The 56,676-nt window shown below is 68.1% G+C and carries 52 protein-coding genes and 8 pseudogenes; 29 read left to right on the top strand and 31 right to left on the bottom strand.

Annotated features, from left to right (window positions below; translation table 11 throughout):
* Positions 1–161: 161 nt before the first annotated feature.
* The 4 genes and pseudogenes from ACWC91_RS36680 to ACWC91_RS36665 form a co-directional block, all read right to left on the bottom strand.
* A pseudogene (locus tag ACWC91_RS36680) lies at positions 162–764 on the bottom strand (IS110 family transposase); the annotation flags it as partial.
* Between the two features lie 370 nt (positions 765–1,134).
* Positions 1,135–1,608, bottom strand: a complete 474-nt coding sequence (locus tag ACWC91_RS36675) for a hypothetical protein (protein WP_281155305.1) — start codon at positions 1,606–1,608, stop codon at positions 1,135–1,137.
* Between the two features lie 590 nt (positions 1,609–2,198).
* The gene (locus ACWC91_RS36670; RefSeq protein ID WP_450640823.1) at positions 2,199–2,498 is read right to left on the bottom strand and encodes a transposase; all 300 of its coding nucleotides are present in this window, start codon (positions 2,496–2,498) and stop codon (positions 2,199–2,201) included.
* A 73-nt stretch (positions 2,499–2,571) separates the two neighbouring features.
* Positions 2,572–2,877, bottom strand: coding sequence for a hypothetical protein (locus ACWC91_RS36665; RefSeq protein WP_281155306.1), 306 nt, complete (start codon positions 2,875–2,877; stop codon positions 2,572–2,574).
* 260 nt (positions 2,878–3,137) lie between these two features.
* Here ACWC91_RS36665 and ACWC91_RS36660 point away from each other — a divergent pair, with 260 nt between their 5' ends.
* Positions 3,138–3,485: an SCO0607 family lipoprotein gene (locus ACWC91_RS36660; protein WP_281155307.1), complete on the top strand. Its 348-nt coding sequence runs from the start codon at positions 3,138–3,140 to the stop codon at positions 3,483–3,485.
* 73 nt (positions 3,486–3,558) lie between these two features.
* On the opposite strand, the gene ACWC91_RS36655 is transcribed toward ACWC91_RS36660, so the two are convergent.
* The 4 genes from ACWC91_RS36655 to ACWC91_RS36640 are packed head-to-tail and all read right to left on the bottom strand — an operon-like array spanning position 3,559 to position 5,682.
* Positions 3,559–3,711 (bottom strand): hypothetical protein, encoded by a 153-nt coding sequence (locus tag ACWC91_RS36655; RefSeq protein WP_281155308.1) that lies wholly within the window; start codon positions 3,709–3,711, stop codon positions 3,559–3,561.
* A gap of 43 nt (positions 3,712–3,754) precedes the next feature.
* A complete protein-coding gene (locus ACWC91_RS36650; protein ID WP_281155309.1) occupies positions 3,755–4,531 on the bottom strand; it encodes a transposase in 777 nt (258 codons plus the stop codon).
* Between the two features lie 50 nt (positions 4,532–4,581).
* Positions 4,582–5,478, bottom strand: coding sequence for an IS982 family transposase (locus tag ACWC91_RS36645; protein WP_450640825.1), 897 nt, complete (start codon positions 5,476–5,478; stop codon positions 4,582–4,584).
* Between the two features lie 6 nt (positions 5,479–5,484).
* On the bottom strand, positions 5,485–5,682 hold the full coding sequence (locus ACWC91_RS36640; RefSeq protein ID WP_281155346.1) for a transposase: 198 nt from the start codon (positions 5,680–5,682) through the stop codon (positions 5,485–5,487).
* 435 nt (positions 5,683–6,117) lie between these two features.
* On the opposite strand from ACWC91_RS36640, the gene ACWC91_RS36635 reads away from it, so the two are divergent.
* A complete protein-coding gene (locus ACWC91_RS36635) occupies positions 6,118–10,203 on the top strand; it encodes a discoidin domain-containing protein (protein WP_450640826.1) in 4,086 nt (1,361 codons plus the stop codon).
* Positions 10,204–10,914: 711 nt separating this feature from the next.
* Here ACWC91_RS36635 and ACWC91_RS36630 read toward each other — a convergent pair.
* Positions 10,915–11,115: a hypothetical protein gene (locus tag ACWC91_RS36630; protein WP_281155312.1), complete on the bottom strand. Its 201-nt coding sequence runs from the start codon at positions 11,113–11,115 to the stop codon at positions 10,915–10,917.
* Between the two features lie 209 nt (positions 11,116–11,324).
* Positions 11,325–12,098, bottom strand: a complete 774-nt coding sequence (locus ACWC91_RS36625; protein WP_450640827.1) for an MBL fold metallo-hydrolase — start codon at positions 12,096–12,098, stop codon at positions 11,325–11,327.
* 566 nt (positions 12,099–12,664) lie between these two features.
* Between ACWC91_RS36625 and ACWC91_RS36620 the strand changes: the two are divergent.
* Positions 12,665–13,014 (top strand): annotated as a pseudogene (locus ACWC91_RS36620) (transposase); the annotation flags it as partial.
* A 179-nt stretch (positions 13,015–13,193) separates the two neighbouring features.
* On the opposite strand, the gene ACWC91_RS36615 reads toward ACWC91_RS36620, so the two are convergent.
* Entirely contained in the window at positions 13,194–13,343 is a 150-nt protein-coding gene (locus ACWC91_RS36615) for a hypothetical protein (RefSeq protein ID WP_281155314.1), read from the bottom strand.
* 82 nt (positions 13,344–13,425) lie between these two features.
* On the opposite strand from ACWC91_RS36615, the gene ACWC91_RS36610 reads away from it, so the two are divergent.
* A complete protein-coding gene (locus ACWC91_RS36610; RefSeq protein WP_281155347.1) occupies positions 13,426–14,277 on the top strand; it encodes a LysR family transcriptional regulator in 852 nt (283 codons plus the stop codon).
* A 36-nt stretch (positions 14,278–14,313) separates the two neighbouring features.
* On the opposite strand, the gene ACWC91_RS36605 is transcribed toward ACWC91_RS36610, so the two are convergent.
* The 5 genes from ACWC91_RS36605 to ACWC91_RS36585 form a co-directional block, all read right to left on the bottom strand.
* A complete protein-coding gene (locus tag ACWC91_RS36605; protein ID WP_281155315.1) occupies positions 14,314–14,535 on the bottom strand; it encodes a hypothetical protein in 222 nt (73 codons plus the stop codon).
* Positions 14,536–14,972: 437 nt separating this feature from the next.
* The gene (locus tag ACWC91_RS36600; RefSeq protein WP_281155316.1) at positions 14,973–15,326 is read right to left on the bottom strand and encodes a hypothetical protein; all 354 of its coding nucleotides are present in this window, start codon (positions 15,324–15,326) and stop codon (positions 14,973–14,975) included.
* Positions 15,327–15,849: 523 nt separating this feature from the next.
* Positions 15,850–16,392 (bottom strand): DUF4232 domain-containing protein, encoded by a 543-nt coding sequence (locus ACWC91_RS36595; RefSeq protein WP_281155317.1) that lies wholly within the window; start codon positions 16,390–16,392, stop codon positions 15,850–15,852.
* Between the two features lie 432 nt (positions 16,393–16,824).
* Positions 16,825–17,859 (bottom strand): saccharopine dehydrogenase family protein, encoded by a 1,035-nt coding sequence (locus ACWC91_RS36590; RefSeq protein ID WP_281155318.1) that lies wholly within the window; start codon positions 17,857–17,859, stop codon positions 16,825–16,827.
* A gap of 76 nt (positions 17,860–17,935) precedes the next feature.
* Positions 17,936–18,073 (bottom strand): hypothetical protein, encoded by a 138-nt coding sequence (locus tag ACWC91_RS36585; RefSeq protein ID WP_450640829.1) that lies wholly within the window; start codon positions 18,071–18,073, stop codon positions 17,936–17,938.
* A 482-nt stretch (positions 18,074–18,555) separates the two neighbouring features.
* On the opposite strand from ACWC91_RS36585, the gene ACWC91_RS36580 reads away from it, so the two are divergent.
* The 5 genes from ACWC91_RS36580 to ACWC91_RS36560 all read left to right on the top strand — a co-directional run bounded on the left by ACWC91_RS36580 (position 18,556) and on the right by ACWC91_RS36560 (position 23,213).
* Entirely contained in the window at positions 18,556–18,720 is a 165-nt protein-coding gene (locus ACWC91_RS36580; RefSeq protein ID WP_281155319.1) for a hypothetical protein, read from the top strand.
* A 205-nt stretch (positions 18,721–18,925) separates the two neighbouring features.
* Positions 18,926–19,531: a hypothetical protein gene (locus ACWC91_RS36575; protein ID WP_281155320.1), complete on the top strand. Its 606-nt coding sequence runs from the start codon at positions 18,926–18,928 to the stop codon at positions 19,529–19,531.
* Positions 19,532–19,792: 261 nt separating this feature from the next.
* Positions 19,793–20,389, top strand: coding sequence for a DNA-binding protein (locus ACWC91_RS36570; protein WP_281155321.1), 597 nt, complete (start codon positions 19,793–19,795; stop codon positions 20,387–20,389).
* Between the two features lie 26 nt (positions 20,390–20,415).
* Positions 20,416–22,491, top strand: coding sequence for a hypothetical protein (locus ACWC91_RS36565; protein ID WP_450640833.1), 2,076 nt, complete (start codon positions 20,416–20,418; stop codon positions 22,489–22,491).
* A complete protein-coding gene (locus tag ACWC91_RS36560) occupies positions 22,491–23,213 on the top strand; it encodes a helix-turn-helix domain containing protein (RefSeq protein WP_281155323.1) in 723 nt (240 codons plus the stop codon). The genes ACWC91_RS36565 and ACWC91_RS36560 overlap by 1 nt, the downstream gene beginning before the upstream one ends.
* A 1,304-nt stretch (positions 23,214–24,517) precedes the next feature.
* Here the strand turns inward: ACWC91_RS36560 and ACWC91_RS36555 are convergent.
* The 5 genes from ACWC91_RS36555 to ACWC91_RS36535 form a co-directional block, all read right to left on the bottom strand.
* Positions 24,518–25,129 (bottom strand): hypothetical protein, encoded by a 612-nt coding sequence (locus ACWC91_RS36555; RefSeq protein ID WP_281155325.1) that lies wholly within the window; start codon positions 25,127–25,129, stop codon positions 24,518–24,520.
* A 1,363-nt stretch (positions 25,130–26,492) separates the two neighbouring features.
* The gene (locus tag ACWC91_RS36550) at positions 26,493–28,016 is read right to left on the bottom strand and encodes a UvrD-helicase domain-containing protein (protein ID WP_281155326.1); all 1,524 of its coding nucleotides are present in this window, start codon (positions 28,014–28,016) and stop codon (positions 26,493–26,495) included.
* Positions 28,017–28,229: 213 nt separating this feature from the next.
* Positions 28,230–28,571, bottom strand: coding sequence for a hypothetical protein (locus tag ACWC91_RS36545; protein WP_281155327.1), 342 nt, complete (start codon positions 28,569–28,571; stop codon positions 28,230–28,232).
* The gene (locus ACWC91_RS36540; protein ID WP_348638491.1) at positions 28,568–29,404 is read right to left on the bottom strand and encodes a DUF6083 domain-containing protein; all 837 of its coding nucleotides are present in this window, start codon (positions 29,402–29,404) and stop codon (positions 28,568–28,570) included. Before ACWC91_RS36540 ends, ACWC91_RS36545 begins: the two co-directional genes overlap by 4 nt.
* Before the next feature lie 219 nt (positions 29,405–29,623).
* The gene (locus tag ACWC91_RS36535; protein ID WP_281155329.1) at positions 29,624–29,887 is read right to left on the bottom strand and encodes a helix-turn-helix transcriptional regulator; all 264 of its coding nucleotides are present in this window, start codon (positions 29,885–29,887) and stop codon (positions 29,624–29,626) included.
* 624 nt (positions 29,888–30,511) lie between these two features.
* Here ACWC91_RS36535 and ACWC91_RS36530 point away from each other — a divergent pair.
* Positions 30,512–31,057, top strand: a complete 546-nt coding sequence (locus tag ACWC91_RS36530; RefSeq protein ID WP_281155330.1) for a hypothetical protein — start codon at positions 30,512–30,514, stop codon at positions 31,055–31,057.
* A gap of 143 nt (positions 31,058–31,200) precedes the next feature.
* Here ACWC91_RS36530 and ACWC91_RS36525 read toward each other — a convergent pair.
* The 3 pseudogenes from ACWC91_RS36525 to ACWC91_RS36515 all read right to left on the bottom strand — a co-directional run.
* Positions 31,201–31,393: pseudogene (locus ACWC91_RS36525) on the bottom strand (AraC family transcriptional regulator); the annotation flags it as partial.
* A gap of 44 nt (positions 31,394–31,437) precedes the next feature.
* A pseudogene (locus tag ACWC91_RS36520) lies at positions 31,438–31,773 on the bottom strand (helix-turn-helix domain-containing protein); the annotation flags it as partial.
* 58 nt (positions 31,774–31,831) lie between these two features.
* Positions 31,832–32,071, bottom strand: a pseudogene (locus ACWC91_RS36515) (Tn3 family transposase); the annotation flags it as partial.
* A 55-nt stretch (positions 32,072–32,126) separates the two neighbouring features.
* On the opposite strand from ACWC91_RS36515, the gene ACWC91_RS36510 reads away from it, so the two are divergent.
* The 5 genes from ACWC91_RS36510 (at position 32,127) to ACWC91_RS36490 (ending at position 37,245) form a co-directional block, all read left to right on the top strand.
* Entirely contained in the window at positions 32,127–32,846 is a 720-nt protein-coding gene (locus ACWC91_RS36510; RefSeq protein ID WP_281155331.1) for a GntR family transcriptional regulator, read from the top strand.
* Positions 32,843–33,835 (top strand): ADP-ribosylglycohydrolase family protein, encoded by a 993-nt coding sequence (locus ACWC91_RS36505; protein ID WP_281155332.1) that lies wholly within the window; start codon positions 32,843–32,845, stop codon positions 33,833–33,835. Before ACWC91_RS36510 ends, ACWC91_RS36505 begins: the two co-directional genes overlap by 4 nt.
* A 119-nt stretch (positions 33,836–33,954) precedes the next feature.
* Entirely contained in the window at positions 33,955–35,433 is a 1,479-nt protein-coding gene (locus ACWC91_RS36500; RefSeq protein WP_281155333.1) for a purine-cytosine permease family protein, read from the top strand.
* A complete protein-coding gene (locus tag ACWC91_RS36495) occupies positions 35,430–36,398 on the top strand; it encodes a PfkB family carbohydrate kinase (RefSeq protein ID WP_281155334.1) in 969 nt (322 codons plus the stop codon). The genes ACWC91_RS36500 and ACWC91_RS36495 overlap by 4 nt, the downstream gene beginning before the upstream one ends.
* A 385-nt stretch (positions 36,399–36,783) precedes the next feature.
* A complete protein-coding gene (locus ACWC91_RS36490; RefSeq protein ID WP_281155348.1) occupies positions 36,784–37,245 on the top strand; it encodes a nuclear transport factor 2 family protein in 462 nt (153 codons plus the stop codon).
* A 440-nt stretch (positions 37,246–37,685) separates the two neighbouring features.
* Here ACWC91_RS36490 and ACWC91_RS36485 read toward each other — a convergent pair whose 3' ends face one another.
* The gene (locus ACWC91_RS36485; RefSeq protein WP_281155335.1) at positions 37,686–38,060 is read right to left on the bottom strand and encodes a MerR family transcriptional regulator; all 375 of its coding nucleotides are present in this window, start codon (positions 38,058–38,060) and stop codon (positions 37,686–37,688) included.
* A gap of 140 nt (positions 38,061–38,200) precedes the next feature.
* On the opposite strand from ACWC91_RS36485, the gene ACWC91_RS36480 reads away from it, so the two are divergent.
* From ACWC91_RS36480 to ACWC91_RS36470, 3 genes are all read left to right on the top strand, one after another.
* Positions 38,201–38,914, top strand: coding sequence for an SDR family oxidoreductase (locus ACWC91_RS36480; RefSeq protein ID WP_225080261.1), 714 nt, complete (start codon positions 38,201–38,203; stop codon positions 38,912–38,914).
* A 152-nt stretch (positions 38,915–39,066) separates the two neighbouring features.
* Positions 39,067–39,483, top strand: a complete 417-nt coding sequence (locus ACWC91_RS36475) for an amidohydrolase family protein (RefSeq protein ID WP_281155336.1) — start codon at positions 39,067–39,069, stop codon at positions 39,481–39,483.
* A gap of 63 nt (positions 39,484–39,546) precedes the next feature.
* Positions 39,547–40,757, top strand: a protein-coding gene (locus ACWC91_RS36470; protein ID WP_450640838.1) for an IS3 family transposase whose coding sequence is annotated in 2 segments (ribosomal slippage) — positions 39,547–39,790 and positions 39,790–40,757 — 1,212 coding nt in all. Because the reading frame shifts where the segments join, the coding sequence is not laid out codon by codon here.
* 32 nt (positions 40,758–40,789) lie between these two features.
* On the opposite strand, the pseudogene ACWC91_RS36465 reads toward ACWC91_RS36470, so the two are convergent.
* A pseudogene (locus tag ACWC91_RS36465) lies at positions 40,790–40,993 on the bottom strand (IS256 family transposase); the annotation flags it as partial.
* A 65-nt stretch (positions 40,994–41,058) separates the two neighbouring features.
* Here ACWC91_RS36465 and ACWC91_RS36460 point away from each other — a divergent pair.
* The 11 genes and pseudogenes from ACWC91_RS36460 to ACWC91_RS36410 all read left to right on the top strand — a co-directional run.
* Positions 41,059–41,196 (top strand): hypothetical protein, encoded by a 138-nt coding sequence (locus tag ACWC91_RS36460; protein ID WP_281155339.1) that lies wholly within the window; start codon positions 41,059–41,061, stop codon positions 41,194–41,196.
* Between the two features lie 107 nt (positions 41,197–41,303).
* Positions 41,304–41,972 carry a response regulator transcription factor gene (locus ACWC91_RS36455; protein ID WP_281155349.1) on the top strand — a complete coding sequence of 223 codons (669 nt, stop codon included), beginning with the start codon at positions 41,304–41,306 and terminating at the stop codon, positions 41,970–41,972.
* 40 nt (positions 41,973–42,012) lie between these two features.
* Positions 42,013–43,161: a HAMP domain-containing sensor histidine kinase gene (locus ACWC91_RS36450; RefSeq protein WP_281155340.1), complete on the top strand. Its 1,149-nt coding sequence runs from the start codon at positions 42,013–42,015 to the stop codon at positions 43,159–43,161.
* 91 nt (positions 43,162–43,252) lie between these two features.
* Positions 43,253–43,783: a hypothetical protein gene (locus ACWC91_RS36445; RefSeq protein WP_281155341.1), complete on the top strand. Its 531-nt coding sequence runs from the start codon at positions 43,253–43,255 to the stop codon at positions 43,781–43,783.
* Entirely contained in the window at positions 43,776–44,918 is a 1,143-nt protein-coding gene (locus ACWC91_RS36440) for an efflux RND transporter periplasmic adaptor subunit (RefSeq protein WP_450640840.1), read from the top strand. Before ACWC91_RS36445 ends, ACWC91_RS36440 begins: the two co-directional genes overlap by 8 nt.
* A complete protein-coding gene (locus ACWC91_RS36435; RefSeq protein ID WP_281155343.1) occupies positions 44,915–45,604 on the top strand; it encodes an ABC transporter ATP-binding protein in 690 nt (229 codons plus the stop codon). Before ACWC91_RS36440 ends, ACWC91_RS36435 begins: the two co-directional genes overlap by 4 nt.
* On the top strand, positions 45,601–46,833 hold the full coding sequence (locus tag ACWC91_RS36430; protein WP_281155344.1) for an ABC transporter permease: 1,233 nt from the start codon (positions 45,601–45,603) through the stop codon (positions 46,831–46,833). Before ACWC91_RS36435 ends, ACWC91_RS36430 begins: the two co-directional genes overlap by 4 nt.
* 500 nt (positions 46,834–47,333) lie before the next feature.
* Positions 47,334–47,468, top strand: a complete 135-nt coding sequence (locus ACWC91_RS36425; protein WP_281155351.1) for a hypothetical protein — start codon at positions 47,334–47,336, stop codon at positions 47,466–47,468.
* Between the two features lie 237 nt (positions 47,469–47,705).
* Positions 47,706–48,239 (top strand): GNAT family N-acetyltransferase, encoded by a 534-nt coding sequence (locus tag ACWC91_RS36420; protein ID WP_450640842.1) that lies wholly within the window; start codon positions 47,706–47,708, stop codon positions 48,237–48,239.
* Positions 48,240–48,486: 247 nt separating this feature from the next.
* Complete coding sequence (locus ACWC91_RS36415) at positions 48,487–49,101, top strand: GNAT family N-acetyltransferase (RefSeq protein ID WP_450640843.1); 615 nt, start codon at positions 48,487–48,489, stop codon at positions 49,099–49,101.
* Between the two features lie 416 nt (positions 49,102–49,517).
* Positions 49,518–49,933, top strand: a pseudogene (locus ACWC91_RS36410) (transposase); the annotation flags it as partial.
* 85 nt (positions 49,934–50,018) lie between these two features.
* Here ACWC91_RS36410 and ACWC91_RS36405 read toward each other — a convergent pair.
* From ACWC91_RS36405 to ACWC91_RS36385, 5 genes and pseudogenes are all read right to left on the bottom strand, one after another.
* A complete protein-coding gene (locus ACWC91_RS36405; RefSeq protein WP_281157455.1) occupies positions 50,019–51,020 on the bottom strand; it encodes a helix-turn-helix transcriptional regulator in 1,002 nt (333 codons plus the stop codon).
* Positions 51,021–51,129: 109 nt separating this feature from the next.
* The gene (locus ACWC91_RS36400; RefSeq protein ID WP_281157456.1) at positions 51,130–54,885 is read right to left on the bottom strand and encodes a S8 family peptidase; all 3,756 of its coding nucleotides are present in this window, start codon (positions 54,883–54,885) and stop codon (positions 51,130–51,132) included.
* Positions 54,886–55,044: 159 nt separating this feature from the next.
* Complete coding sequence (locus ACWC91_RS36395) at positions 55,045–55,191, bottom strand: hypothetical protein (RefSeq protein ID WP_281157457.1); 147 nt, start codon at positions 55,189–55,191, stop codon at positions 55,045–55,047.
* A 252-nt stretch (positions 55,192–55,443) separates the two neighbouring features.
* Positions 55,444–56,155: pseudogene (locus tag ACWC91_RS36390) on the bottom strand (IS6 family transposase).
* A 195-nt stretch (positions 56,156–56,350) separates the two neighbouring features.
* A partial coding sequence (locus ACWC91_RS36385) for an LAETG motif-containing sortase-dependent surface protein (protein ID WP_450640845.1) occupies positions 56,351–56,676 on the bottom strand: 326 nt, incomplete at its 5' end.

Genomic DNA, 56,676 nt, shown 5'->3' with positions numbered 1-56,676 from the left:
ATCCGGGCCGCTTGCGGCCCGGATGACGGTGAGACGGAACGGTCAGGTGATGCTGGGCTGAGGGCGACTTGGTGGCCGAGGGCCTGGAGTTGGCGGACGAGGTCGCGAGTTTTGCGGACGGGATCGAGGTGTCGGCGGTGCCAGTCGGCACCGAGCTCCTGGTAGGAGGCGTCCGGGTCGTTGATCAGGTGCCAGGCGATGACGAGTATCGAGCGGGCGACGGCGACCAGAGCTTTGGCATGGCCGCGGCGTTTGACGATGCGCCGGTAGCGGGCGCCGAGGAAGGTGTCGGTGCGGGCGGCAGCGTTGGCGGCCTAACCGAGAGCGCCCTTGAGCCAGGGGTTTCCCTGCCCGGACATGCCGAACAGGTCCGAGACGACGCCGGACAGTTTGATCTGCGCGTCCTGCAGGGCCTTGTCGACGCGGTGCTTGTGCCGGGTGCGTTCCTGGACGAACACGGTGCGGGTTCGGGTGTAGTCCCGCAGCTGCCGCACCGGCTTCGGTGGGACGAATGAGGCGCAGACCATGCCGCGTTCGGCGAGCTTGGCCAGCCAGACCGCGTCCAGCTTGTCCGTCTTCGGGCGCCCGGGGACGTTCTTCACGTCACGGGCGTTGACGAGCCAGCAGTCCAGGCCGCGAGCCTCCAGCAGATAGAAGAACGGGCGCCAGTACGAGCCTGTCGCTTCCATGACCATCCGCTCGACGCCTTGGCACAGAAGCCGGTCGCCGAGTTCGAGGATCGTGTTCGTGGTCGAGGCGACCGTCTAGACCTTCTGAACACGTCAGCCTTCGATGGTGTCGTGCGGGACGCGCAGGCAGACCATCCCGGACGCCTTCGCGATGTCGATCGCCGCGACCTTGGCGACCGTCCCATCGTCGTGGTCTTCTCCCAACTCCTCCATGACATACCCCCTGGTGCGCTGGTGCAGGCAGGGGCTGCCCGGGAAGCCAAAGGGGTAACGGAGAAGCTGATCGGCGTGCTCAAGGCGACAGTGTGCGGCCCCCTCGGACGGCTCCCTCACCAGACTCCTATGCGGGCTCACAGCCCAAACATCAAGCGGCGTCGGCGGACAGCCCCTGTACCGATTTTCACGCCCGTGGGGCGTCACCGCAGGTGAACGGTCGACTCCTATGTCAAGCCGCCATGTTGATCGGGCCCGTGTAGTGTTGCTCGTGTAGTGCGGCGGCAGCTTCATCGGCCAGTAGGGCCTGGTAAACGCGGTCAGAGACGCGGCAATTCTTGGACTTGAACCGTGCAGCCCCGGCCGTCTCGCCCAGGATGGCTGCGGCGCCGAGCACACCGCAGCCCGGGACGGCCATCAGATGCGGTGCGAGCTGCTGCACCAGGCGGCGAAGACGTTTCTCCACGGCGTTGATCTGCTCGGTCAGGCGCCGGCACTCGGCAATGAGGTCGAGGGTGATCTCAACGATCACGCCGGATCGGCCACGGAGCGCGGTCTCCAGGGCATCGAAGACGCGCAGCCGCCGCAATCCACCTGAGAGGAGGGGCAGTTCGGGGTCGATCTCGTGCAGGAACCACCGGAGCTTGTTGGCTGTCGCCGTGGGGTGTCGCACAAGCCGTCGACGGTGGTCGACGATCAGCTTCACGTCGCGGACGGGCCCGTCCAGGCAGGCCCGTGGCAGGTCTGGCTCGCGCAGCGCGACCCGGGCAACGGCTTCGGCGTCGATCGGGTCGGATTTCCCGCGCTCACGTGCCGAACGCCCGCCATCAGCCGGGTGTGAACGCGCACCACCGCATGCCCGGCCATCAGTAGGTCGGCCTCGAAACGCCTGGTCAAGTGGCGGCAATCCTCGATGGCCACCAGCACCTGGCCGAACTGCCCGATCCACTCGCAGGAACGCGCATGACCAACGGTAGTGCCGACACGGTGAGCTGGGCTATGCGTCGGCCCACAGGATCGACCACAACCAGCGTGTGGGTCTTCTTGTGACCGTCGATACCGACCACATTCATGCAGATGCCTCCGCAGCACACGGGGAAGGTATCGAATCCGGGTCCGCCGCGGGGCACGCCTCGAATCGGGCTCGCGTGGCACGCTCTTATCAGGCCACTCGCGGGGACCTCAGGCCTGGCGGGGCGGCACATCCAGGACAAGCCACCGTGAACGGGGCAGCAAAGAATCGAGCCAACCCCGCCGGAGTCTGCCACTCTGGCACCGCCAGACCGCCGGTGTCCCTCACTTTGGCATTGACGCGAAGAAAGCCGTCGCACGCTTGAGGATCTCCACGTCCTCCCGCAGCCGGCGGTTCTCCCGGCTCAGCCGGGCCAGTTCATCGCGTTCACCGCTGGTCAGGCCCTCCCGCCCTCCCGAGTCGACCTCAGCCTGCTTCACCCAGTCGCGCACCGCGGTCTCGGTCAGGTCGAAGTCCTTGGCGACTTGACCGATCGAGCGGTCACCGCGCTCACACAACTCGACGTTCTCGGCCTTGAACTCCGGCGTGAACGAGCGGCGAGGACGCGGCTTCTTCTTCCCCATGCTCTCCATGATGGACATCATCCTTCCGGGGGCGAAGCCTCTGATCTCTGATGTCCGTCAAAGCGGATCAAGCCTAGATCGTCGCCACCCGGCTCGCCGACGCCACGCATTCGGCGAGGTCAAGTTGGCTGCGGTGCGTGCGAACAGTGACCTCGGCGTCCTGGACGAGGTGCGCGTGAGGGTTATCGCAGAGGCGGCGAGCGAAGTCGCGCAGCGTGGCCTGACAGATCAGTTCCCGGTGCGACTCGTCGCCACCGCTGGCGCGCCGCGGGGTCCTGGCGGGCACCAGCGACCCTTGCGGAGCATGTCGTTGAGGCTGCACGCACGCGGCGATGCCTCGGGTCATGGCGGTGCTGATGATGACCACCTCGTTCGCCATCGCCACCAAGCGCGCGTCGCGCCCGCCATGGCCCTGCTAATGCGTGGTGCGCTGGCAGGTGGCGTATGGGGCGAGATGCCCGCACCGGGCGGCGAGCGGCTGTGAGGTCGGTCTGCGACGCAAGAATCTGGCCAAGTTTGGCCTGAAGTAGCTCTACTGAGTAGCTGCTATGCAGCGACCTGAGTAGGGGTACTCATGTTCCCCCGGCCCCGGGGCCTGAGAGTAGGAGGTGGTTGCATGACTGACAGGAGATAACGACCATGAACCCCTCGACCAACCGCCCGCGTCCCGCCTCCAGGCACCGCCGTGTTCGTATCGCGGTGGGTGGCGCACTTACCGCGGCCGCCGCGATCCTGGCGCTCGCGGGCTGCTCCGGCGCCGGCTTGTCCTTGGAGGACTCCATCTGTGGCGGCGGAGAATACCCCGTCATGACCGTGGGCGGAACCGGCTCGGACTGCGTTCCGAACGGCGACAAGACGCCCGATGGCTACACCCGTTACCCCGAGGGCAAGGTGCCACAGAAGGTCGACGACAAGTGGGACGTCTACTGGCGCACTCACACGGTCAATGACAAGGGTGAGATCGTCGATGCCCCCGAAGGGGAATGAACTACACGCTGGTGTGACAAATCCTTTAATGATCACTAACTTGACTCTGTCGGGGATCAAGAAGCTCTTGAGATCAGCCGCTGACGGCTCGCCATGACTTCAGGCGAGGGGTACCGCGCTCGTCCAGGAAGTCCTGGAACGCGGTCGGTGGCCGGGGCTGGGGTGCTTCGTCGGCCGGTGACAGACCACTGAGGCGCTCGATGTTCACGGCGATGGCCGTGAACACGTGCTCTAGGTAGCCCTAGAGGTTGTCCCGTATGGGGTGTGGGTTATCCGCTGAGGGCCAGGTTGTGGAGCCGAGCGATGCCAAGCATGGCCTGGTGCACCCCGTTGCCCTTGAGCCGGCAGTCGCGCAGGATCTTCCAGTTCTTCAGCCGCGACAGGGCGTGTTCCACGCGTGCTCGCGCCCGGCGGTGGACTGCGTTCTCCGCTTCCTGGTGAGGACTGAGGTGCGTCTGACCTCGTCGTTTGCGGTGCGGGATGAGCAGGCCGGTTCCCTGGTAGCCGCCATCGGCGATGGTCGGTGCGCCGCGGCAGGCGCGATCGACGCCGGACTCCGTGAACGCCCGGCAGTCGTTGCGGCTGCCGGGCAACGGCAAGCCGATCGCCACCACCAGGCGGCTGTTGGCGTCGATGACGACCTGAAGGTTGGTCGAGTAGCGGTAGTTCTTGCTCGAGGCGGCGATGCTGCGGTCGCGGGTAGGCACCAGGGTGCCGTCCACGATGTAGACGGTGTCCTTGCGCGGTCGACGGGCCGGCGAGATGGCCAGCAGCGGTGCGAGGTGATCGAGGATGCGGTCGGCCGCCGACTTCGAGACTCCGAACAACGGCGCCACCTGCCGCAATGTGAGGTTCGTGCGCCAGTACGTCGCCACCAGCAACACCCGGTCCTCCAGCGGCAGCCGCCACGGCCAGCCCCGCTGCACGTCACCGCCCCTACGCCGCACCAACGCCACCAACCTGGCGAACTGCGACTCGGTCAGTCCAGAGAACGGCTCGATCCACTTCGGATCATCTGCTGAGATCACCCACCCATGCCCAGCCAACGCACCAACCGCCTACGGGACAACCTCTAGACGAGTCTGTCCGAATACGGTCAGTGGTCATAGGCGGTCAGTGAGCGGCTGACCGCCTGACCGGTCTGGAAGTTGTGCCAGATCGCGGCAGCCAGGGCCAGGACGCGCTGGGCGACCCGGATCGCGACGCCCTCGACGGTGCGTGCGCCGTGTTGTTCCAGGTCGAGCTGGCCTTTGAGGGTGTCGTTGACCGACTCGATGAGCTGGCGGACCTTCTTGAGCATCGGCTCGCCGGCCCGCATGACTTTCTTCTTGCGGGACGGCCGCAGCAGAGTGATGCCCTGTTCGGACAGTGACCGCTCGAATGCCTTGGACGCGAATCCCTTGTCGCTGATGAGCAGTATGCCCAGCCGCTTCCGGACCAGGTCGGCGTCGACCTCCAGCATCGAGGCAAGGACCTCGCGCTCGCCGAGTTTCGGGTCGGCCAGCGCCCACAGGATGGGCACCCCAGCAGGGGTGCACACCAGGTACAGCCGCAGCCCCCAGAAGAAGCGTGAATGCGACGCGCAGTAGCCGTAGTTGGCCCAGCCCGCCAACTCGGACCGTTTGACCGTGGGGCGGGACATGCCGCACGGCACCGGGGTTGAGTCGGTGATCCACACGGTGTCGTGCCAGTAGTCCGTGTCCTTCGCCATCAACCGGATGACACGCTTGACCTGGGGAAGCGCTGCCCGCAGCCGCTTGTTGTAGCCGGAGTCCTGCGGGATGAACGGGAACATGTCCCGGTAGTGCGCCTGCACGTGCCGCAGCCACCGGGCCTCGCAGTGGAAGCCCAGCATCGCCTGCATGACCGCCAGGCACAGCAACTCCGAGTGACTGAGCTTCGGCGGCCGTCCGGGCAGCCGTGCCAAGTCAGCCCACTCGTCATCGATCTTCACGTACAGTGCGGTCACGAGGGTGTTCAGGTTCGTCGTCACAAACGATCATGGACACCCTCTCTTCGCGCCCGCAGCCATTTGGACAGACTCGTCTAGGTGGGCCTTCGGCTGCCTCCGGTAGCGGCAGCGGCGCATGCCGCGCCCGCAGGCGAACTTGTTGACGGTGCCCTCTACGCCGGAGCGGACCGCATAGCGGGCTTGCCAGTCGGGCGTCTGCTGCTCGGTCCGGACGCGAACTTGCAGGTCGCGGCTGGGAGTCCGTCTTCTTCGTCAACGTCCCCCTGGCCCTGGGTGCTGCCGCGGCCGCCTTCTCGATCGTTCCCAAGGATGCGCCGCGTCATACGCTCAGCGATGCCCGGCTCCGATGAAAACCGGCATGACGGGAATGCGACTCGCGAAGAGCGTGCCAATCGTTCTCATCTGCACCGATTACCGGGTAGACCGCCTCGATTTGCCTGAGGTCTAACGGTCGCAAACTGAGTTAGAGATATTCGCTACGGCAACGCATCGCGAGAGTTCATCCGGTGACGCGGGGAGAGGTCACGTATCGATCCCCGCATCAGGGGTTGACAGAAAACGCTGGAGCAACACAGCCTTTGGCAACGTTGTCATCCGGGTTCGACGCCAGGGCGTGCGGAGCCGGTTCGGCTTGCGCTTTTTTGATGGGATGTCACACACATGACAGATCAGTCGGGTCCGTCGCGTCACGCGTCGCGGCGGGCCATCGTCACCGCGGGTGCCACTCTGCTGGCCGGATTCGGTCTCAGTTCCGTGCTTCCCGTGTCGAATGCTGCTGCCGTCCCCATCGGCGCACCAGTTGAGCCCTCCGCCCCCGATGGGCTGGCGCTCTACCGGCCTGTCTCAGTCTCCTCGACGGCCTACGCTGCCACGCCCGGCTCTTTCGTGGTTGATCGCCTTTCCTCTCCAGGCGTCAGTGGCAGCGGATGGCGCGCTGAGGGCGGTGACCCTCAGTGGATAGCCATCGACCTCCAGGCAGCCTGCGAGGTCACCCACATTTGCCTGACCTTCGAGGCGGATGCCTCCGACCCGGTGTATATGCCGCCCACCACTGGCAACGTCCACAGCGGCACCACCGGCAAGGAGATCCAGTCGAGCTACTCGGTAGTCTTCATGGTGGAGACGTCTGTGGACAACAAGTCCTGGACCACGGTGTACCGCACCACGGCGGGCAGCGGCGGCGTGGTGAACATCCAGATCCCGCGCCCGGGACGGGCGCGCTGGGTGCGCATGACCTCCCAGAAGCGTTCCAGCACGCTGCCTCTCGGCCTCAATGGCTTCGAGGTGTACGGCACCGCCAAGGGCCACCGCCCCTCAGTCACCGGCTGGACCGACTGGGACTCTCATCACGGAAAGGCGCCGAAGCTCACGGTCGCCGACGACGGGACCGTTCCCGTGGAATCGGGCTGGTGGCTCACCATGGACGACTGGGCCGGCACGGACGGCGCCGGTCTGTCCAAGACGTCCGTCGACACCAGCAGCTGGCTGCCCGCAACCGTTCCCGGCACGGTGCTCGGCTCGCTCGTGGACCAGGGCAAGCTGCCCGATCCGGTAGCAGGCCTGAACAACCTGCACATCCCGGAGGCTCTGTCGCGCCACTCCTGGTGGTACAAACGCGACTTCGCACTGCCGCAGGGCCTACGCACCGGCGCCGGCCGGCACGTGTGGCTGGAGTTCGACGGAGTCAATCACAAGGCCGACGTGTGGCTGAACGGTAAGCAGGCCGGCGACCTGACGTACCCGTTCGCCCGCGCCGCGTTCGACGTCACCCAGCAGCTCGCGACGAGCGGCGAGAACGCGCTCGCGGTGAAGATCACGCCGATGCCGGTCCCCGGCAGCCCGGGCGACAAGGGTCCGCAGGGCGAGTCCTGGGTGGATGCCGGCGCACAGCAGATGAACCTCAACTCCCCGACGTATCTTGCGTCCTCGGGCTGGGACTGGATGCCTGCCGTGCGCGACCGTGCGGCAGGCATCTGGAACCACGTCCGGCTGAGATCGACCGGGCACGTTGTCATCGGCGACCCGCGCGTGGACACCGTCCTTCCTGCCCTGCCGGACGTATCGGTCGCCGAGGTGACCGTGGTCGTACCGGTCCGTAACGCCGGCTCCGCCGACCACCAGACGACAGTCACAGCGACCTTCGGCAGCGTGCGGGCGTCCAAGAGCGTCACCGTGAAGGCCGGCGCGAGTGTCGACGTCGTCTTCGCTCCCGATGCCTTCGGGCAGCTGAAGCTGCGCAACCCCAAGTTGTGGTGGCCGAACGGCCTGGGCGAGCCCCATCTGCACGACCTCATGCTCACCGCGTCGGTCGGCGGCCAGGAGAGCGACCGGCGCGCCACCCGCTTCGGCATCCGCCAGTTCGGCTACGAGTACGAGGTGCCGCTGGCGTTCACCGCGTCCGGCGACGCCTACACGCAGACCGTGACCTTCGACCGGCAGCAGGCCAGGTACGTCCGCATCAGGTGCCTGACCCGGGCCACCTCCTGGGGCAGCTCTCTGTGGACCCTCTCGGTGGGGGACAGCACGCGACCAGGCGTCGACCTCGCGCTGCACGCCCCCGCCGAGGCCTCCAGCACCGACCAGGACAGCAACGGCGCAGCCAACGCCACTGATGGCGACGACGGCACCCGCTGGTCCTCTGCCCACCAGGATGACCAGTGGATCCGTGTCGACCTGGGCTCCACCCAGTCTTTCGACCGAGTCGACCTCACCTGGGAGCAGGCGTACGCGAAGACCTTCGTGGTCCAGGTCTCCGCGAACGGATCCGACTGGACCGACGTGAAGTCGGTGGACAACGGGGCCGTGCCGTTGCCGTTCAACAACGGAAACGCCAGCCTCCAAGTCGAGGACTTCGACCAGCAGACCGCACGCTACGTCCGCCTCAACTGTGGCCTGCGTAATACCAGCTGGGGCAACTCGCTGTGGTCTATTAGCGTCGTCGACCGCAGTGAACCGGGAACTGACCTCGCCCTGCGGCGGAAGGCCACGGCCTCCACCGAGGACCCCGACCACCCGGCGTCGCATGCCACCGACGGCGACCCGAAGACCCGCTGGTCCTCCGACTACGAGGACTACCAGTGGATCCAGGTGGACCTTGGCTCCTCGCGGAAGTTCGACCGCGTCGCCGTCGTCTGGGAAGCGGCATACCCCAAGACGTACGTCATCCAGGTGTCCGACGACGGTGAGAAATGGACCGACGTCAAGCCGGTGTCCAACACGCCGGACCCTCTGAAGATCAGTGTCAACGGAGTGCGTGTACTGGCCCGCGGCGGCAACTGGGGCTGGGACGAACTGCTGCGCCGGATGCCGGCGGAGCGCATGGACGCTGCGGTGCGCATGCACCGCGACATGAACTTCACCATGATCCGCAACTGGGTCGGCAGCAGCGACCGGGAGGAGTTCTTCGCCGCCTGCGATCGGCACGGCATCCTGGTGTGGAACGACTTCCCCAATGCGTGGGGCATGGACCCGCCGGACCACGAGGCCTTCAACTCCCTCGCCCGTGACACCGTACTGCGCTACCGCATCCACCCCTGCGTGGTGGTCTGGTGCGGCGCCAACGAGGGCAACCCCCCAGCTTCCATCGACAAGGGGATGCGCGAGGCGGTGGAACAGCAGGTGCCCGGCCTGCTCTACCAGAACAACTCGGCGGGCGGCATCATCACGGGCGGCGGTCCCTACGGTTGGGTGGAGCCGGAGAAGTACTTCGACCGCATGACCTACGGCAGCAAGGACTTCGGCTTCCACACCGAGATCGGCATGCCCGTCGTCTCCACCGCGGCGAGCACCCGCAACATGACGGGCGACGAGCCGGAATGGCCGATCAAGGGCGCGTGGTACTACCACGACTGGAGCGAGCGCGGGAACCAGGCACCGCAGACCTACAAAGCAGCCATCGAAGCGCGCCTCGGAGAGGCGGGCAACCTGGACGACTTCACCCGAAAGGCGCAGTTCGTCAACTACGAGAACACCCGCGCTATGTTCGAGGCGTGGAACGCTAACCTCTGGGACAACGCGTCCGGCCTGATGCTGTGGATGTCCCATCCGGCCTGGCACAGTACAGTCTGGCAGACGTACGACTACGACTTCGACGTCAACGGCACCTATTACGGTGCCCGTTCGGCCTGCGAGCCGCTGCACGTGCAGGCCGATCCCGTGAAGTGGCAAGTCATCGCCGTGAACCACACCTCGGCCGACCTGCGCGGCGCCACTGTCACAGCCCGGCTGCTCGACCTGTCCGGCCGGCAACTCGGTAGCAACAAGACGGCCCGGGTGGACGTCGCACGGGCAGACACCGCGATGGCCTTCACCACGGAATGGACGAACGACCTTCCGGACCTGCATCTGCTGCTACTCACCCTGGAGGATGCCCAGGGCAAAGAGCTGTCACGCAACACCTACTGGCGCTACCGCAACACCTCGGCCCTGCAGGCCCTGAACAAGGCGAAGCAAGTGAAACTGACCGGCGCGATCACCAAGGTTTCACGCTCCGGGGACCGCCACGAGCTGACAGCAACCGTCCGCAACCAGGGCTCGGCGGTGGCCGCCATGGTCCGGCTGTCACTGCTGGAAGAAGCCCACGGCCGCCGGGTGCTGCCGACGCTGTACAGCGACAACTATCTGTGGCTGCTGCCCGGTGAATCCCGCACCGTCCGTCTGTCCTGGCCGTCGAAGGCCTGCTCGTCACGGAACCCGATACTGACGGCGGAGGCATACAACAGCCCGGTTACGACGCTGCGCGACTAAAGAGCCCCGTGCCCCGGTTCCAGCCGATCACGTTGGAATCGGGGCACGATGCAAATCCCCGGTCAGGGCTGCTCCGCAGAGATGGTCTGGTCGGTTTGGCCAACCCGTTCCCGGACGACCTCCGGATTTCCTCAGCATCGACCCCGTCGCCGGGGGCAGCGCCAACGTCTACGACTACGTTGGCCCAGGACCCGGTCAACCGCACGGACCTGGATGGGAGGTGCTTCTGGGACGGCTGCACCGCCGAGGATTACGGGGCCGGGCTTGGGCGCGAGTCGGTCCACGCCGCCGGGGCGCGCTGATGGGCCTAACCGGAATCGGTCAGAGGCCGGATCCGCGGAAGCAGTTGCAGGGCTCAACTGGCAGCGCAACGCTGTGATCTGCTGTGGTCGGGCCAGTGGCCGGGGTTTTGGGGGCTGTGGTCGGGGGTGGTGCGCAGCCGCTGCACCGTGGTGGACAGCGGCTGCCCGGGGAGTCTACAGGCCAGGGGAGTAGCTCCAGGGAGGCGGGTTACGTTGGCCCCTCCGCAGCGGTCCAGCTCGCGGCTCGGGTGAAGCGGCGCGAGGACGTGCAGGTCGCCGCCTACGAGCCCCAACTCCCCGAGGATGTACGGCGGCGGGACGACAGGACAGCAGTGTGGGAGCTCATGCCTCCGCTGTCCCACGTCCCACCGACAGCCGCATCCGGAGGCGGACCGGCCGCCGGGTCGGGTCAGCCCGCGGCCGCGTCCTCCGGCGGAAGGCAGGTGAGCACGCCGGACATGAGGTCGACGTACTCCTCGGAGTCCCAGTCGGAGTAGATCTGCGAGCCGACGGCCGCGCCGTCGGCGAAGGCGACGACGAGGGTTGCGACGTCATCGGCCCGGTCCGCCGAGGCGCTCGGCTCGATCCGCCGCACCCAGGCGGAGATCATCCGCTTGACCTGGAGCCGGCGGTCGAGGAACGCGCGGCGGGTCTTGGCGTTGGTAAGCGGAAGTCTTCTCAGTGCCTGATCCCGGCCTGAGACTGCTCGTGGCGGCGTGCCGTCCTCGCCGAATAGTGGCACTGCTGGGGGAGGACGCTGTCGGCTAGTCCAGTTCATCGGGGATGCTCAACGGCCGGGCGCGCCGGGACTGGTGTCGATCAGTTGGATAGCTGTGGGATCCCGTGGTACGCCGTAACGTCGTGGGCAGGGACGATTTGCATGACGTTCGCGAGCGCAATCACGCGAAGCAGGTCCTCGCGCACTAGTTTGGGATCAGTGTCGGCGAGGATACGCAGCAAGAGCGGCCGCTCAACGCGACGACGGATGCCATCGAGTTGCCAGGTCAGGTCACCGATGAAGGCGTATCGCTTACCGGTAGGCAGAGTGACGAATATGATCACGGAGCCAGTTGTGTGACCTCGGGCGGGAACGATGACCACCGAGCCGTCGCGATACACATCGAAGCTCGCTGAAAAGCCAAGGTAGGGTGGACCGTTGAATTCATATTGGTGAATCTTGTGGCCTGCGGAGACAATGCGGAACACTTCTCCGTCGCGATCTTCGCTCGCGTATCGCAGTTCATCCTCATTAATCCAGATAGGCATCTGAAGATCGTCGATACCGCTCACGTGATCCCAGTGAGAATGTGTCACCAGTACACCACGCAGCCTGCTGCGGTCGTAGCCGCTGGCCTCAAGTTGTTCGCTCGCGGTGCTGACCACCTGGTATGGAGCGCGCTCAATTCGCGGGAGAGACTGAATATGCGCCGCAACCTGAGAGCCGAAACCTGCATCGATCAATAGATCACCCTTCGGGTGTTGCAGCAGGATCGCTGTCGCGGCGAAATGACGCTTGTCGCGGAACGACCCGCCCTTGAATGCGAACGCTGACCTTGTTTCGTAGGTTCCTGTCGGCAATTGGTAGATAGCCATGTCAGACGGTGGCGCAGCCTCAGGAAGAGGCCCTGCCCAAGCGGAAGGAATGGGAAGAGGTGACATGTGGGTTATGGTCCGTCACCGCCAACCCGGGTGTCCAATACCTGTGTGGCAGGGTCGATACCCCAGGGGTATCGACCCTGCCACACAGGTATTGGGCGGCGTCCCGTAAACGCTTTGGGGCATGCTGGCTGACCTGTTCGTTTGCTCGTCATCCGGCGAGGGTGAGGTTGTGCGGGTGAGCGATGACGAGCATGGCGTGGTGGACACCGTCGCTCACCGCTCGAACAGCGGGGCGCACGTTCCTCGCGGGTGTTGTGCCAACGCCGGAGCCAACCTGCGACGCCAGCTGGGCAGTTGGCCTGACAGACAGGTGAAGCCTCTGGTAGGTGGGTTTTCGACCAAGAGAACCGTCTCCATCAGAGGCTTCGCGTCCTTGTTTACCCGTCCGGCGTCGACGTGTCCAGCTCTGCCCTCCGCTTCCTCGCCGCTCGTCTGCGGGAACACCGCCGAGCTCTTGGCACCTGCTGGCGAGTGTCGGGGTGCAACGCCAGTACACCGGCATCGGGAGGCGATCGAGGGGGCGGATCGCGGACCGTTGCAAGCAGGTTGAGTCCCGGTGCCGGGCCGGGCGGCTGGCGCTCGGGCTGCTGTCGGACCTTCCCGTGGAAGAACTGCTGGACGATCACGGAGTGGGCTGGGGACGCCAGTCCGCATGGCATGCAGCATCTGCTGTGCCGGGCCGTCTGGGATGCTGATGCTGTCCGTGACGACGTGCGCGCATATGTCGTCGAGTACCTCCGCAACGTGGATGCGGTGCTGGTTGTCGACGAGACCGGGGACGTAAAGAAGGGGCACGCACACCGCCGGTATCCAACGCCAGTACACCGGCACGGCCAGGCAGATCGAGAACTGGGCGGCTTCCCGCCCGAGTCCCTTGTTTTGCTCCGGTGACAAGCGTGACGGTCGTGTGGATGACGTACATCAACCCATGGGTGCGGATGAGCAGCGGGCGGAGCCTGGGCACTGGTTGAGGGGCTGGACGGCCGCGAAAGCGAGGACCTGCTCGACGTTGGAGGTGCCGATGCCCGTCTAGACGACGGGTACGGCCTGAGTACCGCCGACGATGCCGATGTTGGGTACCAGATGGACCCGGTGGTTCGGGATCACCAGCAAGTCGGGGGCGATCTCCTGGACATCTGCGACCCGCACGGCCGGGTCGGAAATCAGCTCGTCCGTCATGCTGCGATTCCACCGCCGCTGCGCCCCGGCCGTCCAGGACCGACTGGGTGGCATCGATACCTTACAGGTATCCTCGCCTGTCATGGAGCTACGCACGCTGCGCTATTTCATGACCGTCGCCGAGGAACTCCATTTCGGCCGGGCCGCCGCCCGGCTGCACATGACCCAGCCCCCGCTGAGCCGGGCGATCAAGCAACTGGAGACCGGCCTCGGTACCCCTCTGCTGCACCGTTCCGCCGCAGGGGTCACCCTCACCCCCGCCGGGGCGATGCTGCTGAACGAGGCGCGCACCCTGCTCGACCGGGCTGACCGGGTACGCATCCGCGTGGCTGCGGCGGCCGGCGCCACGACCCTCACCGTTGGCATCCTCGGCGACAGCACCGACCGACGCGCCGCCCGGCTGGCCGCCGCGTACCGTCAAAAGCACCCGGGCGTCGAGATCCGGATCCGCGACACCGATCTGACCGATCCGACCTGTGGGCTGCGCGCCGGACTGGTCGACATCGCCCTAACCCGCGCACCGTTCGACGAGACCGGCCTGACGGTGCACGAACTGCGGGCCGAGACCGTGGGGGCGGTGCTACGCGCCGACGACGCGCTGGCCCGCCGCGACCACCTTCGGCTGGCAGACCTGGCCGACCGGCACTGGTTCCAGTTCCCGGATGGCACCGACCCCATCTGGCGGTCGTACTGGAACGGCGGCGAGCCGCGCGAGGGCCCGGTGGTGCACGTTGTTCAGGAGTGCCTGCAGGCCGTGCTCTGGAACGGCACGGTCGGAATGGCACCGCTCGGGCACGACCTGCCCGAGGAACTGGCCGTGGTACCGCTGACCGACATGGCGCCGAGCCGCGTGGTGGTCGCGGCGAACAAAGGCGACACCAACCCGCTGATCTGCTCGTTCCTCCAGCTCGCGAGGGCTGCCTACCGCGACTGAGCGCCTCGCAGCCAGCTGCGATGTCACCACCGTGCTCTACGACGGCACCGTCCACGACTCGACCAGCAGCCAGCGGTCATCGATGACACCCGCCGCTTCCCGGCAGGTGGCACAGGCGTCCTCCCGTTCCGGCTGCCACCAATGGCCGGACGGCGACATTCCGGCTCTCTGAACACCGCACAGCGTCCTGTCGAAGATGCCGAAGGCATGGGAGACACCAGCAGGAAGGTCCTTCGCAACGGCCTTGTCCCAGCGCATCTCCATGGGCAGGTAGGGCGGTCGCGAGACTTCGAATCACTCGCCTCCCACATGGGTGGCGGCATGGCACCAGGAGCAGGACCAGATCTCCGCTGCCGCTGCCGTCGGCGGCACGGGCCACCGCCACATCGCCCGCTCACACACATCACACTCCACAGGCGGATCCTCACATGGCGGCACGGCCCGCCCTAGCTGGCCTGGCGTCACGCCAGTTACCAAACACCCCCGCAAGGGAAAAAGCTCTTTTATGCCCCGACCACCGCCAGATCACCCCAACAGGAACCCTGTTCGACTGATCAAGCCCCGCCGAGCGGTAAGCGGAAGGCTTCTGAGGCGACATGCCCTCGTCCGAGTGAATGGCCTGCGCTGTCTGCCCGATCCCGACAGGGTGTGTCCCGTGGCCGGGAGCGCGGCCTCAGCTTGTCTGATGCCTGTGATCACTGCGGCAGTTCGGCCTCGGCTGCCCAGCGGAAGACGTCCTCGCACGTGGGGGACGATGTCGGCGAGCGTTCGGCGAGGACGTTCAGCACATAGCGCAGTTTCCTGCTCAGCGGCAAGAGTCGGTGGCTGTGCTGCCCGCCTTTGTAGGTGTACAGGCGGAAGACGTTAACGGCCTGTCCGTCACGGTCGTCGGCGAAGATGTCCGGGAGTCCGGCGAGCGGTTCGTAGTCGCGCTTGCCAGTTGCCGCGTCGGCCACGATCTTGAGAGGCAGAGCGTCGAATTCTGCGGGGGACAAGGAAGCGTCGAGCGCGACGGCGTGGGCGGCCAGGGCCGCGAAGATCTCGATCACTCGCTCGCCTGCCGCCGTGCCGATGCCCCGGGCCCTCAGTGCCTCGTGGCGACGAGCCTGCCGTCATAGGACCTGGTCCACCAGCGGCAGCAGGACACGGCCCAGGAGCGCGCAGCGACGCCACAGCATGTCGTGGTCCGAGGTCACGGTCGATCCTCTCTGCGGCGAGTGGAAGGCCTGGGGCCGAGGACCAACCCGACGACCGCCAGGCCCTCCAACTTTCCACTACGCGCCCACTCATTCGGGGTGGGGCCAAAACAACTTGCCGGAGTGAGGTTGACGCACCCCACGCGACCGGTCAGGGCCAGCGAGCGGGGCCAACTTTATTGCGGAGCGGGGCCAATTGAAGTTGTCACAAACACAACGCCCCGCTCGAAGTTGCCAGAAGCCGCCTTGGAGGGCTTCACGGGCGTCTCCGGCTCCCGGGGCAGGGGCACGATGCCGAGCTGTTCCAGGTGTTCGCGCTGCCCGTCCATCAGCCCCTGCCACACGGCGTGCGGCAGCTCAAAGGCTGTCCAGTTGGTTACAGCCCGACCGGGTTGAGGTAGGTGGCCGGGTGGGTGGCACCGTCCTGCTTGAGGATCTGGCCGCCAAACGGCCACTTCAGGGTGAAGTGCTCCGTCTCGTTCGGCGGGGTGACCAGGAACTTCGCCGGAACGAACTTCTCCTTCTGCGGCGTGGACTTGGCCACCGGGAGCAGGGTGATGCTGAAGTCCACCGTGTCCCCCTGCTTCAGGGTCATCTTTTCGGGTTTCTTGGAGGAGCGCGCCAGCGCCCAGGTGCCGTCGGTCTTCTGAGCGCCGATCATGTCGACACCGGCGAAACCGGACAGGGTGCAGGTGCGCTTGCTCTGGTTGGTGAACCAGATGTACGCCTGGGTCTGCTTCTTGGTCTGCTTCATCTCCGGCTTCGCGTCATCCCCCATGGCGAAGCCGGCCTTCAGGTCGGTGGTGTGGCAGCGGGTCGGCTTGGCCTTGGCGGGGGCGGCCGAGGCCGGGATGGCGGTAGCGGCAGTGCCGGCGACGACGACGGCCGCAAGGGCCACGGCGGTCAGCTTGCTCTCCATGGAGTTTCGGGTTCCCCTCGCATACGAATCGGCGCGCGAGGTCAGTGCGCGCCTACGCACCTGAAGACGTGCAATGCCTGGGGGAGGTTCGGTGTGCCGGAGATCCTTTTCCGACAGCCAGGCTCCCAACTGTGGCCGCGTACGAGAACTCATGCGGTGCGGGTCCGGAGTGCCGGTATTCGTGCAGGTCCCACCCAGTGAGCTGTTGACAGCAACAGTTCGTCGCTCTGGGTGATCATCAGGCGGTGCGGCCCTTCTCGAAGTGGAAGATCGCGAGGGCTGCTGCGGTGATGTCGCCGATGCGCCTCAATATCGATCAGGCCTGGCGGCAGAAGGGTGAGCAAGCGGGGACTGTAATCGGCGCCCAGCGGGTCCAGGACCATGTTCACGCGTCCTGGAGCGCCTTGCTGGAGTCCGCTGCCGTGTAGCCGATCACTTCGGCGGCGCGCATCTCGCGAGGCAGGCGTGTTGGTCGGTGCGTGCGGTCACGATCGCCTGGGCGTCGCGCGCCGTGACGATTTGCACAGTCAGATACCCGACGCCGCCGGCCGCGGCGTGGATCAGTACCCGCTGGTGGACGTCGCCTGGGCGGTGGTCACCAGGGCCTGTCAGGCCCCCAGACCCGCCGTCGCCAGGGCGTCGGCCTGGCCAAAGCGCGGTGCGCCTGGCTCCCGGCGTGCCGGGTCTGCCCCGGCACGCCGTGCCCGCGCTGGCGGTTGTTGCGGGCACTCGCCGAGGCCTGTCGGCCGTGAAGTCCATGCCATCGTCGGCGCGGAGCCATCCCTCGTGCCGGGTGCCTTCCGCCCACTCGACGACGGCGTGCCCCCGGGAGTGCTTGTGCGGACGGGGCGCGGCTTTCACCGGGACCCGGCCGAGCCGGTCGACGGTGAGGCGTCGCAGCGTCGGAACGGACAGCAGGCGGCCGAGCAGCGGGAGCAGGGCACGCATCAGTGGAGCGGCCGGCACGAGAGCGGAAGTGGCGGTGACGAACGGTGCTCCACTCACCGCATGCGCCGCGACGAGCTCGCCGGACGAGACACCTGCCGTCTTCGCTGACTCCCCGTCCGGAAAGATGAGTTGCTGCGGATCCGCGCCGAGGCGCGATGTCATCAGCCGCCCGTTCTCGTATTGTCGTCCGCCGGTGGTGAGCACGTCCACGATGCTGGCCGCCAAGGCGGAACCGAGTACGCCCGCCTCGACGGCCACCGAGGCCACGGCGTCGACCCGCACCCGGTGCGGCGTGGGCTGTTCTTCGCACAGCTTCGCCACCACCGCCTCTGTCGATAGCACGCCGAATCCGGCGCCGGTGACCAGGGTGCTGCCCGCCCGCACCGCTTCGTCGTGCAGGGCGAGCAGCCGGTCCACGGCGACCACGTCGTTGGCCTGGTCGACGTAGTGGCCGCCGGGCATGCAGGCACGGGCGATCACCGGTGCCGTGGCGGCGAAGGCGCCCATCGTGTTCACCATCACTCGCGGGCGCTCCCGCACGATCTCGTCCGCGATCCGCTCAGCCGAGTCGGCGACGACGACCTTCGTGAGTGGTTCAGCGGGTGGCCAGGGGTTGCCAGAGCAGATCGTGGTCGGCGAGTGCGAGGCGGGCTGGTTGGAGGCGGCTGGCCAAATCGGCTTGGAAGAGACGGGCGGTGTGCCGGGGCGGCAGGGCGAGGGTCAGGTGACGCACGCGGGCGTCGTCGGTACTGCCTGGGGCGGCGGTGTAGCCGAACCGGGCGTGGACATCGATCCCCAGTTCGGTGGCTTCGCGCGCCGGGCTGCGCGTGCCGGTCGTTCGGGGTGTCCACCTGGCCACCGTAGTGGCCGGCCCCGGCGCCGGCCTCGCTCCGGGCCGGCGGTCCGGTTCGGCGTCGCGCTGAACTTTGCCGGACCCGTGTGCGTCGTCCGCCCGGTCCCGGAATCGCCTTGCGCAGCGCGTCCTCGCGTATCTCGGTGGCACTCTGTGGCGTTGGGCGGCATGACTCGGCGTCACGAAGATGCCGTCCGCGGCTGAAAGGCGAGGACTTCGGAGGGGCCGCAATGCAGGCGGATGAGCTCCTGGACCCGGTAGAGGCCGAGGGGGAGGGGTACCGGCGTGTGCTCCTGACACACCTGACGAGCTGGGTGCAGGAGGCCACGGAGGCGGCGACGGACCCTGACCAGTGTGACAGCGTGAGCCTGGAAGCGGCGCTGAACGAAGTCAACGGCGTGGTCTTCGACATCGAGATGGAGACGCACCGCAAGTCGCTGAGCCTGGAGGCCAGCCAACTCCTCGTCGCAGCGGAGCTGATGATGCGCCGGGCCTCGGGATACACACACCGTGACGCACAGGCATAGATGCGGTGTTCACGGGCGGCGGCGGAGCTGCTCAACGAGGCGCACGAGTTCTACAAGGATCGCGACGAGGAGTGATCCGCCGCGCGCCCTGGTCTGCTGCGCCCGCCTCGTCCACGCTCCCGTCCACCAGCGCCAACTCCAACCCGGTGGCCGAGCTGTTGGGTTCCCGGTCCGGGTGCCGGCCCGCGGGCTCTACGGTGCACCGGTGAGCAACGAGATGCCGTCGGCCGGTGAGGACGAACTGCCCGTGGTCGACGAGGTCCTGGCCGAGGCCCTGACCGCGCAGGGCGCACCGGTCGTACGGGCGCTGGGCCTGCTTCTGGACACGCGCCGGATCCTGACCGGCACCCTGCTGGAGCGGCCGGCGGAGGTCGCGGAGTCGTGCCTGCGGGGTGCGGCGGACGCCCTGCTGAGTCTGCCGGGCGCCCCGGTCGCGGTGGGACTGAAGTCCGCGGCCGTCGACCTGCTGGCCGCGGTCGACGCCCTCCCCAACTCCGGCCCGCCCGATGCTCCGGCCGACGAGCCCGTCGCCGACCCGGACGGCTCGGTGCCGGTCGGAAAGATGGACACGGTCGGCTGCGCCCCGGCCGCCGAGCTCCCGGAACCCGCTGCCACGACTCCGCTGTCCGCCGGCCCGCCCGCGGACGCGTCCGCCGGTGGCGCGGTCAGGGGGGCGCGGACGAGGAGGAGTGGGCGCGGGTACGGGAGGCGGCCGACGTGCTGCGCGGGCAGTTGGCGCACCCCGGTGGCTATCACCGGGTCCGGGCGGCGGGCGATCCGGAGCAGGCCCAAGCCCGCGACGAGAAACTGACCGGTCAGCTCCGAGAAGCCCAGGACGACCTGCCAGCTCCTGGTTCGCACTGAGAACACCACTACCGCGCGGGGCAGAAGGTGGCGAGCATCGGTGAGAAGGCCGCCCGGCAGGGATGACTGACTGACTCGCCTGCGGGTCCCTTGGCCCTTGAGGAGGGCAGGGCCTGCGACAGTCCCACCCCCGGTTTGACTCCATTTCAGTCCCGCACTACATTGCATGCCAAATCAGATATCAGAGTTCGCTCATAGGGTGGGTGACATGCTGCTGACCACCGGGCAGGCCGCAGGGGAGCTCGGATGCGCGATCACTACCTTCCGTAGACTCGTTCAGGCCGAACTCCTGCCAGGCCTGTCCCGCCGCGGCGTGCGCGTCATGATCCCGCTTCCCGTCGTGCAGGCACTCAGCACTCGTAAGCACGCGGCCCTCAACCAGTTGAGCGTCAATGAGATCGCCGTCCTGAGGGTGGACACAGCACAACCGGCCGACGATCCGGATCGCGATTGGATCGGCTTCGCCGCAACTCTCGGCCCCGACGATCTCCTCAAGGCGTTGCGCGGCTGGTGGCGGTGCGACGCAGCCAGCGTCGCGGCCGGGGGAGTGCTACCAGTGACCCTGTCCGGCTACGTCGTGGCCGTCCTGACCGGCTTGGAACGTTGGGAGAAGAACAGCGACGGCCGGCACGCCTTCCCCGACGCACACCTGGCCGGCTACGTCACGGACCTCGCCACCCCGCAGATCACCCTCACGTCCAGCACGAGCGCCGACCGGCGCCTCGCCGAACTCCTACTGGGCACCCGGCTTACCTCCCACTCGGGCGGTGCCATCGCCTACGTCCCCACAAGCAACGCCGCCTGAACCGCGGGCCCGGACAAGGAAGCCCCATGGACGCACAGAGCTACAACACCGCGCTCGCCGACCTGCGCACCCTGCGGGCCCAGATCAAAAAGACCCAGGCGGCGCTGGCAAAGCTAGAAACCGACAGAGACAAGCAGATCGTCCAACTGGCCTCCTACGAGAAAGCCAAAGCGGAGCGGATCGCCCCGGCGGCCGGGCTGAGCGTGGCCGACGTCGTCGCCATCGCTCCTGCCCTGGCCCCAGACAGCCTCACCGAAGAGACCAGCGCCCCAGTGCCGCCCCCGGCTCACGCTTCAGGCGCACCCTCCACTGAAGCCGAGCCCGGACCGGCCGCGCAGTCCGCAGCGGTGGCGCCCGCACGGCGCGCCACGCCGCCTGAGCCTGCCCCAGCGGTCACCGCCGCACCGGATGCGCCAGGAATCTTGCCGTCCATCCCCGAAGGAGAGACGGGCGATGCCTGGTTCACCCACACCCCTGGTCTGGCCTCCACCCGGCCCAACTTCACCCAGCAGGCCCGCTCCACTGTCTTCCTGGACACCAGCACCGGCGTCCTGGTCCACCGCAACCAGACCCACCACCTCGACCTCGGCAGCAGGTCGGCCGCCGACATCCTCACCGCCGTCTTCCACGCCATTCCCGAAGGCGTAGAGCGGATCTACATCACGGCCGGCGACCCCTGGCACCGCAACGCAGACCGCTACCCCTACCTGCGCGACGCGGTCGCCGCCTGGCTGAACGCCCCCACGCCAGGCTGGCACACCGACACCGGCCGCGGCCGCGACCGGACGGCCGGACACTTCGTCCACGCCCGCAACCCCGTCGGCCGGTACCAGCGCGACAACGGCGACCAGCACATCGAGATCCGTTCCGTAGGAGAGTGGTTCGACGTCAACGGCGACGACCCCGCCACCATCCGGGACGCCTTCGTCCTGCTGTGGCAGGCCCTGCGCCGTCACTGGCCCGACGCGGTCATCATGGGTTCCCCCTCCCAGACCGGCCGCGACCTGTGGACCCGCACCATCCCGCAGCGCGGCCAGTACGCCGACGGCTTCCCCGTCCTGTCGCAGGAGCTGCGCGGTCTGCTGCACGCCACCGCAGGACAAGGCCGCAACGAGCTGATCACCCCGCCCCGCGTGCCCGAGCAGCTGCCTCAGCTCGTCGAGTACGACCGTACCTTCGCCTACGCCAAACACACCTGGAAGTCCCCGGTCGGCACCCCCCGCCGCATCACTGCCGCCACCTTCGCCGCCTGGTCGGACAAGGAGCAGATGCGCGCCCTCTACGGGTGCGGGCACTGGCAGGTGCGTGTGACGGTCCCCGACACTTGGAACCATGTCGGCCTCCTCCCAGCACCTGCCCCCGGAGACCGCGCCTGGCACTACCCAGCCGCACCTGGCGCCACGTTCACCACCTGGGTTGGCGGCCCAGAAATCCACACCGCCCTGACCAACCCCCTCCAGCCGTGGAAGATCGAAATCCTCGACGGCATTCTGTGGGACGACGGCAAACCCCTTGACGACTGGGCCAAGAAGCTCAAGGAGACCTGGACCAACCTCTCCGCCCAGGCCCACTTCCAGGGCGACGCTCAGCAGGCCCGCGCCGCTCACCTCGCCTCCCGCGCCGTGCGCTCCATCCTCCTGTACGGCATCGGCTCCTTCGCTCAACGTCCCCGCATGGTCACCGGCACCACCCCCCGAACTCTGGAACGCGACGTGCCCGCGGACGCCGAGATCATCGGCTTCGACGACGAACTGATCACCTGGCAAAAGCCCACCGGCTTCGCCCTGGACCCCAACGCCCACCCTGAATGGGCTGCCGCGATCTGGTCCGGCGCCCGCGCCGCCCTGCTCACCCAACGCCACCGCGACGACGACATCTACGCTGGCGCCCTGCACATCCCGCCCGGCACCGTCGTTGCCTTCCGCACCGACGCCCTCTACCTCACCCAGCCCCAGAACTGGCCCCACCACCACCAGCCCGGCGACTACCTCCTCAAAGGCCAGCTCACCGGACCTCTGCCCGCCCCCACCACCGAAGAAGAACTCCTGACCCTGCGAGACGCCGGACGCGCCGCCCTCACCGCCACCGGCCAGGAGGCCTGATGCCGCCCCGTCGACGCCGCAACCGCCCGAGAAACCAGAGAGGGTTGAACGAAGCGGCACGCCTTGCCGACCGCCTCCAACAGGCCGGCTACACCAAACGTGACATCGCCCGCATCATCAACCGCGACCCCTCCCTCGTCTCGCAGTTCTACACCCGGAACAAAGGCGCCGCCTTCGTCACCGCCCTACGCGAAGTCCTCACCGCCGTCGAAGTCGGAGGCATCACCGACCTGCCCGAACTCGCCGCCATCGCCGCCCGCCACACCCACCGCCGCACGACCGCGACTGGCGCCCCCGCCCGGGTGCGCACCAAAGCCGTCCTGATCACCCCCACCGGCACCGGCGCCGGCCGCGTCGGCGTCCAGGCCATCGCCTCCGGCTCCACCCGCCTGCGCCCCCTGATCGCCGAAGCCGCCCGGCGCGGCCTGCGCCTGGCCTTCACCGTCCGCCTCGCCAAGACCGGCTACCTCCACCCCTCCGGCAGCCGCACCGACTCACCCGGTATCCGCCGCAACATCATCCAACGCGCCGACCACACCGAAGAACGCTCCTATGGCTCCGGCCCCACCGGCGGCTTTGATGCCGCCGAGTTCGCCCGCCGCGTCGACGCCGCCGCCGGCGACGTGACCGCCGCCGTACGCCAGTGGCTCGTGGAAACCGGACGCATCCGTGCAGACGCACAGATCAGTCACCTCGAAGTCCGCACCTGGCGCGCACGCTGACCTACTCGGCAGCGGCGCGCGGACTGTAGCGGGCGACCTTGCCGCCGCACGCGCGCCAAGGACCAGCGCTGAGCGATCCTGGTCCCGGCGTCGGTGCCGTTCGTTCTGGACATGGCTTAGCCCCGGCGACTTGACCGAGGTCAGCGGTCCACCGGGGCTTTCGACTCAAGAGTACTGTCCCGGCGCCGCTCTGGCTGGAGGGACTTTCCTTTAACGCTCTGATCACTTGGTTTAAGGAAAACGCGTCGTCCACGCGCCGCGGCCGCCGCCCGGGTGAGGGGCGAGGCCGCCCCGGCGGATTCTGGAGGATCGTTCCGCAGGGGCAACCGGTTCGGGTGGGTCGGGCCGCGTTGGCGGGCACCGGCGCCAGGTTTTGTGCGGTTCGGGTGATGAGGTCGGCGGCCTGGTCGACGTCGGTGGCGGTGGTGGTGCGGCCGAGGCTGAGCCGGAGGGTTGCGCGGGCCTGCTCGCGAGTGAGTCCGATCGCGGTAAGGACGTGGGAGGGTTCGCCGCTTCCGGTGTTGCAGGCCGAGCCGGTGGAGGCGGCGATGCCGGAGAGGCGGTCAAGGAGGTGGTGGCCTCGATGCCTGGAAGGGTGAGGCTGAGGTTTCCGGGCAGTCGCCGGTGTGGATGAACGTTGACGCTGGCGCCGGGGATCGCCGGGGATCGCCGTCAGGGGGCGGTCTTGGGGCCGGTCGCGCAGGGCCCGGATGCACGGTGGGGGTGGGACGGCGTCGGTGGTGATGAGGTGGGCGGCGACGCCGAAGCCGACGATCGCGGGGACCTTGGGAGTGTCAGCTCGTAGTCCGCCGGTCTGCTGAGCGGTAATGCGGAGGCCGCCGTGGATGTAGAGGGCGCTTCGGAGGGGCTCCTTGCCGCCACAGCGGCTCGTCACCGGCGTCCCCGCGGCGGAAGCGGGCGGCGGGTCTGCCCGCCGGAGGGGACGGCCCGCTGCTGCGGCGGGGTGGTGGGCAAGGCAGTGACGCCCAGTGCGGCGTCCCTCGCGGTGAGGGCATCATCCCGTTCGGCCAGGGCCGGCCTCGGCCCGTTCCCTCGCCAACTGCTCGATCACGACCGGGTAGGTGCAGCCTGGCTGATTATGCGGCGAGCGGCCCGGATCAAGCTGGTGTTGCCCTCGCCAGGGGGTCTCGTGAATGGCTCGATCAACCCGATCAAGAAAGAGTCGCCTGAACCGCCTGCGACATCTTGCCCGGCCATCTGCGATCGCCGTGGCGAGGGTGCGCTCTCCAACGGTGCTACTTGGCTTGCTTGGACTGTGCCTCGTCCTGGGCCGGTGTGGTGGTCTACTCGGATGTGTTGGGGGCGGTGTAGTAGACGGAGGTGCCCTGTTTGGCCCGCTGGGCCTGGTTCTTGGCCACGAGTCCCTCGAGGGTGGTGCGCACGACGGTGGTCTTGATGCGGCGCTCGGGATGGGCCTTGTCGAGTGCGGTGGCGACTTCGGCCGCGGAGCGCGGTTCGCTCTGCTGGGTGAGGAGACTGCGGACGAGTTCGACGAGCGTGGGCTGGCTCGGGCTCGCCTTCGCGGCTGCGTTCTTGTCCGTGGTCTTCTCGGCCGCTGACTTCTTGCTGGTCGTGGCGCCCTGGGTGCCAGCTGCCTTCTTCGCTCGCGTCCGCTTGCCGGCTCCGGGCTCAGGCGAGGTCTTCTTGCGCGGAGTAGGTACCGCGGCGCCGTCCGGCTTGGCTGCAGGCTGAACCGGCGCCGGCGCAGTGCCAAGCGCTTGCTGCACGTTGACCAGAACAGACTCGTCATGCTGCAGGGCGGCCAGATGCTCCTGCAGCGCGGAGATCTCCGCACTGATACGTTCCTGCTCCGTTGCGTTGCGTTCGAGGTCGCTGGTCACCTGTGCGGCGTACTGCGATGTGAGTTCAGTGCCGACAGCAGTGGTTTCGGACATGAGTTGACCTTTCTTTCGTTTCCTGGCCGGGCGTGCAGCACCTATGGCGTGAGCGTAGAGAGCCAAGCGCCTGTGTTCTTGGGCTGGGATCCAAGGGGCAGTGGACATGATTGCTGCGTGTAGCCCGGCGTAGAGATAGTACGGGTGGGTGAAGTCTGTTGTTCCTCTTGAGTGATGTCTTTTCCTCAACTTGAGCTTCATAGTTCCGTGGAGTGACGCTGCACGGGGCCTGGACTGGGGGTCGGTCGGTCGGCGAGGGAGGTGCCACAGGACTTCGTCCGTGTCTTGGTTGTGATGCCAGGCGGCCAGGGTGCGGCTGTGTGTCAGCCGGTCCAGCAGTTCCGCGGTTTGGTGGGATGAGTGTCTGCACAGCCGGGCGAGGACATCCATATCGGTGCTGTGGTGGGTTTGGGTAGAGGTGTGTGCGGCCAGCACGAGCGCGGTCAGTCGCAGGGCATAGGGTGCGGTGGGCGGCACGAGCAGCGGCGCGGCGCGCAGTGTCCAGTGCGCGGCGCGGCGGCGTGCGCTGCGACCGGGAGCCTGGTCCAGGACCGCGGCATCCAGCAGCCGCACCTTCAAGGAGGCTGGTCTGAGGTCAGGCATCTCGAGCCAGTCGCAGAGCGCACTGCAGGGCCAGCAGCCTGGCGGCAGGTGAGGTGAACCGGGGCAGCACGGCGCCGAGGTAGGTGAGCATCTCCCGGACTCGCACACCCTGGTCGAACCCGAACTCGGGCCTGTTGCGTGGGGGAGTCGACGGGCAACGAGGAGGGCGTGGCGGGTAAGGGCCGACCAGGGCGTCCAGCATGATGGCGGTATGACTCGTCGTCGTTGCGCAGGCCGCACACGTGTCGGCCAGCCGCCAGGTGCGGCCGCCGCGGTTGCGGGTGAGGGTGAGCAGTACTGGTCCCGCGCATCCGCGATACCGCGGATGCCAGCAGCAGCCCTGCGCCCGGCACTGGCAGGTGCGCAGATGCCCCAGCAGTACATTGGCGCGGGCGTGGCAGGCCAGATGCGCCAGCGCGGCGGATTGCGCAGAGCTCGCCGGAAGGGGAGGGGTGTGGTGTGGGCGGTGCAGTGAGGGCAGACGAGACTTTGGTCCGCCGCCCGCGGGCGGAGCTCCACCGTCCAGATACGCCGCACCAGGGCATGCACGCTGGCCAGCCTCATCGGCCCGTCGTCCTCCCGTCCGTCCGTGGCCCTCATGGCGGATGCCCTAAACGAGGGCGTCCGGCACGGCTGCACGCTAGGGGGGGCACGGGCGCGTACTACCAGCGCCAACCGTCTGACTGATCAGTTGGCTTCGTAACCCCCGAGCTACCGCGAGGCCGTGTCCTCACGCGCCTACCTCACCGCGATCACCCGATCAGGCCTCTTGTTCGACCCGGCAATCCTGTCGATCGGTAGCGGATGGCTTCTCAGCAGTTGGGGTCAATGCGGTGGGGTGGGTGTTGATCCAGGAGAGGCCGCCGAGGTCGAGTCGGTGGCGGGCGCGGGTGACGGCGACGTAGGCGAGGCGGGCGTCGGTGTCGTTGACGGGTTCCGGGATGGGGCGGCCCTGACTGTCATGCTGGTCGGTGTCCTTGGGCGGGGGGAAGTCATCGGCGATCTTGACGGTGGTCCATTCGCGGCCTTTGGCGGTGTGGGCGGTGGTGACGGTGACATCGGCGTGGTCTTCGCTGGTGAGTTGGTCGACGGAGGTGAGGATGGCGCCGGGGCCGTGGGTGTCGACGAGGTCGACGAAGGGCTGGAGGTCGCCTCCGGCGGGGTCGTGTGCGGCGTAGTCCTGCAGTTCGCCCCAGGAGGGGAAGAGGACGAGTTCGGGGTGGGTCGTGCGGCGGCCGTCCTTGAGATCGCGGGCCGCGAGGGCGAGCGCGGCCAGTTGCTGTCCTCCGCGGGCGAGTGCGACGCGGTGGCCAGCAGCGAGCAGGCGCATGACTTCGGCCATGGCGCCGATGTTGGTGCGGCACAGTACCGCGCCCGGGCGATTGAGGCTGCCGACTTCGGTGGGAATGGTCTCGGTGCCGGTCAGGCGGATGGGGGCATCAGCGAGCCTGAGCCACCGGTTGGCCTCTTCGGCGATCAGGGGGCCGAAGCGGAAGGAACGGGTCAGGGTGAGGGGGGTGGCGTCGAAGCCGGTCATCACGTCGCGGGCGCCGCGCCAGCCGTAGATGGCCTGAGCGGAGTCGCCGACCATGACGAGCTGGGCATGGTCGCGCTGGGCGGCGAAGACTTCTTCCAGGACCGGGTTGGTGTCCTGGGCCTCGTCGAGGAAGAGGAAGTCGGCTTCGATCGTCGGCCCGCTCAGGGCCCACATTTTCAGGTAGTGGTCGTGTTCGAAACGGACCACGCCCTGGTCGGGGTTGTGCAGGTCGGCCCAGGCCTTGGTGGCGAACGGCACGACTTTGTTGACGAGTTGGGCGTGAGCGCCGGGTGTGTCCAGGCCGCGCAGGTGTGGCACATGGTGGGCGGCCAGGGTGCGGTCGGCTGAGTGGCAGTAGCGGGTGACGGTGCGCAGCACGGTGTGGGAGAGCGCCCGGGGGCTGATCTCGTGAGCGCCAATGCGGACCGGACGGGTGATGCCGAGCGCCTGGCCGGCCTTCCACGCAGGCTGTCGGGGACTGTTGAGCCGGCGGGAGTAGCGGTGACCGACGGCGGCGAAGGCCGTGGCATGGGCGGTCTTGCACAGCACCGTGCGGGGGAAGCGTGCGGCGGCGTCCTGGGCGATGCTCTTGTTGAAGGCGAGGTAACGGCCGCGGCGGCGGGTGCCGGCGGCGAGCAGGCCGAGCGTGCTGGTCTTCCCTGTCCCGGCGCCGGCCTGCAGGACGAGATGGTGACCGGCCCGGAAAACGTCAGCAGCATGCGCCTGTTCGTCGGTGGGTGTGTGCAACAAGGGCTCCGCGAAAGAGAAGAGAAGCGTCGGGGGAGTGGGGACAGCGGTCTTCGCTGCCGTCTCGGCAGGGCGCAGCTTTCAGGATGGGTTCACGGCGCTGCCGGGATGCGGTGGTGATGCCGACCGGGCAGAGCGCGGGCCGCGCAGGCCAGGACTTCTTCGAGTGTGTGGTGGGCGAGCCGGTTCTCCAGGCGCCGGGTGCGTTCCTGCTCATGCCGGGCAAGGCCCGCGGTCACGCACTGGCTGAGCACATCCTGCGGCCGCTGCCCTAGGGCGCAGGGCGGCGTCGACTGAGTGGCTGAGAGCGATGTTGAGCAGTACCTGGCCGCTGCGGTCCGGGTAGTGCGTGGTCAGGATGTCGATCGGCAACCGCGTGCCGAGCTGGCGTCGCAGCGCGTGCAGGACACCGTCGGGGCTGCGTGCGCTCTGGACAGCCATCAGCCGGGTACGGTCCGCGTTGGCGGCCAGCCGGGCCCTTTCCCGGGCGTGCCGGAGCTCGCTGCGGGTGGCGGGCCTGGTCAGGGTGATCTCGACGGCATGGAAGGGCGTCATGGGCGGGCTTCCTGGTGTGTCCTGCCCGCAGGGTCAGGGCGTCGGGCGCGGGCGGGCAGGCGGTTATGGATGTGCTCGTGGTGGCGCAGCGGGTCGAAGGGCTCCCAGTCAGCCACCGCCAGGTCGGCGACCGTGGGGATCGCGGCATGCTGCAGGCAGCGCTGGGCGCGCCACCGCAGCTGCTCGGCGTACGGGATGCCGCTGAGGTCGTAGACCGCCATGACCGCAGCGGGCAGGGCCAGCTGATCGCTCACAGCGGTGGCCGGAACCAGCCTCCAGACGCCAGCCGGGCTATCGGGGGAGAGGAGAGTACTGGAGCAACGCTGGCGGCGCCGGGTCTGGGCGACGCACTGGATCTCGTCCACCGGGCGGGCGGCCAGGCAGCGCACGTATAGCAGTTGCACGATGGGGCGGACCGGGCGGCAGAGCGCCGAACCTCCTTCCTGGGGTGCCGGGCCGCCCGGTCCAGCCGAGGGAGGGGTGAAGACGCCAGCGTCGATCAGGCGGCGGGTGTTCACCGCCAGAGCCCGGCGCAGCCCGGCCACCTCGGGAGGAGGCGCGGGAGCCTCCCGGGCGGGGCAGACGACGGCGTGCGGCAGGCGGCACCAGCTACTGCCGTCCCCCGCCGGGTAGGCAACGCCGGAGCTGACGTGCCATCGGCACACGGCCGGTACCCAGGCAGCCGGCAGCTCGCGGGGATGGAGGCGGACGGTCCGCTGACTGCCGCGGCGGTACCACTCGATCCGGTTGCCGCACTCGCGGCACCGGTCGCTGTGGCCACAGCGCAGCAGCCGGCTGACGCCGCCGGGGGTGACCTGCAGGGAACGGCGCACACGCTGGGCGATCGGACTGCCGTCCCAGTGCCGGGCCGCGCAAGGTGGTGTAGAGCGCATGCGGGCGAACCTGTCAGCCAACACGCCGGATCCACGACAGCAGCGCTGACATGTCGCCTGGTCGGCCTCATGTGCTGCGACTGGCGTGCGAACGTGTGATCGCACGTTCTATACGTTTCGCCGGTTCGAGTGGTCTGCAGCCGCCGCCTGTGCGGAGTGTCAGTCCCGGGACGAACCGGGCAGGTCATGCCCGCGGCACAGGGTGCTGAACAACTCGTCGAACGGGGTATCCAAGGCGTGGGCCAGAGCGTGCCAGGTCTTCAGCGCGCCGATGGTGCGCCCCTGCTCGATCTCGATGAGAGTGCGCCTGGCCAGGCCGCTGCGGGCGGCGAGCTCGTCGTAGCTCCACCCGCGCGCGGCCCGCAGACGCGCGAGCTCCAACCGCAGCGCATCGAGGTCCGGATCGGGCGGAAAGATCGTCACCTGCCCATCCGACGGTGCAGACCCCCGCCCTGTCAGTGCAGACCTCTGCCCTATTTGCCCAGGTGGCATCGACTGCGGCAGGGCAGACCTCTGCACTACGGTGGACGGCCACCCCCACAACCGAAGACGCAATCGGCGCAGAAACAGCAGGAGGAACATGCGCTCATGACGCTGCGCACAACATGCCCGGCGACACCACGCGCCTGGACCGTGGAACTGCACCCGCATGCCAACGGGCTCGTCCTCGTATGCCGGCATTGCCTACACGGCAGCACGCGCATCACCACGGCCTCCGCCCGTTCAGCCGCTCTGGCCCACCTCGCACGGCACGCACGCGGCGACCTCCGCCCACCACACCTGCGCATCTGCCAATGTCACGAACGAGGCTGCCGCTGGCACCCCCGCCACCGCGGCTGCGCCGGCCCCATCCGACTCCTACTTGCACGCGAACACGGCGGACGGCTCTGGCGACTCGCCGACGCCTGCACCGCCTGCGCCGCAGCAACAGCACACGCCGCCGTCGTGCCCGACACAGCCCTCGCCCGCGCACCACTGCAGCCTGCAAGCGGCCGCCGACACAGACGCCGCCTCAAGGGCCCAGGCGAACAGGTACGGGTCCGCGAAATGCTCAGCTACCTGGCCGCGGCACTGCCAGCGAGCACCTCGGCCGCCGCACGCCTGCTGGCTCTGCAATGCGCCCTCCGCATGAACGCCAAAATGGAAGCTCGGCTGTCCAAAGGCGTGCTGCGCAGCCTCCGCCTCAACACCACCCCAGGCCTATGGCGCGAACTGGACCACGCACGATGGCTGTATCCACTCCCTGAAAGCACGGCCAACGAGATCGTTGTCGCACTACTCGACGCCACGCTGCTTGGCCAAGCCCCAGCCCGCCCCGACCGAATGCGCGCGGCAGACTGGGCACTGCGCGCCTCCACAGCAGGAGCAACCGGCCCAGTGCCGCGACTGGCGTACCTCTACCTCGCGGCACACACCGATCCGGAAGTCGGTAGCGGCCTGTGCGAGCTCGACCAGATAGCACGCGCCTGCGGTATCTCGCCTTCTGCACTGCCCAACACCTTGAGTCAACTGGCATCAACCGGATTGCTGAAAACTGGGCGAGTCCGCCCGGATTCAGAAGACCTGCACTGGATCCTCCACGCCTTGTCGTAATCTGCAGGGCAACCACCCGCCCGGCAACCGACAGACGACCGCATACAGAGCGGTCGACCACCTCATTGAGTGCGCGTACCGGTTCGCCCAGTCCTGCAGATGGCTCGCCTAGCCGTCGAACAGGCCGTCGGCATCTAGCTGCCCGCGATGGCTGACGCTTTGTGGGCGACGTGGTACGACAGGCCGTCGCCGCCGGTCACGAGCCCGGGTGCCGCGCCGCAGACCCTCACCTCGTACGGCATGCTGGCGCGGGTCGTGAGCGGGGATGCCGACATCGAGCCGCTTCGCGCCCTCGAGCACGAGGACGGCGACGCGACGCAGGCGGGAGGAGGGCACGGGAAACAGGGGCCACAGGCCTTCTTCGCCCGCTCGAGGGGACGTCACGTGTCCGGGTCCGGGACGTGGCGGGTGAAGGCGCGCCGGTAAGCGGTCGGCGTGGTGTTGAGCGCGCGCCGGAAATGCAGTCGCAGGTTGGCGGCCGAGCCCAGGCCGGAGTCGTGCGCCACCAGGTCGATGGACTGGTCGGTGGTCTCGAGGAGTTCGCGTGCCAGGCCGAGCCGGGCGCCCGCCAGCCACTGCAGTGGCGTCGTGCCCGTCTCCTCGACGAACCGGCGCATGAGGGAACGTTCGGATATGCCGGCGTGGCGGGCGAGTTGGGTCACGGTGAGTGGCTGCGTGAGGCGTTCCAGAGCCCAGGCTCGGGTGTCGGCGAGCGAGCACGTACAGGGAGTCGCGCGGGATGCCGGCCACGACTTTCCCGCCCAGCCCGGCCGCCTGGTCGTTGATCATGTTCAGCCACGTCGCCCCCTCGCCTCCCGAAGGACCGGGGATTCGGACGTGTGTACACCGACGGCACGGGACGGCGAACCGCATGTCGTCCACAGAGGCCGCCAGGCCGCCGCTCCACGCCCGGGTGAGCGGGATGGACGCCTGGTGGTCGATCAGGGTCGCGTTCGCCGCCCGGTACGTCGCCAGCCGCAGATACGTCTGGTCGACGTGGGACAGGCGCCCCACGAGGAATTCTCTACTGGCTATGGACGGACGGAACCTGTTCACTTACTGTCTAGACATGCCTGGACAGGTACACAAGCATCATCACATCGCCCGCGTCCTCGCCGACGAGATCCGAGCCGGCGTGCACACCGACGGCAGCAGACTCCCGGGGGAGCACGCGCTCACCCAACGCTTCGGCGTCAGCCGCACCACCCTGCGGCAGGCACTTCAGGTGCTCGGTGAGGAAGGGCTCATCTCCACCCACGCCGGGATCGGCTCCTTCATCACCTTCGAGGGAACGCCGCTCGACAATCGACTCGGCTGGACCAGGGCCCTGGCCGAGCAGGGCACCGAACTGACGACCGAGACTCTCCGCTTCGATGAGGTGACCGACCGTGAGCTGGCCGTCGAGCTGGGACTCGAATCGAGCGCGTTCATCGCCTTGGACCGGGTCAGACGGCTCGCCGACGGGCAGGGCGTGTCGCTCGAGCACAGCAGAGTCCCGGCCACCGGGGACCTGGCCGGGCTGCCCGAACGCGGCCTCGACGGTGGGTCACTGAGCCGGGCGCTGATCGCTGCGGGCCGTATCACCGACTCCGGCGAGGGCGTGGTGTCGGTGCGCGGGCTCGACGCGGCGGAGGCCGCCGTCCTGCATCGCTCGACCGGCGAGTCCTTCCTGCGGCTGACCCAGGTGTACCGGGCGGCCGACGGCTCGGTCGTCGAGCAGGTCACCAGCCTGCTCGACCCCGCCAAATTCGAACTGCACGTACGCTCGGGCCGAGGAGGCCGACTGTGACCGACTCACTCGACCGCGCCCTGGGTGCCTACTACGGACTCGCCCTCGGTGACGCTCTCGGCATGCCCACTCAGGTGATGTCCAGGGAGGATGTCGTCCGGGTCTACGGCACCCTCACCGGCTTCGAGCCCGCCCGCCCCGACAATCCGGTCAGCGCGGGCATGCCAGCCGGGTCCGTCACCGACGACACCGACCAGGCCGTCATCGTCGGCCGGCTGATCGACGAGGGCCGCGGCCGTATCGACCCGCTCCGCCTCGCCCATGAACTGCTCAACTGGGAGAAGGAGATGAAGGCCAAGGGTTCCTTCGATCTCCTCGGCCCGTCCACCAAGGCCGCTCTGGACGCGGTGGCCCGTGGTGTCCCGACTCAGGAAGCGGGCAGGAACGGCACGACCAACGGCGCAGCCATGCGTGTCACCCCGGTCGGAATCGCCTTCACCGCCGAGCCGCTGGAGGCCTTCCTGGACCATGTCGTGGAGTCCTGCCAAGTCACCCACGACACCAGCATCGGCATCGCGGGCGCGGCCGCAGTCGCCGCTGCCGTCAGCACAGGCGTCGGCGGCGGCTCGCTGGGCGAAGCCGTGGCCGCCGCGGTGGCCGCGGCGCGGGCCGGTGCGCGGCGCGGGCACTGGATCGCCGGCGCCGACATCGCGTCCCGGATCGAGTGGACACAGGACCTCGTGCGGGATCTCCCGGAGGCTGAGGCCCTGGACCGTATCGTCGCGCTCGTCGGCACCAGCGTCGCAAGCCAGGAGTCGGTGCCCGCCGCGTTCGCGGTACTCGCCGTGGCCGACGGCGATCCCTGGCGCGCCGCCTTGCTGGCCGCCAACCTCGGCGGCGACAGCGACACCATCGGGGCGATCGCCGGTGCGGTCGCCGGGTCAGTCACCGGGCTCTCGGGGCTGCCCGCCGAGGCCGTCCGCACGCTCCGGACCGTCAACTCCCTCGACTTGGAAGCTCTGACCGCCCGGCTGCTCACCCTCCGCTGAGCCGCCCAGAACCCGGAGCCGGGCACGGACCCCGAGTTCCCGCCGCTTCGCCCAGCACACGCAGACCTCCCCCTCTCCCTCCCCACCTGCCACTCCGCACCCTGCAAGGAGGTTCCGTCATGGCCGTTTCGAAGACGAACGATCGCGTCGGTGCCATTGAGACAAGAGGGATCGAACCGGTCCCCGACAACGAGCGGCACGGCCAGGCCGGCCAGATGTTCTGGACCTGGTTCGCCGCCAACATCAGCATCCTCGGTCTCCCGCTCGGCGCGATACTCGTCGCCTTCCGCGGCCTGAACATCTGGCAGGCGGCCCTCGTCGCCGTCGTCGGTTCCTTCGGTTCGTTCGCGCTGGTGGGAGCCCTGAGCCTGGCTGGCAAGAAGGGCGGCGCGCCCGCGCTCACCCTCTCCCGCGCGGTCTTCGGACAGCGGGGCAACACGGGACCGACCTTGATCACCTGGCTGAGCCGGGTCGGCTGGGAGACGATCACCACCACGACCGCGGCGTACGCGCTGCTGGCGCTGCTGCACACCGTGTTCGGGGTCGGCCAGAACACCGTGCTCACGCTCGTCTGTCTGCTGGTCTTCATCGGCTGCACACTGCTCATCAGTGGACTCGGCCATGCCACCATCATGTGGATCAACAAGTGGGCCACGGTCGTCTTCGGCGTCCTCAACCTGGTCGTTATGGGTTTCCTCGTCGCCACCGTCGACTGGTCCAAGGTCCTCGACGCCCCGGCGGGGCCGACCAGCGGGGCGATCGCGGGTGTCGGCTTCATCGCCGCGGGCACCGGGATCGGCTGGGCCAACGCCGGGGCGGACTACGCCCGTTACCTGCCCCGCGAGATACCCGGCCGCCGACTGATCGGGGCCTCCGCGTTCGGCGCGGGCATCCCTCTCGTGCTGCTGATCTCGCTCGGCTCGCTGCTCTCAGCGGGCGACCGGTCGCTCGCCACCTCCTCCGACCCGGTCGCCGCCATCAACGCGATGCTGCCCTCCTGGATGGCGATCCCCTACCTCGTCGCGGCCTTCGGCGGGCTGCTGATGTCGAACCACCTTTCCACCTACTCCGCCGGGCTGACGATGATCACCCTGGGGCTGCGGGTGCCGCGCGCCGCCGCCGTCGCCCTCGACGTGGTGCTGATGTTCGTCGGCGGTATCTACTTCATGCTGATCGCCGACGACTTCTACGGGCCCTTCTCGACATTCCTGACCCTGCTGGCCGTACCCATCTCGGCATGGATCGGAGTGATCGCGGTGGACTCCCTGCGCGGGCGTACGTACGACCCCGAGGCGCTGATGGACACCACCCCGACCAGCCGGTACTGGTACTCGGGCGGATTCCGTGTGCCCGCCGTCCTCGGCTGGGCCGCCGCCATCGTGGCCGGCCTGCTCTTCACCAAGGCCTCGACGAGCGAGACCGACGTCTGGTTCGCGGGCCCGCTCTCCGGCACCTGGTTCGGTGTGAACGGTCTCGGCTGGGCGATCTCCATGGCCGTCGGCGCCGCGGTGTACGCGCTGTTCAGCCGTCGTGCCAGCGCCCTCACGGGCAACGGGAACGAATCCACTTCACCTGCTCTTCAGGGGGCCGGACAGTGAACGGCCGTCTCGTCCTCGCCGGGAACGTCATCGCCGATCTGGTGATCGAGGTCCCCGCGCTGCCCGAACGCGGTGGCGACGTCATGGGCACCCGTACCGAAACGACCGCCGGCGGCGGTTTCAACACCCTGGTCGCGGCCCGCCGCCTCGGCACGGAAGCGGTATTCGCCGGGCTGCACGGCACCGGACCGTACGGCGATCTCGTACGCGAGGCGCTCGCCACAGAGGGCATCAAAACGCTGCTGCCCGCCCGTACAGACGGCGACACCGGCTTCACCGTGGCCCTGATCGACAGCGGTGGCGAACGCACTTTCGTCACCAGCTTCGGAGTCGAGACCACCCTGACGCCGTCGGACATCGGCACGGTTGCCGCAGGGTTGCGTCCCGGTGATCTGCTGCAACTTTCCGGCTATGGGCTGGTGCTACCGGGCAATGGCCCGCTGCTGTCCGGCTTCACGGCCGCTCTCCCGGCGGACATCACCGTCTGCCTCGACCCGGCACCCCTGGTGGCCGACATCCCCGAGGACGTTCTCGCGCCGGTCCTCGCCCGTACCAACTGGCTCAGCGTCAACGCCCGCGAGGCCCGTCTGATGTCCGGGCACGAGGATCCGCGGGCCGCGGTGGCGGCACTACGGGACCGGCTGGCCCCAGGCGCGGGCGTGCTCGTACGGGCCGACAAGCACGGCTGTTGGCTGGCGGCGCCCGGCCAGGCACCGACGCATGTGCCGGGGTTCCCGGTCGACGCGGTGGACAGCAACGGCGCGGGAGACGCCCATGTCGGTTCGTTCCTGGCCCTGCTCGGCCAAGGCCACGACCCGCTGACGGCCGCCCGCGGCGCCAACGCGGCGGCGGCCTACGCGGTGGGCCGCCGCGGCCCCGCCACCGCGCCGGACCGAGCGGCTCTGGCGGCGTTCCTGAGGGAGGACCCCCTCGCGAAGCGACTGTTTGGCGCCGAAAGCCTCTAAAGGCCCGAACGGGCGTACGCATAGAGTGTGATCCAGATACGCGCCAAAGGGGCAACGAGTTGATCTTGAGGCCCTTGGAGGCCCCGGCCCTTCCCTCGTTCGGCTCAGTGTCGTTGGCGGTGATGTTGTTGTCGGCTGGGGCCGGGGTGGGTTGTGCCCTCGATCGAGCGGACCGCGTATCCGCGGTTCAAGCGGCTGATCACCGCGCATGAGCTGCATCTGTTCTTCTCGCCGACTCGCGATGAGTTGAAGTGGGCGGCTGAGGCGACCTCGAAGCAGGTTCGGAGCACCGGCGAAAACCCGCACCGTCCGCCACCCCACGGACCATCACCCAAAGGACTGACGTCATGAAGCTCCGCCCGACCCGCGCCGCGGCCACTCTGATCTGCGCCATGGCTGCCACCACCGCACTGGGCACCACCGCCCTCGCCGCTCAGTCCGCCGGCCGGCACCTGCCCAGGTCGTCGCCGGCTGGTCCGGCGCCTGGAACGGCACCGATCCCAATGCGCTCGGCTCGCTGTTCACCCCCGACGGCACATACACCGACCAGGGCGTAGGCGTCACCTTCCATGGCCGTCAGGAGATCGCCGGCTGGAAGGCCCGCACCGACGGCCTCATCGACAACGTCCACGTCACCGTGCACGCCGCCCACCGCGACGGCCGCCACATCACCATCGAGGGCATCTACGCCGGCCACATCGAGGGCGCACCCAAGCCCTTCGCCGTGCCAGTGGCCACCCTGCTCGACACCGACCGCCGCCGTATCACTGCCGAACAGGACTTCTACAGCCTGGGCGCCGTCCTTGCCCAGTCCGGCCTCCCCGCCGACTGGACCCCGCCCCCCTGACCGACAAGCCCCCACAGCCGGCAGCACCCCCGGAACGCGCCCAGCAGCTGGAAAGCGGCCGGGCCGGCCGGATGATGGCGCTGAGGCGTGCTCGAGACGCAACGCCCTACTCGTGAGCGGGCTGCCCTGCGTTCACGTTCGTGTCCGGAGTCGAATGGGCGGCGTGCCCGGAGTCGCCAACTCTGGTTCGGGTCGGGCGGGCATGAACGCCGGTCGGCGGGGGAGAGGCGGGGACGGCTCCTGCGCTCGCGTCGCCTGCGGAGGTGGCTGGTGCCGTCGGAGCCCGGTCTGCCGGGGGCCCGGGAGAGGCTGCGGCAGGAGGTCGAGCGGGTGCCGTTCGCTGCGATACCGGCCGAGACCATAGCGGAATGAGATCCGGGCACCATCGCGGAGAGCTCCGCGGCCGGCCCGGACGGTGACCGGCCCGCCGTTCACCGTGCTCACTCGTCGAGCGATGCCGGGCAGTGCGCTGCACCCGGATCGGCGGAGAGCTCGATCAACACATCCAGCCTCCGCCCCGCCTCCTGAAGCTCGGCAACAGTCGCGGAGATGCGAGCACGTTCAGCGCGCAAGCGCTCGAGCATCTCCGGTCCCGCGTACTTGGCCTCGATACAGGGCAGGAAGGCCGCGATCACACGGCTGCCGAGCCCGGCGGCGTAGAGCTGCTGGATCAGCCGCACTCGGTCGACCGCAGACTCCGGATAGAGCCGCTGGCCACTCGGCGCGCGCTCGGAGCTGAGAATGCCCTGCTCCTCGTAGTAGCGCAGCGCGCGCGTGCTCACCTTGGACCTGCCGGCCAGTTCACCGATCCGCATGATGCGCCTCCTCCCGCTCCGCCCCGATCACCGGCGCCCGTCGCCGCACATGATTTGCCTTTGACGTCAACGTCAGGTTTTAGCGTAGTCGACACAGGGGCGGCTGCGACCGCCTCGGTCATGAAACGAGAGGAATCACCATGGATGTCACCGGCTCGATCGCACTCGTCACCGGAGCCAATCGCGGTATCGGCCGTCGCTTCGTCGACGAACTGCTCGCGCGCGGCGCCGCGAAGGTCTACGCGACAGCCCGCCGCCCCGAGCGGATCGAGGTCCGCGACCCGCGGGTCGAGGTGCTGCGCCTCGACCTCCTCGACGCGCAGTCAGTAACGGAAGCGGCTGCCGCGGCCCCCGACGTCACCCTGCTCGTCAACAACGCCGGTATCGCGACGCGCGCGAACCTGCTGACCGGCGACCTCGACACGATCCGGCTGGAACTGGACACACACTTCTTCGGAACCCTCGGCGTGATCCGCGCGTTCGCACCTGTTCTCGCATCGAACGGCGGGGGAGCGATCGTGAACATCCTGTCGGTACTGTCGTGGGCCGCCTCCGAGCAATCGGGCGCCTACTCCGTGGCCAAGGCCGCCGAGTGGAACATGACAAACGGCCTCCGCCTCGAACTCGCCGGCCAGAAGACCCTGGTGCAGGGCGTGCACCTCGGAGCCGCCGACACCGACATCATGGCCGGCTACGACGTCCCGAAGATCGACCCGGCCGACGTCGCCCGAGCCAGCCTCGACGGCGTGCAGTCCGGTGCGATCGAGGTGCTGGTCGATGCCGCGAGCCGCTATGTAAAGGCCTCACTTGCCGCAGACCCCGCACAGTTCTACGCCCAGTCGACAGGGAACTGACCTGCACCCCGGCGAGCCGGGGACTGCGGTGGTCGCGCGGATCGCCGCTGTTCGGCCATGTCGCCGTTTCCGTCCGGCAAGGGCTTCGGCACCGGGGTGCCGTCCTCGACAACACCGAGGATGCGAATTCCCTTGCCATCGTCGGCGAGGGCATGGCGGGCGGCAAGTACGAGCAGAACCTCAACGACATGGACCCGGGACCGGCCGCGGCGAAGGCCAAGGAGTACCCGGACGCGATCGTCGACATCAAGACCGCGCACTACGAGGGGCCGGAGTGGACGGCCGTCGACAACTCCGTCAAGGCGGGCGACGAGGCAGGCATTCCAGTGATGGTCGGCTTCGGCGCCAACTGCCCGGAGCGCCCGCTGAAGACGCTGCTCACCGAGAAACTCCGCCCCGGCGACATCTACTCCCACGCCTACTCCGGGCTGCGCGGCGAACTGGGCCAGGACGGCAAGCTCAACCCGGGCATGCGGAAAGGCCGTGACCGTGGCGTGCTGTTCGACGTGGGCCACGGCGGCGGCAGCTTCGCGTGGGACGTCGCCGTCCCGTGGATGAAGGAGGGCTGAGGCTGATCCTTTGGAGTGGACACCCTGACAATGGATCTTGATGGTCCAGGGAGGGATGTCCAGGTGGGACGCAAGTCTCCGTATCCGGAGGAGTTCAGGAAGGACGCGGTCGCGCTCTACCGCGCTGCGGCCGGGAAGCGGACGTACGCGGCGGTGGCCGCGGACCTCGGCATCACCGCGGAGTCGCTGCGGACGTGGGTCCGCAAGGACGAGGCCCAGGCGGCGCCCGGGCGCCGTGACGCGGGCGGGAGCGAGGCGGAGGAGCTGGCCCGGCTGCGGGCAGAGAACGCCCGGCTGCTCAAGGCCGAAAAGGAGTGGCACCTGGAGCGCGAGATCCTGCGCCGGGCAGCCGCCTATTTCGCTCGAGAGGTGAAGTGAGCCCCCGCCGCTGGGACTTCATCTCCGACAACCGCGCCGACTTCGGCGTCAAGCGGATCTGCCGGGTGCTCGGGGCATTCCGCGCCGGCTACTACCGGCACCTGGCCACCGCGCAGGCCCGCGTCGAGCGCCAGGCCGAGGAGAAACGGACCGTGAGCGAGATCCGCGCCGTCCACGCCGAGCACCATGGCGCCTACGGCGCCCCGCGTGTCCATGCCGAGCTGCGTGCGCGGGGGCGGAGGATCAATCGCAAGCGCGTCACCCGGCTGATGCGAATCAACCACATCGTCGGCCGGCACCTGCGGAAGAAGAAGCGGACGGCGATCGCGGACAGGACCGCGCCGCCCGCACCAGACCTGGTGATGCGCGACTTCACCGCGGACACGCTGAACACCAGGTGGTGCGGAGACATCACGTACATAGCCGTCGGCACGACGTGGCTCTACCTCGCCACGGTGATCGACATCTGCTCGAGGAAGGTGGTGGGCTGGTCGATTGCCGACCACATGCGCACCTCGCTGGTCACCGACGCGATTGAGATGGCCGTGGCCGCCCGCGGCAGCCGGGTCCGCGGCGTCGTTTTCCACACCGACAGGGGCGCCCAATACAGCGCGGCCGCCTTCGCCGAGGTGTGCCGCCAGCACGGCATCCGGCGCAGCATGGGCCAGGTCGGCTCGAGCTATGACAATGCCCTCGCCGAGTCGTTCTTCCAGGGCCTCAAGCGCGAGTTGCTCCACGGGAGGCGCTGGACCTCGAAGGCACAGACGCGGCTCGAGCTGTTCCGCTGGCTGTCGTACTACAACCGGCGCCGTCGGCATTCCGCGCTCGGCTACCTCACACCAGCCGAGTTCGAACTGCAACTGATCACGTCACGTACGCTGTCACTCGCCGCATGAAACCCGGTGTCCACTCCCGGGGATCAACCTCAATCGGTGATCTCGCCCTCCAGGGCGGACTCCAGCACCCGCTTCGTCAGCTGCTGCAACAGCCCTCCCTCTCCGGTCAGCTGCAGCCCGTCGGACCGGGCACGGTCGACCAGCATCGCGATCAACTGCTCGTCCGACACCGACTCCGCAGTCGACTCGACGGCCGGCTCCTCCACGGCCGAGTCCTCGGTAATGGTCTCGTTCATCAGGCGTCTCCTTGATCATCGGATCCGCCGTTGATTAGACACTCCCCGGCAACCTTTCCGTGGGTGTGCCGGCTGACCTCGCGGTGTTCACCCTTGAGAAGGGCAAGTTCGGGTTCGTGGACAGCTTCGGCTACCGCCTCAACGGCAACCGGAAGCTGTCCACCGAACTGACGGTCCGCGCCGGGAGGTGGTGTGGGACCTGAACGGCAAGACGGAGTGCAGCATCGGTGAATTCCTTAACGGCTTCACAATCCATGCCGTGTTTAGCTGCGTGTGGCGCGCCATGCGGGCGCGAGCGTGGGAGGAAGACATGCGAGTGCTGATCGTCGAGGATGAATTGCTTCTGGCGGAAGCGATCCAGACGGGGTTGCGTCGAGCGAGTATCGCGGCTGACGTGGTGCACGACGGCGACACGGCCCTGGAACACGTCTTGGTCAATGATTACGACGTGGTCGTCCTCGACCGTGACATCCCGGGAACGCACGGCGATGACGTGTGTGCGCGCATCGTCGTCGAACGCCCACGCACCCGGGTGCTGATGCTGACGGCGGCGCGAACCCTCGACGACAAGGTCACCGGCTTCGAACGGGGCGCCGACGACTACGTTGCGAAACCATTTGACTTTCCGGAACTTGTGTTGCGGTTGCGTGCCCTTGAGCGACGAAACCAGCCGGCGGCGCCCCCGTCGCTGGAGGCAGCCGGTGTCAGGCTCGATTCGTTCCGACAGGAGGTGTATCGGAACGGGCGGCAGGTGCGCCTCAGCCGGAAGGAGTTCGCCGTCCTGGAACAGCTCATGCGGGCTGGCGGCGGCGTACTCAGCGCCGAACGGCTGCTCGAGAAGGCCTGGGACGTGAATGCCGACCCGTTCACGAACACGATCCGCGTGACCATCTCCACCCTCCGCAAGAAGCTCGGCAAACCGTGGGTGATCCAGACCGTCCCCGGCAGCGGCTACCGATTCGACGGTCCCCATGACTGAACTGTCCTCGCCCCGGAGTGTGCTGTCGTGGCGTCCGCGGATGACGATTCGCGCCCGTCTGACCCTCACCTACGCGGCCCTCTTGACGGTGAGCGGTGCGCTGATGTTGGGCGCCGTCTACGCCTTCATGAGGTATGTGCCGACGTACGCGATCCTGCCGATGGGGAGTCTCTCCATCCCGGGAACCAAGCCCACCTCGGCCTTGCCGCTTCGCCCCACCGAGACCGATACCGCGGTGGGCCTCAACCTCACCAGCGCTTCCGACATCCTCAACACGCTGCTCGTCGTCTCGATCGTCGTGCTCGTCGTGCTCGCGGTGATCGGCGCGATGCTCGGCTGGGTCATTGCGGGCCGGGTGTTGCGCCCGCTCTCGGCGATCAACTCGGCCGCGAAGCTCGCTGCGACGGGCGCTCTCGATCACCGCATCGGGATACGCGGACCGAGGGATGAGGTGCACGATCTCGCGGACACCTTCGATGACATGCTCGAAAAGCTCGACCGCTCGTTCCAGGCCCACCGCCGGTTCGCGGCGAACGCCTCCCACGAACTGCGCACGCCTCTGGCGACCAACCAGACGGTGTTGCAGGTCGCCCTGGCCGACGCCGATCTCGACCGGGCCGGACTGCGACAGGTCGCCGAACGCGTCTACCGGACCAACCGGCGCAACATCGAGACCGTCGACTCGCTTCTCACCATGGCCGAGATCGGCGCCAGAGGCGTTCGGCAGGAAGACATCGACCTCGCTCAGATCGCCGCGGACGCGCTGCACGACCTCCGCGACGAGCTCGAGTCCTCCGGCCTGCAGGCGGACATCGACCTCCGCCCGGCCCATACCGTCGGCGATCAGGTGCTCATGCATCGGGTGGCCGCGAACCTACTTCAGAATGCGCTGCGTCACAATGTGGAAGGCGGCTCGCTCCAGGTGCGAACCGGACGCACCGGAGACGGTGCCCAGCTGCGCGTGACGAACACGGGACCCGTCGTGCCGGAAGCCACCGTCGCCTCCCTGACCGAGCCCTTCGTCCGCGGTACGGGACGCACTGGCGGACAGCGGCATCACGGTCTCGGGCTGGCGATCGTGGCCGGCGTCGCCGACGTGCACGACGCGGCGCTCGAGATCGCCGCGAACCCCCGGGGTGGGCTCACCGTGACGTTCACGCTCAGCGCGCGCGATGTCATCAAAAGGTAAAGAAATTCCTTGACGTTGTCGCAACTGACGGATCGCTGAACTGGTTTCGGATCAGCGACACCACCGGGTGTCGTGCCGAAAGGACGAGACCATGTTTCTCACGAAGAACAAGCAGCGGGGCTTGTTCGGAGCCCTGTCCGCGGTTCCTTTGATGATCGCGCTGCTCACGGCCTGCAGCGCCGCCGACGGCGGCAGCGACACTTCGGGTGCGGGGGACGGCGAGAAGCCCACCTCCAGCCGCAAGAGCTTCGAAGACTGGCAGCTTGCCTTCGCGCAGTGCATGCGCGACGAGGGCCTCGACGTTGCCGACCCGGGGAAGGGCGGGTTGGGCGGCCTGCAGGATAGCTCGGACGCCGCCGCGCTCGAGAAGGCCAGCACGAAGTGCCGTGGGAAGCTTGGCGACCCGCCCCCCGCCCCCGGCGTGGAGAACAAGTCGGACGAGCAGTTGCAGGAGGAGGCGCTGAAGAGCGCGAAGTGCTTCCGCGACAACGGCCTCGACGTTCCCGATCCCCAGAAGGGCGAAATCGGCCTGACGATCCCTCAGGACGCGCCGAAGGACCTGATCGCGAAGTGCGCGCCGAACTCGGGCCTCAGCGTTGGGGGCGTGCGACCCAATGTCTGAGGAAGTGGTCACGGAACACGAGCCCGCCTCCGGAGCCCGGAGCGACTCGGCTTCGCACCGCGGCCGTGTTCCACGACGCCGGTTCGTCGCGGTCGGCGCCGCTCTCGGTGTGGCCGGCCTGCTCGGGGCTGGCGCCGTCAGCGTTTACGCATACAACACGACCCGCAGCCCCGGCACCGCCAAGGAGAACCTGCACGTCAACACCGCGCCGATCGAACGCGGCACGCTCACGGGAACGACGAAGGCCTCGGGAACCCTCGCTTTCGCCGTCGCGCGCGACGTCACCAGCGGCCTCGGCGGCGTGGTCACCTCACTGCCGGCCACCGGCAAGCAGATCCACCTCGGCCAGAGGCTCTTCGCGCTCGACAACGTGCCGGTGTTCCTCTTCCGCGGGACCGTTCCCGCCTGGCGCGCGTTCCAGAACGGGATGGACGACGGGCCGGATGTCAAACAGCTCGAGCGGAGCCTCGCGACGCTCGGCTACTTCGACGGCGAACCCGACGAGAAGTTCACCTTGCGCACCGCCAACGCGATCTGGGCCTGGCAGAAGGCCACCGGCCAGAAGAGAACGGGAACCATCGAACTCGGCCGCATCGTCTTCGCCGCCGGCGACGTGCGCGTCGCCGCGGTGAAGACGACCGCCGGCACCCAGATCGGCGCCGGCTCGCCCGTCCTCGGCATCACAGGACTCGACAAGAAGGTGGATGTCGACCTCAAACTCGCCGACCAGCAACTGGCGGTCGTCGGCGGCAAAGTCACCATCGACCTTCCCTCGGGCGAGTCGACGAGGGGCACGATCACGGCGGTCGGTGTGCCGACAGAGAAAGAAGGCAGCAACGGCAAGACCGTGGTGATCCCCGTCGTCGTCTCTCTGGCCGACCCGGCGGCGGCCGGCCCGCTTCAGCAGGCGACGGTGACCGTGAACTTCCCATCGGCGGTGCGCAAGAACGTGCTCTCGGTGCCCGTCGGTGCCCTTCAGGCACTCGACGGAGACCGGTTCGGGGTCGAAGTCGTCGGCAAGGACGGTATGACCCAGCGTGTCCCCGTGAAGACCGGCCTGTTCGCCGGAGGGCGCGTGGAGATCTCCGGCGACGGCATCGCCGACGGCCAGGAAGTCGTGGTGCCGGGAGTATGAGCGACATCGTCGTGCTGCGCGACGTCGAGCGCAGCTATGGGGAGCCTCCGGTGCTGGCGTGCGCGGGGGTGAGCCTGACCATTCGGGAAGGCGAACTGGTCGCGATCGTCGGGCCGAGCGGCTCCGGCAAATCGACCCTTCTCAATCTGATCGGCACCCTCGACCGGCCCACCGCGGGCTCGGTCGTCATCGAAGGGGCGGATGTGAACGACCTTTCCGATCGTGCGCTCTCGGCTCTGCGCGCCCACCGGATCGGCTTCGTGTTCCAGCAGTTTCACCTTGCCGACGGCGTGACCGCGCTCGACAATGTGGCCGACGGGCTGCTCTATTCGGGCATCCCCCGGTCCGACCGGCGTGAGCGGGCGCGGACCGTCCTCGACCGCGTCGGGCTCGGCCACCGCCACGATCACAAGCCGAACCAGCTATCCGGCGGCGAGCGCCAGCGCGTCGCCATCGCGCGGGCCGTGATCGGCAACCCGCCGCTGCTGCTGGCGGACGAACCGACCGGCAATCTCGATTCGGCGTCGGGCGCGACGATCGTCGAGCTCCTGCACGAGATCAACGCACAGGGAACCACCGTCGTGGTCATCACCCACGATGCAGAACTGGCCGCGCGGTTGCCGCGTCAGATCGCCATCCGCGACGGTCGAGTCCTCTCCGACTCCGCCGAGAAGGCGATCGCATGAGCGCGTCGACCACTTCAGCGGCCCCCACGCCAGGCTCGGCACCGCCGCGTCCACCCCGTTCACGCCTGCTCGGCCGAGACCTGCTGCGGCTGGGAACCGTCGGGCTGCGCACCCGGCCGGCCCGTGCGATCCTGTCGGCGCTGGGCATCGCGATCGGTATCGCCGCCATGATCGCCGTCGTCGGCATCTCGGCGTCCAGCCAGGCGAAGCTCAACGCCCAACTGGCGACCCTCGGCACGAACCTGCTCACCGCGCAGGCCGGCAAGAGCCTCTTCGGACAAGACACGAAACTGCCGCCGGACACCATCGCGAAGATCGCCCTCCTGGACGGAGTCGAGAGCGCGAGCGGCTACGGCGACCTCGACGCCGGGGTGTATCGCAGCCACTTCTCCGACAAGGACGCCACCGGCGGCATCACCGCCCGTGCTACCGATCTCCACCTGCTCGGCACCGTGGGCGCCAAGCTCGCGGCAGGAGCCTGGCTGAACAACGCCACCGCGAACCTCCCCACCGTCGTCCTCGGCTCCAAGACCGCCGAACGGCTGGGCGTCGCCTCCACCGGATCCCAGGTGTGGATCGGCAACCAGTACTTCACCGTGGTCGGAATCCTCGAAGCCGTGCCGCTCGCGCCGGAGCTCGACACCTCCGCGCTGCTCGGCGCCCCGATCGCGCGCTCGCAGTTCGACTACGACGGCAGCCCGACCGTCGTCTACGAGCGCTCGGTGGACGCAGCCGTGGACTCGGTGCGTTCCCGCCTCGGCCGCACGGTCAACCCGCAGGCACCCGACGAGGTCACGGTATCCCGACCATCCGACGCCCTCGCCGCGAAGAACGCCGCCGACGAGGCGTTCACCGGGCTGCTCGTCGGGCTCGGTTCGGTTGCCCTCCTCGTCGGCGGCATCGGCGTGGCCAACACGATGATCATCTCAGTGCTGGAACGCCGCCGCGAGATCGGTCTCCGACGCGCCCTCGGCGCCACCCGCAGCCACATCCGCAGGCAATTCCTCGCCGAAGCACTCCTGCTCTCGGTGTTCGGCGGAGTACTCGGCTCGCTGCTCGGCGTCGCGGTGACTGCCGGCTTCGCCTTCATCAAGGGCTGGCCCGTCACGGTGCCACCCGTGACCCTGGTGATCGCGGTCGGCGCCACCCTGCTCATCGGAGCGGTGGCCGGACTGTACCCGGCAATCCGCGCCGCATGCACACATCCGACAGCCGCCCTGAGCGGATGAGAAGCAACGGTGTTGTCACGTTGTTGGATGCGTGACGGGGGGTGCCTCTATCTCCTTCGTCAAGCCCGAGCTGGTCATGCGTTGGCTGCTTCGGGGAGGCGGGGGTTCGTAGGAGGTGCCGTCGCGGAGCATGGCGAACAGGACGCTGATGCGGTGGCGGGCGAGGCGGTGTCGGTGTACGACCGACCTGGAGTGCAGAGTCGCGTACGGGTGAACGTGCAGACGTGTTAGGCGGCTTCGGTCTCTCGCTCGATGGCCTTGAGGCGCAGGTAGCAGTACCGCCAGAGCCAGCAGACCCCGACATCGGCCAACTACTACGTGATCCGTAAGAGGACTCCTCGTTGACCCTCCCTCTCGTAGCAATCTGGGTGCATAGCGGCTTGCTCGCAAAGAACGGTGGCCATACCCCAAACTGCGCTGGCCTTGATTGTTCCGGTCGGTCAGCGCGTTGCGCGGGCATGGGCGACATGGAGTCATGCGCATGGCATGGACATGGCCGCATGGGGCATTCCATGGTCGGCGGCGGTTCGTTGTCGTTCGGCATGCTCGCAGCGTTACTGACCGGCCTGTGGCTGGCGTACGGAGAGGAGGCCGCCTTCTGCATCCTGCGGGCCGTCGCTGATGGCGCTATCTGAAATTGGCTCTGGCCGCGATTCCGTGAATGATCTCGGTGCTGCGGCAGGCTGCCGCCGAATCGGTCTCACCTCTCGACCGCGCTGCCGAAGTGGCACGTGGTCTGCCCCGCCGTCGGCCCGATGTCTCACCCGTCATGGGGTGCGGTGCAGGCGGCTTGACACCTTGTGGCTCCGCGGCGGCAGCGCGGGCGAGCGCCGGATTACGGATGAGGCCCTTGCCTTCGGCAGGATGGGCGCATGACCGAGATCCGCACACCCCGCCTCCTCCTCCGTATCTGGCACGATGACGACCTCGCGCCGATGGCGGACATCAATGCGGACCCGCGGGTCATGCGCTGGATCGACGACGGCTCGGTGCGCGACCTGGACCACACGGCCGAGGACATCGAGCGGTGGGAGGAGGAGTGGGACGAGGAGGGCTTCGGGCTCTTCGCCGTCGAGCTGCTGGCCTCGGGCGAGCTGATCGGCTTCACGGGACTGTCCGTGCCCGAGTTCCTGCCGGAGGTGATGCCCGCCGTGGCGATCAGCTGGCGGATCGGCTCACAGTTCTGGGGCCAGGGATACGCGTCCGAAGCCGCCCACGCCACGCTGGAGTTCGCTCTTCAGGACCGCGGCCTGGACCGCGTCATCAGCATCAACCGGGTGGGTGACAACGCCTCCGAGAACGTCATCCGCAAGCTCGGCATGGTGCCCGAGCGGGAGACGGCACACCCGGTGTACGGCTACCCGCTGCGCGTTCACGCCATCGATCTCACCGAGTTCCAGGCGTGAACCGGCCGAGCCGTCGATCATCACAAGGCAGCCAGCCCTGTCCACACGTCCCCGAGCGCATCGATCGCGGGGCCTCCCCAGACCTGCTCATCTTGGCTCCCCCCCGCAGCGCGTGGACCCACGGACGAGCCCAGAGTCGGACGGTCTAAGCCGTAAGGGGCTGCGCAGTGGGTCTGGCATGGGCCAGCACCGCGGGGCTCGACATAACCGATCGACACCCTGATCTTGATGAAGTTGGTTGGGTGGCATGCCAGAGCTGCGTACCGATCGTCTTGTGCTCCGCCGGTGGCGGGAGTTCGACCTTGAGCCGTGGGCGGCGATGAACGCCGATCCCGAAGTCCGAGAACATTTGGGGGAACTGCTGACGCGGGAGCAAAGCGATGCCGTGGTGGCATCCATGCAGGCCGAGTTTGACGCGCGCGGTTTTGGATGGTGGGCGCTCGAAGCACGCCAGACTGGCGAGTTCATCGGCCGTGTCGGCTTGGACGACGTGGGCGAGGACATGCCGTTCGCGGGGGTGGATATCGGGTGGCGGTTGATGCGTTCGGCGTGGGGTCACGGTTACGCCACCGAGGCCGCCCTGGCTTGCCTGGCATTCGGCTTCGAGACCCTCGGGCTGCCGGAAGTGGTTGCGTCGACGACCGTCAACAACCTCCGTTCCCAGGCAGTGATGCGCCGGATCGGCATGACCCGGGACCCGGCCGACGACTTCGAGGATCCGAGCGTGCCCGAGGGACGGCTTCGCCAGTGTGTGCTGTACCGGATCCCCCGCAGAGATCCTCACTGCCTACACCACGTGTCGGGACACGACCTCGGCACGGCCCGCACACTCCATAAGCGGTTCAGCCCGAACCGTCGTTGATCGCGCAACTGTCTGGGTAACGAAGAGCGAACCTGGTGTTTTTCGTTACCAAGAATCGCCATCATCGCCGGATGGCTGGCGGCACCGCTGCGGCTGCTGCTCGGTCTACCCGCGGCCCCGGGCCGCCTGCGCTTCCGCCAGCCTCGCCCTCGCTCGGACCGGACACCGGGTCTTCGTCTTCTCATCCACGCGATCACATCTCGGGGACCTCCTGCGGTGACCGCTGTCGCCTGACGACAACTGGTTCGCCGAGGCACCCGGTGGGCCTCGGGTCCCGGCCCACGCCCGCGCAAGCGCTGTAGCCTCGGCGCGCCGTCGCGCCTGAACGCCGTGAGGCCGTCTCCCCACTCACCGGTCCGCTCGCGCTCTCGTGCGCCCCGGTCCGGATCACGGATCCCGAAAAGGACACCAGGTGCCGGTTACGGACGGGTGTTCCGTGGCGGGACCTTCTCGAGCGGTACGGACTGTGGCAGACCGCCTATGAATGCTTCGCCCGATGGGAGGCGGACGGCACTTGGGGCAGGCTGCTGGAGCACGTCCAGGTGCGGGACGACGCTATGGGCCGAGTCAAGTGGACGGTCTCGGTGGATTCCACGGTCAACCGTGCCCACCAGCACGCCGCCGGGACCCGCAATGATGGACACCATTCGGGTGCCGCGGACGGGGCAGGGGCGGCCCCGTACTCGCCAGGCCCGGGTGGTGGCGGACAGGGCCTATTCCTTCCGAGCGATCCGCGCCTGGTGCCGATGGCACGGCATCGCCCCGAGCATTCCCGAGCGCCGACCAAGTTGCTCACCGACGCGGCTTCCGCGGCGGTTGCCCACCGGTCTTCGCCCCCAGGCAGTTCCTTGAGTAGCACCGCGTGCAGCTAGCCCTACGCGAGCAGGAGAAGCGGGGGTTCGGGAGTGCGGCTTGACTCACAGCCATCCGCGGCGCGCCGCTTGCCAGGCGAGTTGCATGCGTGTTGCCGCGCCGGCGCGCTCCATCATGCTCTGTATGCGGCGCTGGACGGTCCGGCGGCTCAGCTGCATCTGGGAAGCGATCGCCTTGTCGGCGACTCCTGCCACAAGCAGGGACAGCAGCTTACGGTCGGTGGGGGCGAGCCCGTCGGGCGCCCCGGTCCCGTCGATTCCTGAGATCTCGCCAGTGTCGTCAACGTCCAAGGGGACAGCGTCTTCCCAGTAGCGGTCGAACAGAGCCACTAACGCGTCCAGAAGGTTGCTGTCCCTGACCAGCGCCGTGGTGGGTTCTTCCGGGCTGCCGTGCGGCCCGCCGGCGACCAACGGAAAGATGGCGACGGCGCGGTCCGCGATGGCGAGGCGTAGCGGCAAGTGAGGCGCGGCACGGGCGATCTCTCCGGCCCGTACACCCGCCACCACGTTGTCGACTGCGCCGTCTTCTTCGAAGAACGCCTTCTCGTACAGCACCCGGTATCGGACGCCGCGGGCCAGCGCCTCGAATTCCTCGGTGTTGCTGCTCGCCGGCATCGCGACGTACTGGGCCTTGCAGAACCAGAGCATCTCGTCCTGCACGCTGGTCTGGATCTGCCGAAGGTGCTGGCGCAAGGCCTCTGCTCCAGTGATCACCTCCAGCAGTTGACCGGCGTCGTGCCTGCGCATCGTGTCCCGGTAGGAATCGATCAGTCTGGCGGCCTCGCGCCTGGCCAGATCGAGCTCGTCAGCGCTGCGTTTCAGCCTTGGCAGCAGCGCCACATCAGGAGGAGCCGCCTGGTAGAGCCGGGGCGTGTCGTCGGTAGGGCTGGCGAGGCCCTTGGAGGTGAGCGAGTCCAAGATGCGGCGGGCTTGTGAGTCCGTGAGGCCGCTCCGCTGGGCGAGGTCCGCTGCGGCGGCCCGGCCGGATGTCACAAGGAGCCCATAGATGGCTTCCTCATCAGGGGATAGGCCGGCGAGCTCCAGCACTACGCATGCCCTCCTTGGCCCCTGAGCGTCGACGGTTGAATACCGTACTACACAGAGGATGAAGCACGGGGGCGAGCGGCAGGGCCGCGCACCCCCGTGCAGGAGGTTATCAACGCAGTGCGTAGGCGCGCTGCACGGTCTGACTGACGGCGTTCCCTTCGGCATCGTGGGCCGTGACGCGCAGAGTCACCTGGCCGTCCCGCTTTGACCGGCTGTCAATCTTGGCCCGGAAGGTGTTGCGGCCGAGATCGGTCGTCTTCGCCGCGGACCAGGTACGCCCGTCATCGTAGGAGGCCTCGACACGGACCGTCACCCCCCGCGGAGCGGGCAGTCCATCCTGGGCACGGACCTGGACACTGATGTTGTGCGTACCCGCACCGTGCAGGGTGTTGTGGGTGTCGACAGGTACGTCGTAGTCGAGTTGGAGCAGCGGCAGTGGCGAAACGGTCTCCGTCCGGCCCGACACGAAGGACCAGGAGGTAGTGGTGGCCACACCCGACTTCCAGTCCTCCGAATTCCGGGACGTTGTCAAATCCAGCCGGTAGGCGGCCTTGTCGGCAGTGACCTCCACGTCTGCCCAGGCGCTGTCCAGCTCGTTGATTTTCTTGCCGTCGCGGTACAGGACGGCGCTCGCCGCGTCACCGGCCGTGCCCGCGAGGGAGGTTCCGATACCGATGGCGCCGTCCGCAGCGGCCCGCGACCAGTGACCGGCCTGGGAGTCCGTGAACTCGGGAATCCTCAGCCGCAGCACATTTCCGTCGCGCACAGTCGGCGTGGTGGTGCCGGTGGGTATGGACGGCCGGACGACAGCTCCCTGCCAGGTCTCCTGCGGCTGTGCGCCGGCCCGGTAGGTCCGCGACGTATCACGCATGCCGACGCCGAGTGGCTTATCGACGTCGAACGTTGTCGTGTAGTGCACCAAGTGCTGCCACGTGGTGTCGCCGGAGCTGACGTATTCGGTGCGGGCGAATCCGGTCGGTACGAACCGGGTGTACTGGAGCCAAGCGGTCTTGTGGTAGGGCCGCCAGCCGAAGCGCTGTTCGCTTGCCCAGCCCGTACCGCCGTTGTCCGCATAGGTGTTCTGGACAACTGCGCTGTTGCGATCGGAGACGGTGTGGACGACGTGCTGGGGGATCTGCTGCGGGGACACTTGCATCACGTCGTACAGGTAGGGGCTGCGCGCCGTGCCCGAGAATTTCACCGAGGTCGACGTGCGGGCGATGCGTGCGAGCAGTTTGTCTCCCGCAGCCGAGCCGATACGCACGGTCGGCAGGGCCAAGCGCTCGCCCTGCGGGTTCCAACGGGTCCAGCCAGTGTTGTCGAAGTGGACCAGCATCACGGCGCGGACGCCAGCGGCGGCCGCCCGCGCGACGAGGGCCCTCTCATCTGCTCCTGTGGGGTTGTTCACGATTGCGAGCCGGCCGCGGGCGTGCCGGAAATCGGCAACCGAGGCGTCACCGGCGCCAACCGCGGTCAACGTGGCCCCCTGGTCATCGAAGACAGGCGACGTGGGCATGTAATAGGCGTTCAGGTCGATATCGGCGCCTGGCACCTTCGCCTGGAGGAGCGGGGCGACGAGCTGCCAGCGGGAGGCGAACTCGAAGGTGCCCTCCGTGACGCGGGCTGTCGGGCTCACGTACAGCCGCTTGGCGATGTCGAAGTACATGGTCCCCTGTGACAGGCTGTGGCCGTCGAGCTCCCGGTAGGTCTGGAAGCTCAGGGCACCGCGCTGTTCCGCGGGCCGGGGCGTGCGGATGTCCACCGGAACCGTGGTGCGGGCATCCAGGGTGACGGTCATGTCCTTGATGACCCTCACTTCCGGCAGCACTACGTGGCGCAACTCCTGCCCGTCGTCTGCCTGGTCCAGCCAGCTGTTCTCCAGCTGGTAAACACCCTCCTCGACCTCGACGACGACAGATGCGGGGTCTGTGTAACTCACGAAGCCGTCGGGGCCCCAGATGCTCGGCAAGCCCGCAGCGAGTTTGCCGTCCTTGCCGTACGTCTTCACGGTGAGCCGGTGAGTGGGCCCGTGCACCACGAGGCTGAGGATGGTGTGCACGGCGGTCTTTCCGTCGGCGGCTGTGGCGGTGACGTAGCCGTAGAACTTGCCTTTTCCGGCGCGGGCCGCATCGACGGTCAGCGGGACTTCGGCCGTCGCCCCCGCCGGCACGCGCACCGAGTCAGAGCCGAGTCGCACTGTTCCTTCGGCGGGCACCCGGCCGCCGTCGGTGGACAGCTTGACGGAGAGCGCGAGCGTGACGTCCTTGTCGGAGGAGTTGCTGTACCGAATTCGGGAGACGGCAGAAGCGGTGGACTCAGACGTGAAGGGGCCGAGGGCGAGCGTGCCGGTGGCGGTGACGGGCCCCAGTGCCGCGGTGCGCACGTCGATTCGGCCGCCGCCCTCTTCGGTGACCTTCTGGCCGGGGATCGTAGTGGCGGTGCTGATCAGCGCGTCCTTCAACTGGGTGCCGTTCCAGTCGGGATGGCGCTGGGCGAGCAGAGCGGCCGCACCCGCCACATGCGGGGTCGCCATGGATGTGCCGGAGGCAGCGACATAGCGCTCGTCCACTGGGTCACCCATCGTGGTCCCGGCCGCGCGGGCCGCCACAATGCCGACGCCAGGTGCCGTCACATCCGGTTTGACCGCGTCGTCCTCTCGGCGCGGACCGCGGCTGGAGAACGAGGCGAGTGCGTCGTTCCGGTCGACAGCTCCGACCGTCAACGCGGCGTCTGCAGCACCAGGAGAGCCGACGGTGCCGACCCCCTGTTCACCGTTGTTGCCCGCCGCCACGACGAACAGAATGCCGACGCGCCGGCTGAGCTCGTTCAGTGCCTGGCTCATGGGATCGGTGCCGTCGGAGGGTTCATCGGATCCCAGGCTCATGTTGACGACCTTGGCTCCCTGTGCCGCAGCCCACTCCATGCCTTCGATCACTTGTGACTCGCTGCCGAAGCCGTCGTCGCCGAGGACCTTTCCCACCAACAGCTGCGCTGCGGGCGCAACGCCCTTGCGGCTGCCTCCGGATGCGGCACCACTGCCGCCTACGATGGACGCGACGTGAGTCCCGTGCCCGAAGGCGTCGCCGGTACCGGAACTATCAGAGAAGTCCTTGGCCTCGATGATCCGACCTGCCAGGTCGGGATGGTTCTGGTCAGCGCCGGTGTCCAGGACAGCGACCTTGACCCCGTCACCTTGGTAGCCGGCTTGCCAGACCTCCCGAGCACCGATCTGGGCCGTGCTGCGATCGAGAGACGCTCGCACCCGGCCGTCCAGCCACACCCTCGGAGCATCAGCTGCCTCGGCTGCTTTTGTCTGTTCGCCAGCGGGCACCAACTGCTTCCAGAACCTGCCGAGGTCCGCTTCGCCTACCTGCACCGCTTGTGCGTCGATGCTGTCGAGCCTGCGAACAGAAGAGCCTTCGGCAGTCAAGCTTCGAAAGACCGATTCCGCTGTCCGCCCGCCCCGCCCCACGATGAGCGGCAACGCGTGCGCGTGCGCCGTGTCGTACTTCTGAGCGAGGAGTGCCGTCACATCGAACAGCTCCCGGTCCAGGCGTCCGGCCGCCACCAGAGCTCCGGCGTCAGACGGAATCACCGTCACGTGTCCGTCTTGCTCGAAAGTCCGAAAAATGATGCCCCGACGCCCAGCCCCCGGAGTGACGGAGGCGATCTGCCGCCCGCCCGCAGTCGGGGTGACGGTCACACTGTCACCGGTAATCAGCTTCACAGTCGCCGAGTTGCCTACCGACGGGCTCACAAGTGCTTCCGTGCGCAGACTGCTTGCGCCGGCGGGGACGGGCGCCACGGCACCCGCAGCTAGCGCGAAACCCGCGGATATTGCCGCCCACAGGCGGATCCGTCTCATCAGTGCTGCCTTCCCTTGCATGCAGTGTGCTGTTCACACGCTGGACAGAATCAGCTGGCCGGAGACCGGATGTCACTTAATCCGGGTGGCACAGGTGAGACATGTCGCAAGGGCGACACGACACCATCCAGTGGTTGATGGGTGGGAGGAAGCCGAGGACTACTGGCGCTGGACCATGAGCGGCGTGGGCCGCAGCCGGAGCCGCCGCAAGAAGAAGACCGAGTCGGCCGCCCCGCCGGAGCCGACGACCAGCACGCTGTGGGCCTCGCCGGACGGCCCCGGCCTCCTGGCACGCCACACCTGCATGTGGGAGACCCGCCACACCGCACAGGAGAACGACGGAGGTTGGCCCCGAACCGACCGCAGCCCACTCGCGGCGGCGGTGGCCGACGCCCTCGACGCCTACGACGTGATCGTCCTACTGCCGAGGTACTGGTCCTGGCGGCCTCACGGTCCTGCGCGACTACCTCCTCCGGCACTGTCACATTGTTGTATTGGGGTGGTTCTGGCAGCCCGTCAGGGCAGGTCGCCTCATGCCGCCCCGGCGGATGGCCGTTGTCAGACCGGCGCGGCCGTGCCGGTGACCTGCTTCCAGGTGGTGAAGCGCTCGGTCATCCCGGTGCGGTACCGGGCTGAGGTCAGGCGGTGGCGTCGGGGTCGGAAGTGGGGGTGAGACGCCGCTGAACGCTGACAGGAACCGCTGCGCGTGGCTGGGCGAGGTGAAGCGTTTCATCGCCCGTTCGCGCTGGCGGGTCGGCTGGTGCGAGCTCTCGGCCCGGTTGTTGAGGTACTTCGAGGTGCGATGCTCCACGCCCGGCATGACCTGGCGGTGGGCTGCGCCGTAGGAGCGGAGCTTGTCGGTGACCACCACCCGCGGCGTGTACTCCAGATCCTTCAGGAGCCGACGGAAGAACCGGACGCCGCCTGCGTGTCGCGTCGGGGCTGGACCAGGATGTCGAGGACGTTGCCGTCCTGGTCCACGGCCCGCCACAGGTAGTGCAACCGGCCGTTGATCTTGATGAAGACCTCGTCCAGGTGCCACTTGTCCCCGGGCCTCGGCCGCCGTCGGCGCAGGAGGTTGGCGTACTGCTGCCCGAACTTGCCGCACCAGCGGCGGACCGTCCAGTAGGAGACGACCACGCCGCGCTCGAGCATCAGCTTCCTCGACCTCGCGGAACGACAGCGGGAAACGGAAGTACAGCCACGCGCAATGCGCGATCACCTCGGCCGGGTACCGATGCCCCTTGTACAACGGCGGCGCACTCTCCACGGTGACCCCCTCCCCGTACGGCCAAGCCACGCGCCAGCCAACGTGACAGTGCGCGTTCACGGCGGACCCTAAAACTCGTCCGTACCGTGGGGCCACTCAAGTGCTTACAAACAGGGCGGATGAGGGTGGGCAGGACGCGGCAATGGGCAGCGGCCCCCTGGTCAGGGGGCCGCTGTTGGGCTGCGGCGTTTTCGCTTAGGCGGCGCGGCGGGTCTTGCGGCCGCGGACTGCGACGGCGGTGCCGGCACCGGCGACGACCAGCGTGGCGGCCATACCGGCGATTGCCGCGGTGTTGTCGTTCGTACCGGTCTCGGCAAGGTCGGAGCTCATGGCCACAGTCGACAGGGCGCCGTCGGTCTTCATGACGCTGTTGGTCTTCGGGGCGTGGTGGTTCTTCGGGGCGTGGTGGTTCTTCACGGCGTGGTGGTTCTTCGGGGCGTGGTTGGTCTTCATGGTCTTGTTGATCCAGTCCGCGTAGGCGTGCGCGTTGGTGTAGAGGCCAGGGCCCTCCGAGCACGGCA

Source organism: Streptomyces sp. NPDC001204, assembly GCF_053598035.1.
Note: the sequence above shows the minus strand (reverse complement) of the source record. Positions and strands in the feature narration are given on the sequence as shown.

Bases quoted from the DNA above. Each gene is read 5' to 3' on its own strand.
- ACWC91_RS36670 (WP_450640823.1), bottom strand. From the start codon at position 2,498: ATGGGGAAGAAGAAGCCGCGTCCTCGCCGCTCGTTCACGCCGGAGTTC.
- ACWC91_RS36665 (WP_281155306.1), bottom strand. From the start codon at position 2,877: ATGGCGAACGAGGTGGTCATCATCAGCACCGCCATGACCCGAGGCATC.
- ACWC91_RS36660 (WP_281155307.1), top strand. From the start codon at position 3,138: ATGAACCCCTCGACCAACCGCCCGCGTCCCGCCTCCAGGCACCGCCGT.
- ACWC91_RS36635 (WP_450640826.1), top strand. From the start codon at position 6,118: ATGACAGATCAGTCGGGTCCGTCGCGTCACGCGTCGCGGCGGGCCATC.
- ACWC91_RS36630 (WP_281155312.1), bottom strand. From the start codon at position 11,115: ATGATCTCCGCCTGGGTGCGGCGGATCGAGCCGAGCGCCTCGGCGGAC.
- ACWC91_RS36625 (WP_450640827.1), bottom strand. From the start codon at position 12,098: ATGGCTATCTACCAATTGCCGACAGGAACCTACGAAACAAGGTCAGCG.
- ACWC91_RS36615 (WP_281155314.1), bottom strand. From the start codon at position 13,343: ATGACGGACGAGCTGATTTCCGACCCGGCCGTGCGGGTCGCAGATGTC.
- ACWC91_RS36610 (WP_281155347.1), top strand. From the start codon at position 13,426: ATGGAGCTACGCACGCTGCGCTATTTCATGACCGTCGCCGAGGAACTC.
- ACWC91_RS36605 (WP_281155315.1), bottom strand. From the start codon at position 14,535: ATGCGCTGGGACAAGGCCGTTGCGAAGGACCTTCCTGCTGGTGTCTCC.
- ACWC91_RS36595 (WP_281155317.1), bottom strand. From the start codon at position 16,392: ATGGAGAGCAAGCTGACCGCCGTGGCCCTTGCGGCCGTCGTCGTCGCC.
- ACWC91_RS36590 (WP_281155318.1), bottom strand. From the start codon at position 17,859: ATGGTGAACACGATGGGCGCCTTCGCCGCCACGGCACCGGTGATCGCC.
- ACWC91_RS36570 (WP_281155321.1), top strand. From the start codon at position 19,793: ATGCTGCTGACCACCGGGCAGGCCGCAGGGGAGCTCGGATGCGCGATC.
- ACWC91_RS36565 (WP_450640833.1), top strand. From the start codon at position 20,416: ATGGACGCACAGAGCTACAACACCGCGCTCGCCGACCTGCGCACCCTG.
- ACWC91_RS36560 (WP_281155323.1), top strand. From the start codon at position 22,491: ATGCCGCCCCGTCGACGCCGCAACCGCCCGAGAAACCAGAGAGGGTTG.
- ACWC91_RS36555 (WP_281155325.1), bottom strand. From the start codon at position 25,129: ATGTCCGAAACCACTGCTGTCGGCACTGAACTCACATCGCAGTACGCC.
- ACWC91_RS36545 (WP_281155327.1), bottom strand. From the start codon at position 28,571: ATGACGCCCTTCCATGCCGTCGAGATCACCCTGACCAGGCCCGCCACC.
- ACWC91_RS36530 (WP_281155330.1), top strand. From the start codon at position 30,512: ATGCTCAGCTACCTGGCCGCGGCACTGCCAGCGAGCACCTCGGCCGCC.
- ACWC91_RS36510 (WP_281155331.1), top strand. From the start codon at position 32,127: ATGCCTGGACAGGTACACAAGCATCATCACATCGCCCGCGTCCTCGCC.
- ACWC91_RS36500 (WP_281155333.1), top strand. From the start codon at position 33,955: ATGGCCGTTTCGAAGACGAACGATCGCGTCGGTGCCATTGAGACAAGA.
- ACWC91_RS36485 (WP_281155335.1), bottom strand. From the start codon at position 38,060: ATGCGGATCGGTGAACTGGCCGGCAGGTCCAAGGTGAGCACGCGCGCG.
- ACWC91_RS36480 (WP_225080261.1), top strand. From the start codon at position 38,201: ATGGATGTCACCGGCTCGATCGCACTCGTCACCGGAGCCAATCGCGGT.
- ACWC91_RS36475 (WP_281155336.1), top strand. From the start codon at position 39,067: ATGGCGGGCGGCAAGTACGAGCAGAACCTCAACGACATGGACCCGGGA.
- ACWC91_RS36455 (WP_281155349.1), top strand. From the start codon at position 41,304: ATGCGAGTGCTGATCGTCGAGGATGAATTGCTTCTGGCGGAAGCGATC.
- ACWC91_RS36450 (WP_281155340.1), top strand. From the start codon at position 42,013: ATGACGATTCGCGCCCGTCTGACCCTCACCTACGCGGCCCTCTTGACG.
- ACWC91_RS36445 (WP_281155341.1), top strand. From the start codon at position 43,253: ATGTTTCTCACGAAGAACAAGCAGCGGGGCTTGTTCGGAGCCCTGTCC.
- ACWC91_RS36440 (WP_450640840.1), top strand. From the start codon at position 43,776: ATGTCTGAGGAAGTGGTCACGGAACACGAGCCCGCCTCCGGAGCCCGG.
- ACWC91_RS36435 (WP_281155343.1), top strand. From the start codon at position 44,915: ATGAGCGACATCGTCGTGCTGCGCGACGTCGAGCGCAGCTATGGGGAG.
- ACWC91_RS36430 (WP_281155344.1), top strand. From the start codon at position 45,601: ATGAGCGCGTCGACCACTTCAGCGGCCCCCACGCCAGGCTCGGCACCG.
- ACWC91_RS36425 (WP_281155351.1), top strand. From the start codon at position 47,334: ATGGGGCATTCCATGGTCGGCGGCGGTTCGTTGTCGTTCGGCATGCTC.
- ACWC91_RS36420 (WP_450640842.1), top strand. From the start codon at position 47,706: ATGACCGAGATCCGCACACCCCGCCTCCTCCTCCGTATCTGGCACGAT.
- ACWC91_RS36415 (WP_450640843.1), top strand. From the start codon at position 48,487: ATGCCAGAGCTGCGTACCGATCGTCTTGTGCTCCGCCGGTGGCGGGAG.
- ACWC91_RS36400 (WP_281157456.1), bottom strand. From the start codon at position 54,885: ATGAGACGGATCCGCCTGTGGGCGGCAATATCCGCGGGTTTCGCGCTA.
- ACWC91_RS36395 (WP_281157457.1), bottom strand. From the start codon at position 55,191: ATGCAGGTGTGGCGTGCCAGGAGGCCGGGGCCGTCCGGCGAGGCCCAC.